This window comes from Parasedimentitalea denitrificans, assembly GCF_011813015.1.
GTDB classification, from domain to species: domain Bacteria; phylum Pseudomonadota; class Alphaproteobacteria; order Rhodobacterales; family Rhodobacteraceae; genus Parasedimentitalea; species Parasedimentitalea denitrificans.
In genome coordinates, this window is sequence record NZ_QHLQ01000022.1 from 1 (window position 1) to 53,758 (window position 53,758).

Consider the following 53,758-nt stretch of genomic DNA (forward strand, 5'->3'; position numbering starts at 1 on the left):
AGCTGATCGCACCAATCGCGATGGAGCAGGGCCTGCGCTTTGCGATCCGCGAAGGCGGCCGCACAGTTGGCGCTGGTGTTGTTTCCAAGATCGTCGAGTAATCACAGCTACGCTGTGATGATGGCGACAGGGTATCCACGCTACGGCGCGGATGTCCCGAGAGCCACTCGGTTGAAGTAATAGAGAAGGGCTGCCCAAGGGCGGCCCTTTTTTGTATCAAAACGAGGCAGGTCTGCCGCCCGATGTCAGCTGGGCTCCTGCATTCACTGAAGAATAATCCAACTGCTTAATGAGCTGTGTTCTAGTAGGAGCATTAGGATTGTTACGCTCACTTGGAGGATTACATGCGAAATGCTTTTACATCTCTGTTGTTGATCGTATCTGTACTTTGGGCGCCGATAGTGTGGGCCGGAGAACCCGTTAATCGAAAAGTACCCTGTCCTCTCGGCGGCAAGAGGATAAAAGTTGTGGAAACACAAGGCTGTTCTATGGGCAGCTCGGTTGCCATGAGCCTTCGACGCCTTTCCTCGTGTGATTTCGTGACGCGCATGCCGATCTGTGACCGCGAGGCTTTCCCAGTCTATCGCGAGTTCTCGAAGGATGAAGTCAAGCGATTGAAAGGCATCGTGAAAACTGACTGGTATCAAAATGCTAGATCGCAGTCCCGATACCTTCGTGCCTATTTAGTGGAGCGAGAGTTAGCCACGTATTCGGAAGAGGGCATGTTCTGGTTGCTGCAGAATGGGCATTTCTACGATTCGAAGAACACTTTTGGAAATGAAGTATACTTTTCAGAGTTCCGTGATGCGGCGAACGCATATTTGAAACAAGCTGAAGCTCAAGATAAGAAACTGATATTGTTAGCCGCAGCATTTGCTAGGGTTCATACTACAGATCCTCGGAAGGCTTTGACCATGCTGGATTCTGCTCGGAGGATTGATACGCCAGAGGTTCCATTTTTTGATCAATATCTCGAGCTCGTGAGGGCCTGTGTTGAAAATCCGAATGCAAAAAAGTGTGCGCCGAACACTATCATCGAGATTAAGTAGCTAGGAAGAGTTGGTAAGATGTCGCCAAACCCTCTTGCCACATCCCATCAACAGGCGTATAGCGCGCAAGTTCGCTTTATGTGAATAACCCGTCGGCAGGATTCGTTCCTGCCGTTTGGGTTTGAAGAGGGCCGGTGGAATGAGCCATCGGTCGTCCTATCAACTCCTTAGCCTCGAAAGGCTATAGACAATGCAAAGCCAAAATATCCGTATTCGGCTCAAGGCATTTGACTATCGTGTACTGGACGCCAGCACACAAGAGATCGTCAACACTGCCAAGCGGACCGGTGCCTCAGTACGTGGCCCGATCCCAATGCCGAACAAGATTGAGAAGTTCACCGTTCTGCGTGGACCTCACGTTGATAAAAAATCGCGCGACCAGTTTGAGATCCGTACTCACAAGCGTCTGCTCGACATCATTGATCCGACCCCCCAGACCGTTGACGCGCTGATGAAGCTCGACCTCGCCGCTGGTGTGGACGTCGAGATCAAGTTGCAGTCATAAGATCGGAGGGTATTGATTATGCGCTCTGGTATTATCGCTAAAAAAGTGGGCATGACCCGCTTGTTCATGGAAGACGGCAAGCAGATCCCTGTGACCGTTCTTCAGTTGGAAAACCTGCAGGTTGTTGCACAGCGTACAGACGAGAAGGACGGCTACACTGCTGTTCAGCTTGGTGCTGGTGCTGCTAAAGCAAAACGTACGTCTCAGGCTATGCGCGGTCACTTTGCCGCTGCAAAGGTTGAGCCTAAGCGTAAAGTTGCAGAATTCCGCGTTTCCGCTGATGCTCTGATCGAAGTCGGCGCCGAAATCTCGGCCGAGCACTATCTGGAAGGTCAAAAAGTTGACGTTTCCGGTACATCGATCGGTAAAGGTTTCGCCGGTGCGATGAAGCGCTGGAACTTTGGTGGTCTGCGCGCGACACACGGTGTTTCGATCTCGCACCGTTCGCACGGTTCGACAGGTCAGTGTCAGGATCCCGGTAAGGTTTTCAAAGGCAAGAAAATGGCCGGTCACATGGGTGCTGCCCGTGTAACCACTCAGAACCTGGAAGTCGTCAAAACTGACGCCGACCGTGGTCTGGTCTTCATCAAAGGCGCCGTTCCTGGCTCCAAAGGTGGTTGGGTCACTGTCAAAGACGCTGTTAAGAAGAAGGCCCCTGAGGGTCTACCTTTCCCAGCAGGTCTGAAAGCGGCTGCAGCCGAAGGTGGTGAAGCATGAAACTTGATGTAATCAAACTTGACGGCGGCAAAGCCGGCAACATCGAGCTGGATGCCGAACTGTTCGGTCTCGAAGCACGTGCGGACATCCTGCACCGTGTGGTTCGCTGGCAGCGTAACAACGCACAGGCCGGTACCCACAAGGTAAAGACCCGTTCGGAAGTGAACTACTCGACCAAGAAGATCTATCGTCAGAAAGGTACTGGCGGCGCTCGTCACGGTGCTCGTTCTGCTCCGATCTTCCGCGGTGGTGGTGTTTACAAAGGTCCAGTCGTCCGTTCGCACGGCCACGACCTGACCAAAAAGTTCCGTAAACTGGGTCTGCGTCACGCACTGTCTGCCAAGGCTGCTGCGGGTGAGCTGGTTGTGATCGAGAACGCTGAAACCGAGGGCAAGACTGCTGCTCTGGCCAAACAGGTTGCAAACCTGGGCTGGAAACGCGCTCTGGTCATCGACGGCGCGACCGCCAACGAAGGCTTCCTGAAAGCTGCCAAAAACATCGAAGGTCTGGATATCCTGCCGTCGATGGGCGCAAACGTCTATGATATCCTCAAGCGTGACACCCTGGTGATCACCAAAGCAGGTATCGAAGCATTGGAGGCTCGCCTGAAATGAGCGCTAAAGCAGAACACTACGACGTAATCCGCAAGCCGATCATCACTGAAAAAGCCACCATGGCGTCCGAAAATGGCGCGGTTGTTTTTGAAGTTGCGATCGACAGCAACAAGCCACAGATCAAAACCGCCGTTGAGGCGCTGTTTGGTGTGAAGGTTAAGGCTGTGAACACAAGCATCACTAAAGGTAAAGTGAAGCGGTTCCGCGGTGGCTTGGGCCGTCGCAAGGACGTCAAAAAGGCCTATGTTACCCTCGAAGAAGGTAACACAATCGACGTGTCCACCGGACTCTAAGATTGCTAGGATGAATTGAGAAAGGCCCTCGCTGCAAAGCGGGGGCCTTTTTCGTTTGAGTGTCTCGGCAGAGCGGGAATGGCATGGCTCCTTGCGTACTTGCGAGTTTCGTCAGTTTCTGAAGACACTCGTCAAATCGCTTGTGACTGCCCGCTGAATCACGGAGCCTGAAGGTATTGAAAATAAAAGCGGATAAGAGGTCCTAAGATGGGTGGACGTGAAATTTTGGTATGCCGACCAGTGCTCTTTATAAACCTGATAGTTGCGTCATTGTCTTTTGTTTCATTTGCTGGGGAGGCTGAAGCTGAAAATTATTGCGAAAATCAATGGCTGGAGATGGTTTCAAATATCGAGCGCGAGATTCCCCCGGATACTGTGAAGAAGAAAGGGCTTTTGTTTTCTGGGGACGATGGGCGTATCTTTAACTGTCTAGATATAGCGCTGCCAGATAGCGCTCTACAAGAACTGCAGTTTTGGGAAATAGCTCGATCTCGCTCGATCTCTTCTGATCCCTTATATGAAAACAGCCTTCCTCCAAATTTTTGCAATTCAAGCTTTGGAGTCGTTCAAGGGGTTCAAATTATGATCATATACCTCCCATATGATGGAGGGGAGCTGGGATCTCAGGCGTGCACTGTTAGGTTGAGCGGCATACCTAATAGAGCAAAACAGTTTTTTATGAAGGAATAGAAAATTGGTGACTATCCCACCGAACAACCTAAGCTAACGTATGGCAGCAGCCACCCAATTAGCCTGTCTAAGGGTAGTGTTGGGTTTTCTTTCGGAGGTTGGGGGCTGTTAACCGTCCGAGATAGTGAAACTGGCCCGGTACTGGCTGGGTGTCATATCCATGACTTCGCGAAAAGCGGCGTTGAAGCCTGAAAGAGAGCTATACCCAACCGACAGCGCAATCTCTGTTATTGACGTGTTGCTGGCGGCTAGCGCCTCGATCGCTTGAATGATCCTGATCCGGCGCAGGGCCTCGCTCCAGGTCATGCCCATTTCCTCAGCAAACCGTCGGGAGAGTGCACGCGGAGATTGGCCGCAGTCTTGTGCGACCTCTTTGAATGTCAGGCTGTGATGTGATTGGGCCTCGGTCAAGGTCAATGCCTTGCACAACTCGCGTGATGTGGGCGAGGGCAGGACGCAGCGGCTGGGAGATTCCGACAGCTGCCGTGTGACCTCTGCCAATGTTGCAAATATTTGTCGCGCGTATGGGGTCAGCGGGTCGCTATCTGCCCCCCAGATACGACATTCAGCGATCAGTTCGCGGGCCAGCGGTGTCATGTCGAAAACAGTCAGGGCCCGTTCGGGAGTTGGGATGAAATCAGGTGAGAATAGAACCGACGCTGATGTGAGTTTTGACAGGACGGTGATGATTATCGGACAGCCGGATTTGATCAGCGCCGCGCGAGCTGGGGGGAGCGTCCAGCGTTTTCCCTGTGCCTCTAGACGCAGGGTGCCCTTTAGCGCGTAGAGCAGATAATGCCGGTCCGTCTGAAATTCAGACGGACCGCTCGGTTCAAATGTGCTGTGTATGCAATAAGCGTCTGGCGTCATCCGGCGGTTATACGCTTTCGACAAGACTGGCGTCAAAGCGGCGGCTGAGCGGAGGTTTCACCATCATGGGTCGCAGTGTTGCGCCGACGCGGGCAAACTCCTCGGATGCAGTGTAGCCGTCAAAATCATCGGATGTCTCCCATTCGTGCAATACGCCGATCAGAGCCGGATTGATGGCGTCCTGAAACGGGTTGAACGCAATGCAGCCGGCCATGGCGCGCACCTGTGCGGCCTCGGTGGTTAGCGCCTCCAGTGCCTTGACGCTGTTGGTTTGGTCTACTTCAAATGTCACATGTGCGATGAGCATGGCTCTTCCTTCTTGGGTTTGGTGAAAATGTAACCCCGACTGGTGCGGCTGGGTGGGCCTGCGGTAAAGTCGTGGGTGTCTGTGCGCGTCAGCCCGGCGTTGTGGGCCAGTGCGGCTATTTGGCTGGCGTCAAACCAGTTGTGGCGATAGCGAAGCCAGATGAGCCAGTTGCACCAGTGCGGTTTCGACGCGACAAGGATCAGCCGACCGCCCGGCGACAGCCAACTGGCCATCCTGACAAAGGCATCCGCCGGATTGACGCAGTGTTCGATCACATGCGCCGCCAGAACGGTGCCAAAGCGGGTGTCTGGTTCAAAACGCTCAAGCGTGGATTGGACAATCCGGGGCAGGGTGCCTGCACCTTTAATCCGGTCCTGCGCCTTGGATAGCATTCGGTCGGATGGGTCCAGCAGAGTTAGATCCCGGCTGCCACCTTCGGACAACCAGGCACAGGCAAACCCACCGGTGCCAGTCCCGGCATCCAGCACGGGGTGTGTGGCGTTGGTATGGGCCTGAATCAGTTGCCGATAGGCGTGGGTATAACCCAGCTGGCTCAGCTTCTCGTCCCACCGCGCCGCAGCGCGATCATATTTTGCAGCGATATCCATGCTCTCTGGATAAATGAGCAAGGAAAATGGCGCCTCCGTCAAAAGGTCAGGTTTGCGCGTGAAACTGCCAAAAGGCACGGCTAGTGGGCCTGCATGCCAACATCAAATTGCACGGATGGTATTGTCGGTCGCAAGTAAGCGAGAGTGTGATCCTTCGCCTTGTAGCGAAAACACCTATCCCCCATTGCCAACCCCCTAATACCCTGCTACCTCGCACCGATCACCTAGCCTCGGATTCGTTCCGGGGCTGCTGATTTTTGGATGGGGACCTTCGGGGCCTTATATCGATGGCCACCTTAGGGGGGCTGAACATAGTCCAGGATGCCGGGAAAACTCGGTGCTTGGACACTGCTAAACGGAAGACAGAAAGCATGGCACTCAAGTCGTATAAACCGACGACGCCGGGCCAGCGTGGGCTGGTTCTGATCGACCGTTCGGAGCTTTGGAAAGGACGTCCCGTCAAGTCTCTCACTGAGGGTTTGACGAAATCGGGCGGCCGGAACAACACCGGACGGATTACCTCGCGCCGCCGTGGTGGCGGGGCAAAGCGCCTCTACCGGATCGTTGACTTTAAGCGTAACAAATTTGATGTTGCGGCGACCGTCGAGCGGATCGAATATGACCCGAACCGGACCGCATTCATCGCGCTGATCAAATACGAAGATGGCGAACAGAACTATATCTTGGCTCCACAGCGTCTTGCTGTTGGTGATCAGGTTATCGCCTCTGCAAAAGCCGACATCAAGCCGGGCAACACAATGCCTTTCTCAGGCATGCCTATCGGTACCATCATTCACAACATCGAAATGAAGCCAGGCAAAGGCGGCCAGATCGCCCGTGCAGCTGGTACATATGCTCAGTTCGTTGGTCGTGACGGTGGCTACGCTCAGATCCGTTTGTCTTCGGGCGAACTGCGTCTGGTGCGTCAGGAATGTCTGGCAACAGTTGGTGCGGTGTCCAACCCCGACAACTCGAACCAGAACTTTGGTAAAGCTGGCCGTATGCGTCACAAGGGCGTCCGCCCATCTGTGCGTGGTGTGGTCATGAACCCGGTTGATCACCCACACGGTGGTGGTGAAGGCCGGACATCGGGTGGTCGTCACCCAGTGACCCCTTGGGGTAAGCCTACCAAAGGTGCTCGGACCCGTAACAAGAACAAAGCGTCAAGCAAGCTGATCATCCGCTCGCGTCACGCCAAGAAGAAGGGACGTTAATCTATGTCTCGCTCTGTATGGAAAGGCCCTTTTGTTGACGCTTACGTTCTCAAAAAGGCTGAAGCTGCTCGTGAATCGGGCCGCAAAGAAGTGATCAAGATCTGGTCGCGTCGCTCCACTATTCTGCCCCAGTTCGTGGGTCTGACTTTTGGCGTGTACAACGGCAAGAAACACATCCCTGTCAACGTCACAGAAGAAATGATCGGTCAGAAGTTCGGTGAATATTCGCCAACTCGTACCTATTATGGTCATGCTGCTGACAAAAAAGCGAAGCGGAAATAAGTCATGGGTAAGGAAAAAAATCCACGCCGCGTGGCAGACAACGAAGCAATGGCAAAACTGCGCATGCTTCGCACCAGCCCTCAGAAACTGAACCTGGTTGCTGGTCTGATCCGTGGCAAGAAAGTTGATCGTGCTTTGACCGATCTGACTTTCTCGAACAAGCGTGTTGCTCAGGACGTGAAAAAGTGTCTTCAGTCGGCGATTGCCAATGCTGAAAACAACCACAACCTGGACGTAGACGAGCTGATCGTTGCTGAAGCCTATGTGGGCAAAAACATGACCCTGAAGCGCGGACGTCCGCGGGCTCGTGGTCGTTTCGGCAAGATCCTAAAGCCGTTTGCTGAGATCACCATCAAGGTGCGTCAAGTTGAGGAGCAGTCGTAATGGGTAACAAAGTCAATCCAATTGGCATGCGCCTTCAGGTCAACCGTACCTGGGACAGCCGCTGGTACGCTGACACCAAAGATTTCGGTGATCTTCTTCTGGAAGACATCAAAATCCGCGAATTCGTCAACACTGAGTGCAAGCAAGCTGGCATCTCGCGTATCATCATCGAGCGTCCGCACAAGAAGTGCCGCGTTACGATCCACACCGCACGTCCTGGTGTGATCATTGGTAAAAAAGGTGCAGACATCGAAACTCTGCGCAAGAAAATTGCCACGATGACCGATAGCGAACTGCACCTGAACATCGTTGAGGTTCGCAAGCCGGAGCTGGATGCTGCTCTGGTTGGTGAGTCCATCGCGCAGCAGCTGGAGCGCCGGGTTTCTTTCCGTCGCGCCATGAAGCGCTCGGTTCAGAACGCGATGCGCATGGGCGCCCTGGGTATCCGGGTCAACCTAGCGGGTCGTTTGGGTGGTGCTGAAATCGCGCGTACCGAATGGTACCGTGAGGGCCGCGTGCCTCTGCACACTCTGCGTGCCGACATCGATTACGCACACGTCGAAGCTAAGACTGCTTATGGTATCATCGGGATCAAGACTTGGATCTTCAAAGGTGAGATCATGGAGCACGATCCGCAGGCACGTGACCGTAAAGCACAGGAACTCCAGGACGGCCCAGCACCTCGCGGTGCAGGCGGTCGTCGCTAAGGGGGAATGACAAATGCTTCAACCAAAGCGTACTAAATTCCGCAAGATGCACAAAGGCCGGATCAAGGGAGAAGCCAAAGGCGGCTCCGATCTGAACTTTGGCACTTTCGGTCTGAAAGCACTGCAGCCTGAGCGTGTGACTGCTCGTCAAATCGAAGCGGCTCGCCGCGCGATGACACGTCACATGAAGCGTCAAGGCCGTGTTTGGATCCGGATCTTCCCGGACACTCCAGTAACTTCCAAGCCTACCGAAGTCCGTATGGGTAAAGGTAAAGGTTCGGTGGATTTCTGGGCTGCCAAGGTCAAGCCTGGCCGCGTATTGTTTGAGATTGATGGCGTCGATGACGACATCGCCCGCGAGGCCCTGCGCCTGGCTGCGATGAAGCTGCCAATCAAGACACGTGTCGTGGTTCGCGAAGACTGGTAAGATCTAGCTGATCTACACAGATTGAAGCCCCCGCTGAGAGATCAGCGGGGGCTTTTTTACATCGATTCTCCAGACGCCTGGTGGGTAGAGCAAGTTTCCTTGGAAGGGAGCGCCGTAGACGCATCATAATCGTCTTGGGCTTAAAGGTGATTTTGCAATGCAACTTATGGAGTGGAACCAGATGTTAATTTTGATGTGATCTACGTCGCTCGAGGAATTTACGAAGAGGATTCGTGACGTGACGACTAACAGCAAGTTGCCGAGTAAACGGTTTGCAGTTTCTAGCCTTAAAATGAAATCCAAGATTATATCTGTAGCTTTGATGCCATTGGCACTCATCGTTGGTGTGGGGGTCATAACGATGATCAACCTCAGCCGGATGGAAGACTCTTCTCGCTGGGTGACACACACACAGAATGTACTGGGCGAGTCGCGTTCAATTATTGCGTCTGCTGTTGATATGGAAACGGGTCTGCGCGGGTATCTGCTGGCAGGCAAAGAAGAATTCCTCGACCCTTACAATAGTGGTCAGGCCGCTGCCTACCAAACGCTCGCGGACCTGCGTGAAACAGTCAGCGATAATCCGGTGCAGGTTGCACGCTTGCAAGAAGCAGAGCAGGCTCTGCGTGGCTGGCAAACTGATGTTGCCGAGCAGGCGATTGCGTTGCGCCGAGATATTGGTGACGCCCTAACCATGAATGACATGGCGGCCGAAGTGAGGCAGGCCAAGGGTAAGGTATTCTTTGACAAGTTTAGAGCAGAGATCGCCAGCTTCATTGAAGTCGAGCAGGCGAATTTGGTGACCAGACAAGAGAAAATCGCTACTATTATGAACAGCCCATTCCTAAATGCGGTCGCAGTTACTGAGGGGATGGAACGTATTGAACACACATATAATGTTATCAATACAGCCAAAGATGTTCTGGCTGCGGCGGTGGACATGGAGACCGGTATGCGGGGGTTTCTGCTGTCCGGTGATATAGTGTTTTTGAAGCCATACCACGACGGCATAACCATGATGCAACTCCTCATGGCCGAGCTTTCTGGTGCTGTCAGTGATAATCCGGAGCAGCTAGAGCGCCTGACAAATGCTGGTTCCATCATTGCAGAATGGCGCGAAAAAGTCGTGGAACCAATTCTTGACATGAGACGCGCAATTGGCACAGCCGAAACCATGGATGACATGGCAGATCTGGTAGCCGAAGGCCGTGGCAAGACATATTTTGACGGTTTTCGCGGCATTATGGCTGACTTCCAGGCAGAAGAGCAGGGCTTGATGGAAGCCCGTCGAACTGCGAGTGAGCAGATCTCTTCTGAGACAAAAATCATGATCCCAAGTGCAATTGCCGTTTCCATCGTGATTGGTGCTGTGCTGGCGTGGCTCATGGGCTCTAGTATTGCCAAGGCCGTTGGGATGATCACTGGAGCCATGGGTAGCTTGGCAAAGGGTGACAATACCGTTGTTATCCGGGGGCAACGCCGCGGTGACGAGGTCGGCGAAATGGCCCGTGCACTTGAGATTTTCCGCGATGAACTTTCCAAAATGCAAGAGCAGGAAAAGCAAAAGGCCGAAGGTCGCGATGCTGCACTTGCTGAAATGGTCAACGAACTGAGCAAACGTCTGGCGCGGTTGTCACAGGGCGACCTAGCGGTTCAGATCCACGAGGACTTCCCCGAGGGGTATGAGCAGCTACGGCAGGACTTTAACGGCACAGTCTCTACGCTGAGCGGAATTGTTGAGCAGGTTGTCCAAACCTCGAGCAGCATCCGCAGCGGCGCGGATGAAATCAGCCAAGCCTCAGAGGATCTGTCACATCGAACAGAGAGCCAGGCCGCTACGCTGGAGCAGACAGCGGCAGCATTGGATGAGCTTACGGCTTCGGTTAAGTCCGCCGCCGAAGGGGCCCGTAGTGTCGAAGCCACCGTAGGTGAGGCCGGCGAAGAAGCAAAACGCAGTGGCCACGTTGTGCAGAGTGCTGTTGCAGCCATGAGCGAGATTGAAGAATCCTCTCGCCTGATTTCGCAGATCATTTCGGTGATTGATGACATCTCGTTCCAGACCAACCTTCTGGCGCTGAACGCGGGGGTCGAGGCTGCCCGTGCAGGCGATGCGGGACGTGGTTTTGCCGTTGTGGCAAGCGAAGTGCGGGCGCTGGCGCAACGCTCTTCTGATGCGGCGATGGAAATCAAAACCTTGATCAGCGACAGCTCAAAGCAGGTTGATGGTGGTGTCGAATTGGTTGGTGAAGCAGGCGTTGCCTTGGAAAGCATCGTTGGTCAGGTCGGCCATATCACCACGCTGGTATCGGACATCGCCGAGGGGGCTGCCGAGCAGTCAACCGGTCTGCACGAGATCAACACCGGCATGACCCAGTTGGATCAGGTGACACAGCAGAACGCAGCCATGGTTGAAGAGGCCACAGCGGCCGGCCATCTGCTAAAGTCTGACGCTGCTAAACTGTCCGAGCTGATGTCGCATTTCAAAGTGGGGCAGGGTGGCAACGCCACGCCTAGCCTTGCTGCGCCGACGACACCGACGGCGCATGGCATGGATAACATGATCGACGACTGGTCGCTTGATGACGAACCAGCCGCGCCAGTGGCCGCAACGGGCACAGACGGCGACGCTCACTGGGAGGACTTCTAGTCCTTTCCATACCGTGACCCTCTTGGGTGAGGGTGAGGGCAATCTGGGAGGCCACGTCAGATGACGTGGCCTCTCGCGCTGTGCCGCAGGTTGCGCTATGACGGGCCCATGTCACAGATTGAATCGCTTTTTGCCACCCGCCTGTACCGCGCTGCCCTGTCTGAACATGGGACCAAGATTGACGCGGATGAATTGGAAAACTCCTGCCTTGTCATCGCCGAAGATGACGAGGCCGGTCAGGACTGGTGCGAGGAAAATGCCTATCCCGGCTATACCTCCTATGCCTCGCTGACTGATTTGCCTTGGCGGTTCCCGATCTTTGCCGATCTGGTCAAAGTGCTGGATCAGCATGTTGCTGAATTCGCCAAGGACCTGCAGTTTGATCTGGATGGCCGCGCACTGGTGCTTGAGGATCTGTGGATCAACATCCTGCCCGAAGGCGGCATGCACGCCAGCCACATCCACCCACATTCCGTAATTAGCGGCACCACTTATGTGGCGATGCCTGAAGATACCAGTGTGCTGAAACTGGAAGATCCACGGTCGGCGATGATGATGGCCTCGCCCATCCGCACCAAGGACGCCCGCCGTGAGCTGCAGCCGTTTATCTACATGAAGCCGGACGTCGGGGATGTGCTGCTATGGGAAAGCTGGCTACGTCACGAGGTGCCGATGAATATGTCCGAAGATGATCGAATCTCGGTCAGTTTTAATTACCGCTGGGAGTGAGCCCCGGTCCGCGAAGTGGCAATCGTTCCGGGGGAACGATTGAGGGGCGAACGGTCGGAGACCAAGCCTGAATTGGAAATGATCCGGGGGATCATTTCAGGCGCGAACGGTCCGAGATCAAAGTCATACGCTCGGTGGTGTTAACCTTTGTTAATGTTTTGATTGCCTGAACCTCAAATTGGCCTTAGGCGCACTTTTATTCAAATTCTAAGGGGTTTGAATTGGGGGTAACGACAAGTGTACTGAGGCCAAATGACTTACAAAACAGCGTTGACGACCGTGTTTCTCGTGTTGGGAGGCGCTACCGCTGCTGCATCCGATCCTTCCATTTTTGGTGAGCTGGGAGTGAATTACGAGACATACGACCATAGCGGCAACGGCGTGAATTCAGGTGGGTTCCCGTTTTTCGAACCGTCAGAATGGCAGGCCGGTCGGCTGCATGGTGAAATCGGGGCCGAGTTCGACAATGGGGTGGTTCTTTCTTTTGCGGCGCATCAGATAGAAACAAATGTCAGTGAGACCAATGACATTGGGGCCCCGACCAATGAAGGTATCGAAAGTGCAGGCCAGCAAGTGGTTTCGCTTGGCCATTTGGGTAATGATTTCTACTGGGGCGGGTTTGCAGGCTTGGGTCAGGTCCGGTTTGTGGGGGATGACGATGTTCAAAATTCGCAGTACAGAATTCTGGGCTTTGGTGTCGGCGCCGAGCGCAATCGGTGGGCCTATGGTGCGTCTGTGTCATTGATGGATATCATTAAGTCAGAAGACATTGAGGTGCTGGATCAAGCCGCAATCATTAGAGTGCACGGCGAGTATGCGTTTTCAGGCAAGAATTCCTTGGTCGGCTTGCATGCTTTCTACGCAGAAGGTGACATGGACACCGAGGGTGGGCGAACAGGGGATCCCGTGCGTGGCTCGGGCGTCGGGCTGTATTTGAAGCATGAAATAGGTCAGCTCGCAAACCAGAGCTCTGTCATGCTCAACGCTGGTGTTGACTATGTGGCGATGAAAGAGGCGCCGCCATCTGCGGATCACAATGTCTACTCAGCAAAGGCATACGTGGGTGTGAGTGTGCTGTTTGGCGCCGCACGCGCTCCTAGATCCATGCGAGTCGCCTCTGCGCCTGACATGACCTATGTCCAGATGGTAAACGCTCTACTGGATTGATGGTGGTTCGCCTGCAAGCAGGCTGTGTCTAAGGCCAAGCCGTGAAGCATTAGGGCAGTGCCAGACCTTGGGGAGGTGCAAAAGCGCCTTCCCGGGGGGAAGGTCAGGCGCGGCCCGGGCCTTTAGCCCGTGCCATTGGAGGCGAATTAGGCCGGTTTTCTTTGTTTCCAATGGCGGATTCGCACCACCATAGTGCTTTGCGTTTCACCTCGCCGTAGAGGTTGAACGTGAGCTGGGTGGTCAATTTCAAAATAATGCCTTTGGTGATTGTGCAAATAATTAAAAACGAAAGCGCGGCTTAGGCCATTGGCCGGTATCCAGATGGTATGTCATGATTTGCGGGCCGGTTTTACTAGTTCTCACGATGAGACCCGGACTCCCCAACCTTTCCCTTGCCCCCACCCCCACACTCCCCTATAGGGACCCATCGCCAACCCCGATTTCGCAAGGAATCAGGGCGAGGTGATTCTTTTCTGCATTTCGATGCAGGTGACATAACCCACCAGGTGCGAGGTTACCCAACAGGGGCCTTCTGGTGCTTTGGAAAGGACTTAGGCTATGAACGCCAAGGATCTTCGCGAAAAATCCGCGGATGAACTCCGCGATGAACTCGCAAACCTGAAGAAAGAGAGCTTTAACCTGCGCTTTCAACAGGCCACCGGTCAGCTGGAAAACACATCAGGCATCAAAGCGGCTCGCCGTAACGCTGCCCGTGTGAAGACCATTTTGAACCAAAAAGCTGCAGCAGCAGCTGAATAAGGAGCGACACGATGCCCAAACGTATTCTCACTGGCACCGTGACCAGCGACGCCAACGCCCAGACCGTAACTGTCTCGGTTGAACGCCGCTTCACGCACCCTGTTCTGAAGAAAACCATCCGTAAGTCCAAAAAATATCGGGCCCACGATGAGAAGAACGTTTTCAAAGTAGGTGACTCTGTACGCATCATCGAATGCGCACCTAAGTCGAAAACGAAACGCTGGGAAGTTCTGGAAGCTTAAGAGCCTTTAGAACCCTTAACCGACAGACATCCCAGTTTGTCGAAACCCTGGAGACATCATGGCACGCATCGCCAGTTTCCATAGGTCGGGAGAAACCAAATGATCCAGATGCAAACTAACCTGGATGTTGCTGATAACTCAGGCGCTCGCCGAGTCCAGTGCATCAAGGTTCTGGGTGGCTCTAAGCGTAGATACGCATCCGTAGGCGACATCATTGTCGTCTCGGTTAAAGAAGCCATTCCACGTGGTCGTGTTAAGAAGGGTGACGTCCGCAAGGCCGTTGTCGTTCGCACAGCCAAAGAAGTTCGCCGCGCAGACGGTACTGCTATCCGCTTTGATAGCAACGCTGCTGTAATCCTGAACAACACCAACGAGCCTGTAGGTACACGTATCTTTGGCCCAGTTGTTCGTGAGCTGCGTGCCAAGAACTTCATGAAAATCATCTCGCTTGCTCCGGAGGTGCTGTAACTATGGCTGCTAAACTCCGCAAAGGTGACAAAGTCATCGTGCTTGCTGGCAAGGACAAGGGCAAAGAAGGCGTTATCTCGTCTGTTGACCCGTCTGCTGGCAAGGCTGTTGTTGAAGGCGTGAACATCGCCATCCGCGCAACACGTCAGACACAGACCGAGCAGGGCGGCCGTCTGCCCAAAGCTCTGCCAATCCAGCTGTCGAACCTGGCACTGCTGGACGCAAACGGCAAAGCAACTCGCGTTGGCTTCCGCATGGAAGGCGACAAGAAAGTTCGCTTCGCTAAAACTACAGGGGACGTAATCGATGCTTGATACTGCTGCTTACACCCCGCGTCTGAAGACCTTTTACAAAGAGAGCGTTCGCGCCACTCTGAAAGAGGAATTCGGCTTTAAGAACGAAATGCAGATCCCTAAGCTGGATAAGATCGTTCTGAACATTGGTTGTGGCCGTGCCGCAGTCCGTGACAGCAAGAAGGCAAAGTCGGCTCAGGCTGATCTGACCCTGATTTCTGGCCAGAAAGCTCTGACCACTGTCGCCAAGAACTCCATTGCTGGCTTCCGCGTTCGCGAAGGCATGCCAATGGGTGCCAAGGTGACACTGCGCGGCGACCGGATGTATGACTTCCTGGATCGTCTGATCACCATCGCAATGCCTCGTATCCGCGACTTCCGCGGCATTTCGGGCAAATCTTTTGACGGTCGTGGCAACTACGCCATGGGCCTGAAAGAGCACCTCGTGTTCCCAGAAATCGATTTCGATAAAATCGACGAAAACTGGGGCATGGATATTGTGATCGCTACGACCGCGAAAACTGACGCGGAAGCCAAGGCGCTGTTGAAAGCTCTCAACATGCCCTTCAATTCGTAAGCGCGGGAAGGAATAGACATGGCTAAAAAAGCAATGATCGAACGCGAAAAGAAGCGGGAACGTTTGGTGGCAAAGTATGCTGCGAAACGCGCCGAGCTGAAAGAAATCGCGAATGACCAGTCCAAGCCTATGGAAGAGCGCTTTGCTGCGCGTCTGAAATTGGCAAAATTGCCGCGCAACAGCTCGGCTACACGTTTGCACAACCGTTGCCAGCTGACCGGCCGTCCTCACGCTTACTACCGTAAGCTGAAGGTAAGCCGGATCGCGCTGCGGGACCTTGGCTCTTCGGGCCAGATCCCCGGCATGGTGAAGTCGAGCTGGTAAGGGAGAGACAGATATGAACGATCCTATCGCAGATATGCTCACCCGGATCCGTAACTCGTCGTTGCGCGGTAAATCCACAGTCTCGACCCCAGCTTCCAAGCTGCGGGCCTGGGTTCTGGACGTACTGGCGGACGAAGGTTACATCCGTGGCTACGAAGCAACCACTGGTTCCGATGGCCACCCGGCGATCGAAATCAGCCTGAAGTACTACGATGGCGAGCCAGTCATTCGCGAACTGAAGCGGGTTTCAAAGCCTGGTCGTCGCGTTTACATGGGCGTCAATGACATCCCATCCGTCCGTCAGGGCCTGGGTGTGTCGATTGTCTCCACTCCTCGGGGTGTGATGTCGGACGCAAAAGCACGTGCAGCCAACGTTGGCGGCGAAGTGCTCTGCACCGTCTTCTAAGGAGGTCAATCAATGTCTCGTATTGGTAAAAAACCGGTCACACTGCCTGCAGGCGTTTCTGCATCAGTTTCCGGTCAGACCATCGAAGTTAAGGGCCCGAAAGGGACTCGTAGCTTCTCAGCCACCGACGACGTGACCCTAGCGGTCGAAGATAACGTTGTTTCCATCACACCACGCGGTATGTCCAAGCGGGCACGTCAGCAGTGGGGCATGTCCCGCACCATGGTTGCCAACTTGGTAACCGGCGTGACCTCCGGCTTCAAAAAAGAGCTGGAGATTCAGGGTGTTGGTTACCGGGCAAGCATGCAGGGTAACACCCTGAAGCTGAACCTGGGCCTGTCGCACGATGTGGAATTCGTAGCACCTGAGGGTGTTACTGTTACTGCTCCTAAGCCGACCATCATCATTGTCGAAGGCATTGATGATCAGGCTGTGGGTCAAGTTGCAGCTAACATTCGCGCATGGCGTAAGCCCGAGCCCTACAAGGGCAAAGGTATTCGCTACAAAGGTGAATTCGTCTTCCGCAAAGAAGGCAAGAAGAAGTAAGGACCAGCATAATGGCAAACAGCAAAAGAACCCTGTTTCTGAAGCGCCGCTTGCGCGTCCGGAACAAACTGCGCCGCGTGAACTCAGGACGTCTTCGTCTGTCCGTTCACCGCTCGAACAAGAACATCAGCGTTCAGCTGATCGACGACGTTCGTGGCGTAACATTGGCTTCGGCTTCGACCCTGGAAAAAGATCTGGGTTTCGTTGGCAAGAACAACATCGAAGCAGCTACCAAAGTGGGCGCGGCAATTGCCGAGCGTGCTAAGAAAGCTGGTGTTGAAGAAGCTTACTTTGATCGCGGTGGTTTCCTGTTCCACGGTAAAGTGAAGGCCCTGGCCGACGCTGCCCGTGAAGGTGGCCTCAAGATCTAATCAATGCGGGCGGCGCTTTGTGTGCCGCCCCGATGATCCGGGAGTTCCCTGCAAGGGGAGCTCACCAGGATTGAGAATTTAGGCGCATAGCGCCGGATGAAAGGAATGCCTCATGGCAAGAGAAGATAACCGCCGCGGCGGCCGTCGTGATCGAGACGAAGCTCCGGAATTTGCAGATCGCTTGGTAGCGATCAACCGCGTTTCCAAAACCGTAAAAGGTGGTAAGCGCTTTGGTTTTGCAGCTCTCGTAGTTGTAGGCGACCAAAAAGGCCGCGTTGGCTTTGGTAAAGGTAAAGCGAAAGAGGTCCCTGAGGCCATTCGTAAAGCCACCGAGCAAGCCAAGCGTCAGATGATCCGCGTTCAGCTGCGTGAAGGTCGTACACTGCACCACGACATGGAAGGCCGTCACGGCGCCGGTAAAGTGGTCATGCGTACAGCACCTGAAGGTACTGGTATCATCGCCGGTGGTCCAATGCGTGCCGTTTTCGAAATGCTTGGCGTCAAAGACGTTGTTTCGAAGTCGATTGGTTCGCAGAACCCTTACAACATGATCCGTGCAACCATGGATGGCCTCCGCAAAGAGTCCAGCCCACGTTCGGTTGCTCAGCGTCGTGGTAAGAAAGTTGCCGACATCCTGCCCAAGCGGGACGAAGCACCAGCAGCGGCACCTGCCGAAGCTGAAGCTTAAGGAGATCGGAAGATGGCTAAAACTATCGTAGTTAAGCAGATCGGTTCGCCGATCCGTCGTCCCGCCAAACAGCGTCAGACGCTGATCGGCCTGGGTCTGAACAAGATGCACAAGACACGTGAGCTGGAAGACACTCCTTCGGTTCGCGGCATGGTGAACAAGATTTCACACATGGTCGAGATCATCGAAGAAAAAGGCTAAGTCCTTTTCCTTGAAGACATCGAAAACGCCTCTGGTTCCGCCGGGGGCGTTTTTGTTTGCGAAGGAGTAAGGCACGAGCGACGTGTTCTGTGGTGCTGACAGGTGAGCTTTAGGGCGTTACCAATATGCAAATCTCACCAAGGATGCAGCACATGCCCACCATCGAATACTACTATTCAGCCCATTCCGCCTATGCCTACCTAGGGGCCAAGAAGCTGGCCCAGATCTGCACAGATCATGGCTGCACACTGCTGCACCGGCCGATTTACCTAAGCCCAGTCATCGAGGCCGCAGGGTCACAGCCTTTTGCGGCCCGTACCAAGGCCTACGCTGACTATTTCTTTGGCCGCGAGATAAAACGCTGGGCTGAATTCCGTGGCGCCGACATGATCAATTTTCGCCCCACACATCACGACAATCCACTGACACTACCCAACGGGTTGATTATTGCGGCGGCGGAAGCTGGTGCGCCGGTGGACAAGCTCTCCTATGAGATACTTAGAGCACACTGGGTGGACGATGCAGATCATGCGGATGCGGCTACTCTGGCTGATCTTGTTTCGGGGCTCGGGTTGGATGCCGATAGCCTTCTGACCGCGGCAATGTCTGACCCCATTCAGGCCTTGCATGACACATACACCCAAGAGGCCATTGACCGCAGCGTCTTTGGCTCGCCAACCTACGTTCTGGATGGCGACATGTTCTACGGTCAGGACCGGCTGGAGCTGCTCGAATATGCGCTGGTCAAAAGATCGGGTTGACGTAGCTGGGGCGGGGTGTTTTCTATTTAACCAAGTGATTAATTAGAGTGGAGCCCCCAATGCCCGAACTTGTTACAGCCTATTCAGTTGCCCTCATTTCTCTGCTGGTTTTTGTTCTTGTTGTTCTGCTGCAATCCGCATTGGTCGGTGCGGCTAAGGCCAAGGCGAATATGACGCCGGGCAGCGAACCCGAAGCGGACTATGATAACCCGGTGTACCGGTTGAATAGGTGCCACCAAAACGGTGTCGAGATCATGCCAGCCGCCGCAATCGGCCTGTTCGCCTGCATCCTGACCGGGGCTTCTGCATGGTGGGTGAATCTGCTGATGGTGCTGTTTCTTGTGCTGCGGCTGATCTACATCCTGATCTACGCGCAGAATGTCGGCAAACCGACACAGGGCATACGTACCTTTGTGTATGTTGCCGGCTGGGCCATGGTTGTCGGGCTTTGCGGCATGGCAATTTGGGCGCTGATCTGAACATAACCAGCCGCCATCGCACCTTCGCACAACAGGCCCAGTAATGGCGGCTAGAGCGCCGGGTTCCGTCTCACCCAGCTCTCCAATCATGAACGAATTATGACTTTTCCCATGCGTTCAACGCATAGCGGATTGACCGAACTGTCAGTTGTTTGGGCGATCTAATCCTATATCTAAAGCTTACCAAACAAGAGCAAATCACAGAGCTGGGGAATGCGTTCCAGCTATAGAATATAGGACTACATCATGGCACACGTCATCAACACAGCATCTACCGGTTTCAACCTGTTCGCCCGCATCCGTGGCTTCGTTGAAAACACCAAGCAGGCCTGGGATCTGAACGCTGAATACAAGCGCACATTCGCCGAGCTGGACAGCCTGGAAAATCGCGAGCTGGCCGACATCGGTGTTCGCCGCTGCGACATCGCAGAAATCTCTCGTATCCACGTATACGGCCACTAATTCAGGAATTCATTCAATCCTATCCTCCTCCCTTGGGTTTGAATGACCAGAAACGCCTCCGCATTGCGGGGGCGTTTTCTGTTGCGGGGGGGGCGTACGCTCTGGCAGGCGGATCTTAAGCTACAAACGTCATCCTGTCCGTGATCGCGATCTTCGCCGGGCTTGGCACCCCGGCACACCTGGAGCCTGGCCCTCGTAAAGAAGGGGGCGCAACTGAACCGTTCATTGCACGGGGCAATCCCCCGTCTGCATCCATTCTGGCGGCGCCGCCATTTCTATCCGGCCCTTCCGTTTGACAAAGAATTGCACGGCAGAATCCGACAGGGCAGGGGCCTTGGCGGCTGAACGGCTGAGCCTTGGGTGTAATGCATTTTACGATTTGAGAGCGCATTAGCCTTTGACCTGCTTGGGCGGCGCAGTGCTATGGTTTGATTTTGAGTTAGGGATTTTAAAATGACACAGACATCGGGATTTCAAGTCGCAAACCAAGCCCCTCGATTCTACGACAGCCATGTGGAAAGGTTCATGGCTCCGTTTGTCCAAAAGCTGGTTAGCCGTGCAGTCACGCCCCGCAGCGTTGTTCTTGACGTAGCCTGTGGCACCGGATTCGCAACACGAGCGGCAGCAATTGCAGCAGGACCGAGCGGCCGGGTCACAGGTAGTGACATCAATCCCGCCATGCTTGAGATGGCGCAAAGCGTAACGGGTGATAGCTTTGGCATTCAATGGGTGCCCGCTTCAGCAATGGACCTTCCGTTTGAGAACCACTCTTTCGATGCGGTGATATCGCAGCAGGGGCTCCAGTTCTTTCCGAACCCGGTAGCCGGTCTGCGCGAAATGGCACGCGTAACCAAGGCAGGTGGGACGCTTGCCGCTACCGTTTGGGCGCCCAAGGTTGAGGTGCCTTATCTTGATAGCGTGTTCTCGATGTGCACCAGTCAATGCAATGGCAGCGAGAGCGCAGTGACCCAGACATTCGCCGAAGGAGGAGAAGCGCAAATTCGCAACTGGTTCGAGCAAGCCGGTTTAGCCGCCGCCGATATTGAGTTGATCGAAGCAAATGTCAGTTTGCCGCCTGTTGGTGAATACGTCGAAGATCACATTCGTGCGCTTCCCCCAATGATTGTCGGCGAGTTTTTAGAATGCTCAGCCGAAGTTCAAAGCAGCTTGCTCGAACAGGTGAAGCGCGACCTTTCCCCTTATGCAGATGGGGAAGGGTATGAGGTTCCGTTCCGTTCGTATCTGGCAATGGCCACGGTGTAGAGCCAAAGGATCTGTTTGACAGCTGGTGCGTTGAACTTCTGCCTCTTGATCCACACCCCCAACGGGTCTATAGGCACCCGGTGGCCGCTCTGGTCACAAGAATCAGAATCAATATATGCCGTGGTTGGCCCGAATACGCTTCGTGGGTCACATCCGGCTAAGGAGAAGCGATATGAGACTTAACGAACTGAGCGACAACCCAGGCGCAACGAAAAAACGCAAGCGCGTTGGTCGTGGTCCAGGTTCCGGCACCGGTAAGATGGGTGGCCGTGGTATCAAAGGTCAGAAATCCCGTTCGGGTGTTGCCATCAATGGCTACGAAGGTGGTCAGATGCCTTTGTACCAACGTCTGCCAAAGCGTGGCTTTAACAAGCCAAACCGCAAGGCATTCGCTGTCATCAACCTGGGCCTGATCCAGAAATTCATCGATCTGGGCAAGCTCGACGCCAAGTCGATCACCGAAGACGCACTGGTCGAATCAGGTGTTGTTCGGCGCAAGCTGGACGGTATCCGCGTTCTGGCTAAAGGCGAAATCACTGCCAAAGCAATTATCTCTGTTACCGGTGCCTCAAAAGCAGCCGTTGAAGCAGTAGAAAAGGCGGGCGGTGCCCTGACTGTAGTGGCAAAAGAAGCCGCAGCTGAGTAAGCGCTTGTGAGCGGCAACAATGCCGCTTACATAGTCTTCAGTTTTCCAATTGACGCCGCCCAAGCCGGAAAACGGCTTCGGGCGGCGTTTTCGCAATAAAGAGACCTTTTTCATGGTATCAGCAGCAGAACAAATGGCGGCGAACACGAGCTGGTCCGCGCTTGGCAAAGCGACAGACCTGCGTAATCGCATCCTGTTCACCCTGGCCCTATTGATTGTCTATCGTTTGGGGACATTCATTCCGGTTCCAGGCATCGACACAATCGCCCTGCGAGAGTTTATGGACCAGGCCGGTCAGGGTATTGGCGGCATGGTATCCATGTTCACCGGTGGCGCGCTTGGCCGTATGGGTATTTTTGCCCTTGGCATCATGCCTTATATCTCGGCTTCGATTATTATCCAGCTGCTGACCTCGATGGTTCCGTCGCTGGAGCAGTTGAAGAAAGAGGGCGAGCAGGGCCGCAAGAAAATCAACCAGTACACCCGCTATGGCACCGTGGCGCTGGCCACTGCACAGGCCTATGGTCTGGCTGTGTCGCTTGAGGCAGGTGAGTTGGCCACAGATCCCGGCATGTACTTCCGTATGGCCTGCATGATCACTCTGGTTGGCGGCACCATGTTCCTGATGTGGCTGGGTGAGCAGATCACTCAGCGTGGTCTGGGTAACGGTATCTCGCTGATCATCTTTGTTGGTATTATCGCCGAAGTTCCAGCTGCACTGGCTCAGTTCTTTGCTTCCGGTCGTTCTGGCGCAATCAGCCCTGCGGTTATCGTGATGGTGCTGATCATGGTCATCGCGATCATCATGTTCGTGGTCTTTATGGAACGCGCCCTGCGCAAGATCCATATTCAGTACCCGCGCCGTCAGGTTGGCATGAAAGTCTATGACGGTGGTTCTTCGCATCTGCCAGTCAAAGTGAACCCAGCAGGCGTTATCCCAGCGATCTTTGCCAGCTCGCTGTTGCTGCTGCCGACTACCATCTCGACCTTCTCGTCGGGCTCTACCAGTGGTCCGGTGATGTCTTGGCTGCTTGCCAACTTTGGTCCCGGTCAGCCGCTGTACCTGTTGTTCTTTACGTCGATGATCGTGTTCTTCGCTTACTTCTACACTTTCAATGTGTCGTTTAAGCCAGAAGACGTGGCCGACAACCTGAAGAACCAGAACGGCTTTGTTCCGGGGATCCGTCCGGGCAAAAAGACAGCTGAATATCTTGAGTATGTGGTCAACCGCGTGTTGGTTCTTGGCTCGGGTTATCTGGTGCTGGTCATGCTGCTGCCGGAAATTCTGCGCGGTCAGTTTGCAATCCCGTTCTACTTTGGTGGTACGTCGGTTCTGATTGTTGTCTCGGTAACAATGGATACCATTCAGCAAGCGCAAAGCCATCTGTTGGCGCATCAGTACGAAGGTCTGATCGAGAAGAGCCAGCTGCGTGGTAAGAGCAAAAAACGTGGTAAGCGGGGTCCATCGCGCAAATGAATATTATTCTGTTAGGCCCCCCTGGTGCAGGCAAAGGCACTCAAGCACGCCATCTGGTCGAAACTCGTGGCATGATCCAGCTAAGCACTGGCGACATGCTGCGCGAAGCGAAATCCAGCGGTACCGAGATGGGGCTGAAAGTCGCCGCCATCATGGACGCCGGCAAGCTGGTCACGGACGAAATCGTGATTGGCCTGATCGAAGAGAAGCTGGCCGCTGAACCTGGCGCTGGTTTCATCTTTGATGGTTTCCCACGCACATTGGCGCAGGCTGATGCGTTGGCTGCACTGCTGGCTAAGCTTGGCCAGTCACTGCACACCGTCATCGAAATGCGGGTCGACGACGAGGCGCTGGTAAAGCGCATCACTGGTCGCTTTACCTGTGGTGATTGTGGTGAAGTATACCACGACGAGACCAAGCCGACGGCTGAGGCTGACAAGTGTGATCATTGTGGCAGTACCAACATGGTGCGGCGTGCGGATGACAACGAAGACAGCCTGCGCACCCGTCTGATGGAATACTACAAAAAGACCTCGCCACTGATTGGCTACTACTACGCCAAGGGCGACCTGCGCCCGGTCAACGGTCTGGCTGACATCTCTGAGGTGCAGAACTCGATCAAGGCCATTTTGGGCTGATCACGTTTGTGAATTTGATAACGAATTAGGGCTAGGGTTTTCCTGGCCCTTTTTTGTTTTAGGAATTCACTCAATGAACTTTCGCAACTTTCTTGCCCTTGCATCTGTCTGCCTAGCTGTTCCAGCCTCTGCCGAGCGGATTTTCCTGAATGACCCAAATTCATGTCATCTGTTGGAACAGGAATACGGGGATCTGGATTTTGCGGGCAATGGCGGACTGATCCTGAATGAATCTGGTTTCAGCTCGCTCGAATATTTTTGCGAATTCCAACCTGATCTACAGTTTCATTGGGACGGGTGGCTGGCCACAACCCATATGGGGCATTGCCAAGAGCCGGGCCCGTTCTACACCCCCACTTTGTTTACTTTCGTAATGACAGAGGAAGAGCCGGGTGTGATAACGATGTTTGATGGATCACAGGAACCGACGCGGTTCTATTCTTGCACGGACTGACCTTCTCGGATTGGTTGCGCTAGCACCGAACTTTGATGTCAATCAAAACGTGGGTTGACGATCTGTAAAATACCTCATACCCAACCCCATCCCTTTAGGGAATCAATTCCTGTGGGTGGGCTTTGCCTATTTCCACAGATACCTCGAAAATACTGGGCCAATCGGTTTCAATGCCAGGGTCAAGTGTTGTGAAAAAAGATTCCGGAGCTACGGAATCGCAACAAAAGGAACGTATAACGTGGCACGTATTGCCGGCGTAAACATCCCGACTGCAAAGCGGGTTCCAATCGCCCTTACCTATATCACCGGAATCGGTACAACCACGGCTGAAGCCATTTGCGAAGCCGTAGGCATCGAAATGACTCGTCGTGTAAACGAACTGTCCGACGCCGAAGTTCTGAAAATCCGCGAGCACATCGACGCCAACGTCGAAGTCGAAGGCGACCTTCGCCGCGAAACAACCATGAACATCAAACGTTTGATGGATCTGGGTTGTTACCGTGGTCTGCGTCACCGTCGCAACCTCCCCGTACGCGGTCAGCGTACTCACACTAACGCTCGTACACGCAAGGGCCCTGCACGGGCTATTGCTGGTAAGAAGAAGTAAGGGAGGGTTTGATCAATGGCACGCGATAAGACTCGTACGAAGAAAAAAGAGCGCAAGAACATCGCCTCCGGCGTTGCTCACGTTAACAGCTCATTCAACAACACCAAGATCCTTATCTCGGATGTACAGGGCAACGCCATTTCATGGTCGTCTGCTGGTACAATGGGCTTCAAAGGTTCGCGGAAATCCACACCGTACGCTGCTCAGCTGGCTGCAGAAGATGCAGGCAAAAAAGCTCAGGACCACGGTGTTAAAACTCTGGAAGTCGAAGTTCAGGGCCCAGGTGGTGGACGTGAATCCGCACTGCGCGCTTTGGCTGCCATCGGCCTTAACATCACATCGATCCGTGATGTAACTCCGATGGCACACAACGGCTGCCGTCCGCCTAAGCGCCGCCGCGTCTAAGCGACACTAAATTACCGCTGGGGTCCTGTGTTTTACATGGGCCCCAGTTTGTCATTAGAAACCTCGGGCGCCTGAACCTATCGGACATGGGGTACAGGCAGGAATGGAGGGAACGCATGATCCATAAGAATTGGGCAGAACTGATCAAGCCGACACAGCTTGAAGTTAAGCCGGGCAACGACCCAGCACGCCAGGCGACAGTTGTCGCTGAGCCGCTGGAACGTGGCTTTGGTCTGACCCTGGGCAACGCGCTGCGTCGCATTTTGATGAGCTCGCTGCAAGGCGCCGCCATCACATCCGTCCAGATCGATAACGTCCTGCACGAGTTCTCGAGCGTTGCTGGTGTACGTGAAGACGTTACCGACATCATCCTGAACCTCAAAGGTGTTTGCCTGCGCATGGAAGTCGAAGGCCCTAAGCGTCTTTCGATCAATGCAAAAGGCCCAGCCGTTGTTACTGCTGGCGACATTTCTGAGTCCGCAGGCATCGAAATCCTGAACCGTGATCACGTGATCTGTCACTTGGATGACGGCGCTGACCTGTTCATGGAACTGACTGTGAACACTGGTAATGGTTATGTTTCGGCTGAAAAGAACAAGCCGGAAGATGCTCCTATCGGCCTGATCCCGATCGACGCGATCTACTCGCCGGTCAAAAAGGTTTCGTATGACGTTCAGCCGACCCGCGAAGGTCAGGTTCTGGACTATGACAAACTGACCATGAAAATCGACACCGACGGTTCGATCACGCCGGACGACGCTGTGGCTTTTGCTGCGCGTATCCTGCAGGACCAACTGTCGATCTTCGTGAACTTTGATGAGCCTGAGTCTGCTTCTCGCGCAGACGAAGACGATGGTCTCGAGTTCAACCCGCTTCTGTTGAAGAAAGTGGACGAGCTGGAACTGTCTGTTCGTTCGGCAAATTGCCTCAAGAACGACAACATCGTTTACATCGGCGATCTGATCCAGAAAACCGAAGCCGAAATGCTGCGCACGCCAAACTTTGGCCGCAAGTCGCTTAACGAGATCAAGGAAGTGCTTTCGGGCATGGGTCTGCATCTCGGCATGGACGTTGAGGACTGGCCACCGGACAACATCGAAGATCTGGCGAAAAAGTTCGAAGACTCGTTCTAATAGGACTGGTCAAAAGATTGGAGAGGGCGTAAAGCCCTCTCCGAAATGCCCACAGTGGTGGGGAAATCTGGGCACCAACGCCCCAAGGAGAGTGGCTGACCCGCATCGGCTGCCAGACAAAGCAAAACGTAACGAAGGAATACGAAAATGCGTCACGCACGTGGTTACCGCCGCCTGAACCGTACACATGAGCACCGTAAAGCTCTGTTTGCTAACATGGCTGGCTCGCTCATCGAGCACGAGCAGATCAAAACAACTCTGCCAAAAGCAAAAGAACTGCGCCCAATCATCGAAAAGATGATCACACTGGCAAAACGCGGCGACATTCACGCCCGTCGTCAGGCTTCGGCCAAGCTGAAAGAAGAGCAGTACGTTGCAAAACTGTTCGACATCCTGGGCCCACGCTACAAAGACCGTCAGGGTGGCTATGTCCGCGTCCTGAAAGCTGGCTTCCGTTATGGCGACATGGCTCCAATGGCGATCATCGAATTCGTTGACCGCGACCGCGATGCCAAAGGCGCAGCTGACAAAGCACGCGTTGCAGCAGAAGAAGTTGCCGCTGAAGAATAAGACCTTCGGATCATAGATCCCAAGCGTCAAAGGCCCTCGTTCCAACCGGAACGGGGGCTTTTTTGTTAGATGGCAGTCAAGTTCTTGTCGAACCCCAATTTAGCCATCTGGCATCCTCGGGTGTCAGCAACTCAGCGCAGCGCTCTGAATACCGTCTGAGATCATCGTCATTAAGACGGCCCTCCCACTTGTTGGATGTACCTGATGCAAAGAACTTGGCCTGATCCACAAAGGGTGAATCTTCATCAAATCGCCTTTCGCTGGTTTCGATAACTTTGCGCATGCTGGCAAAGGTGTTTGCCTCGGTTAGCGCATCGAGGGTTTTCGCTGACAGATCAATTTTCAAAATTTTGGCAAGTCGCGATATCTGGCCATGTAGGTCGCTGCTCAGGTCTGCATAGTGAACGAAATGTACGTTCCCTTGGTCTTGGCGCGATTTGGCTTGGTGGTAGTGATGGGCGATGGAAGCCAAGCTTAGATCATCTGTACCCGCATCAGTCGATGGAGCATCGAGAAACCGGTTGAAGCCTTCTCGGATATCCTCGGGAAACTGTTCTGCCAAGCGACCGGGGTCTTTCATATTTGCAACATGACTTCGAAACGAGAAGTGGGCATCCACTGGGTGACGATACACAACGATGTAGGTAGGCTCCGCACCGTATGCGATGCCGTCCATTGGAGTATGGCTTTTGATGCAGCGCCGCCGCGTCAGGCTTGCTTGTTTCTTTGCGATCGCCTGTCTGTCGCGAAACCCACAATCGAGCCAAGGTGCGTCATCTCGGTTACCTGCATCTGGAACGACGACGCCGTAGATCAGCATCATTACGATGTTCAATGTCCATGTCGTACCGCATTTCGGCGGCGTGCATACAATCACGTCGTTGGGTCGCAGCTGAAAACTGTCCCAAATATCTGTGTTTGTAACCGGGCCGCAATAGTCACGTTGACGTTCTGTGTGCACTGTTTGCATCGTAGTCCCCTAGTTGCGGAGGTCGTCGGTCTAGAAATGGTAGGTCATGCCGAGTATCGGGCCAGTCTGTTTGAATTCGTAATTGTTTGTACTGCCATCGTTACTGACGCTGATGTGTCGAAGCCCAAACCGCCCAACCCATTTGTCACTAAAGGCGTAGTCTGCGGTCAAAAGCACCTGCCAGGTTTCGCGGTCCTCCCAGCCGCCAACATCGGCAACAACTGTCCCAGACCATTTATCATTCAGGCTGAACCTCGAGCGCAGACCTATCACAGGATCGATCCAATCGTCCGCAGTGGTGCGACTGTTGGTGGGCAGGGTGCCTGCCTGTAACGTCATGGTGGTATTGGTATCGTACCAGCGTGCGCCCGCCAGCAGGTCAGTAGTGACTGTTTGCGTCTCGTGGAGCCGGTATGAGAGATACCCTGTCAGGATCCGCGTTTTGATAGATGTGCTTAGCCCGCTATAGGCCGGGCCGGGTGTCGCGGTGTCAAAACCGATGTCGGTCATCATGTAATCGAGAGCAAAGCCCCATTGACCGTTCTCGGCGGTGAAGGTCCCCATGAATGTGCTATCCAGATTTTCCAAAGCGTCTGTAAAGCTGAGTGTTGCACTCCGATCGCCGATGCTTGTTTCGGTCTCAGCTGCATATAGGTACAGCGCAGCTGAATAGCTCCAGTCCTGAGCATGTGCTGGTGAGCTAGCAATAAATGCCGCGACGACCAATGGATTGACTATCTGTTTCACTGTGAACCCCCTACCAACTAGGCTTATGGTTGCGCGGAGTAGCGCTGGGTTCAAGATATATCTGTAGAAGATAGGTTTTGGGCGATTTGCCGGCAGCTGCGACAAGCCCTCGTTTGATCCTGATCGGAGGCCTTTTTGTTGATGGCTTGTAATGCGCCCGATGGGCGCTGCCTCCGGCGGGGATATTTAGGGCCAGATGAAGCCGCTGGAGGATCTACTTTCCGGGTTTCTTTTTGCAAAAAACTACTCCGGGGTGAATTGGCCTTTGGCCAAGAGGGGCAGCGCCCTTGTCTTCCTTTTGATCGGGCTGCGCTTGCATTTGGCCGATGCCCCCCGCATATCCTAGGGACACGTTAAGTTGGAGCCAAAATGATCCGCGCAGCCCTTATTGCCCTTACTGTTGTCGCAGCAAACCCGCTGGCGGCTGAAACCCGCGTGCCGACGTCTCAGGCTGAAATCAGCCTTGGTTTTGCGCCGCTGGTCAAAGAGGCCGCGCCAGCGGTGGTAAATATCTATGCCAAGATTATTACTCAGGCACCGCAGCGCACATCCTTTTCTAAGGACCCGTTCTTTGATGAATTCTTTCGCGGGTTTGCCGACCCACAACCGCGGGTGCAGAACTCACTTGGGTCGGGGGTGATCCTGTCGGACGATGGTATCGTTGTGTCGAACTACCACGTGGTTGGCATGGCCACGGATATCCGTGTGGTGACCACCGACCGGCGTGAATATAATGCCCGTGTTGTTTTGGCAGATAAGGCCAGTGATCTGGCTATCCTTCAGCTGGACGACGCTGCCGATCTGCCGTTTTTGGAACTGCGTAACAGCGATGAGGTCGAGGTTGGTGAGCTGGCCCTAGCCATTGGTAACCCTTTTGGTGTTGGGCAAACCGTAAGCAGCGGTATCATATCCGGTCTAGCCCGGACAGGCGCCGGAACGGGGCAGGGGTTTGGCTATTACTTGCAGACTGATGCGGCGATTAATCCCGGTAACTCGGGCGGGGCGCTGATTGATGTGAATGGCGATCTGATTGGTATCAATACTCGCATTCTAAGCAGATCTGGCGGATCGAACGGGATTGGTTTTTCCATCCCGGCTAATCTGGTGCGCGAATTTGTGCATCAGGCAGAGAATGGAATCGAAGCGTTCCAGCGACCCTGGGCAGGCATGACGGGGCAACCGGTTGATGCGGATATGGCGGCCTCGATGGGGATGGACCGTCCCGTGGGTATGGTGATCTCAGACCTTCACCCAGCCAGTCCCTTTGCCAAGGTTGGGTTTAAGGTTGGTGATGTGATATCTGCCGTCGACGGTCAGGTTGTCAATTCACCATCCGAGATGGTGTTTCGTATGACGGTTGCTGGTATGGGTGGTAGTGCTCAGATCACTCGTTTACGCGGGACTGAGGCAGCTGATCTGGCAGTGAAGATGATGGCGGCCCCTAACACGCCATCGGCGGATCCTGTTCAGTTGAATGAGAAATCGGTTTTGGAGGGCCTGATAGTGGTCCGCATCAATCCGGAGATGATCCGCCGGTTGGACCTGCCGCTTAGCGCGGAAGGGGTGGTGATCACCAATCCTGGCCGTTATGGCGCGCGCCTTGGTCTGCGCCAGGGGGATGTGGTGCAAGAGATAAATGGCAAAGAAGTGGTCAATACTGTCGACGTTCCCAAGTTTTTGTCCAGTTCAAGACGTCAGGTGAAAATGAAGCTACTGCGCGGTGGGCAGCAGCTGAACGTGAGGTTCCGGTTGTAACCATGGCTGACTTGTTCGACAGCGGCGCTGAGCCATCAGAGCAACCGCAACGTAACCGGCCTTTGGCAGATCGGTTGCGGCCGCAGACACTGGCACAGGTTATTGGTCAGTCTCAGGTCTTGGGGCCTGAGGCGCCATTGGGTGTCATGCTGGCGTCTGGGTCGTTGTCTTCACTGATCTTCTGGGGGCCGCCCGGCGTTGGTAAAACCACCATCGCTCGTTTGCTTGCAGATGAGACTGATCTCCACTTTGTGCAGATCAGTGCGATTTTTTCTGGTGTGGCTGACCTGAAGAAGGTGTTCGAGGCCGCTAAGATCCGGCGCCAGAACGGGCAGGGGACTCTGCTGTTCGTGGACGAGGTGCACCGCTTTAACAAAGCGCAGCAGGATGGGTTTTTGCCGCATATGGAAGACGGCACCATCCTGTTGGTTGGGGCCACTACCGAAAACCCCAGCTTTGAGCTGAACGCCGCTGTGCTTAGCCGGTCGCAGGTTCTGGTGCTGGAGCGCTTGTCGCTGGTAGAGTTGGAGTTGATGACCCAGCGGGCCGAGAAAGAGTTGGATCGCGCCCTGCCGTTGGATGCCGAAGCGCGGGATGCGTTGCATGAGATGGCCGATGGCGATGGTCGGGCGCTATTGAACCTGATCGAACAGGTGTCCGCCTGGAAGGTGGACAAGCCGTTGAACCGCGACGCACTGGCGACCCGTTTGATGCGGCGGGCGGCAAAATTCGATAAATCCGGTGATGAGCATTACAACCTGATTTCAGCCCTGCACAAATCTATCCGCGGGTCAGACCCCGATGCAGCGTTGTATTGGTTGGGGCGGATGCTGGAAGGCGGAGAGGACCCGCGGTTTCTGGCCCGTCGTCTAACCATGATGTCGACCGAGGATATTGGTCTGGCGGATCCGCAGGCGAACACTGTGTGTCTGAATGCCTGGCAAACCTACGAACGCTTGGGCAGCCCAGAGGGTGAATTGGCACTGGCTAATGCAGCGGTCTATCTGGCCTTGGCACCAAAATCGAATGCTGTCTATGTGGGCATTAAGGCTGCGCGCAGGTTGGCCAAGCAGACTGGCAGCGCGCCACCGCCGAAACATATCATGAATGCTCCGACCAAACTGATGGCCGAGCAGGGCTACGGTGAAGGCTATGCCTATGATCATGACGCCGAGGATGGGTTTTCTGGGCAGAACTATTTCCCAGACGGGGTGAAACACCCAGTGCTGTATCAGCCGGTTGAACGCGGGTTCGAGCGTGAGTTGAAGCGGCGGGTGGATTATTTCGCCAAGCTACGGGCGCAGCGCAACAGTTAAGGCTGGTGTAGGCCCCGGGTGATGAGCCCTGCGTTCAGCGCAAGGCGGGGAAAACTTGACATCCACGTCCCCACACGCGAGAGACCGCCAATGTTTTATACAGTCCTATATGTCGCCCTTGGGGGCGCAATCGGCGCGGCGGCCCGGTATCTGGCGGGTTTGGGTATGATCCGCCTGCTGGGGCATCATCCGTTTCCGGTTGCGGTGTTGACGGTGAATGTCGTCGGATCGTTCCTGATGGGGGCCTTTGTGATCCTGGCTGCTCAACGCGGTCTGACCCATCTTAGCCCGTTTGTGATGACCGGGATCTTGGGTGGGTTCACCACGTTTTCGGCGTTTTCATTGGAAACCGTCAACATGTTGGAACGCGGTGCGTTTGGATACGCGGCGCTGTATGTTTCGATGTCAGTGATTTTGTCAGTGACTGGACTATTTCTAGGCCTGATGGCCGCAAAAGGGGTGCTGGCATGAGCGGCGTACAGAAAATCATCGTTGCAGACGACGACACGGATCAGAGGTTGGATCGTTGGCTGCGGCGGTTGTTCCCGCATGTCAGCCAAGGGCGGATCGAAAAGATGTGCCGCAAGGGCGATCTGCGGGTCGACAGTGGCCGGGTGAAACCTTCGACCCGCGTCATGGCCGGGCAAACCGTGCGGGTGCCGCCGCTGCCTGCGATTGACCATCAGCCTAATGATACTCAGCGCCGGATCTCGGATGCGGATATCAAGATGATCCAGTCCTGTGTGATCTACCGCGACGATAATGTGATCGCGCTGAACAAACCGCATGGTTTGGCGGTGCAGGGTGGCAGCGGCCAAAGCCGCCACGTGGACGGGTTGGCCGAGGCGCTGAAATTTGGGTATGAGGAAAAACCCAAGCTGGTGCACCGGCTGGACAAGGATACCTCGGGTGTTTTGCTGCTGGCACGTGACCGGCTGTCGGCCAAGGCATTGACCGCCGCCTTTCGCCATCGCGAGACACAGAAAATCTATTGGTCGGTGGTTGCTGGGGTTCCGCATCCCAAGCTTGGCATGATCAAAACTGGGCTGGTCAAAGCGCACGGGCATGGCCCGGGTGGCGAAGGCGAGAAGATGTACAACATCCACCCGCGCGATATCGACGATACTCCGGGCGCCAAAAAGGCGATCACCGACTATGTTGTGCTAGAGGCTGCCGGCAAACGCGCGGCCTGGATGGCGCTAAGCCCGGTCACAGGGCGTACCCACCAGTTGCGTGCACACATGGGCGAGCTGGGACATCCGATTGTCGGTGATGGCAAATACGGCGGATCGAGCCAGGAAAACCTCGGCGATGGCTGGGGCTCACAACTGGGCAACGAGATCTCGAAAAAGCTGCACCTGCACGCGCGCAGCATCAGGATCGAGCATCCGGTGAACAAGTCGGTTCTGAACATCACCGCACCGCTGCCACAGCACATGCAGGATACTTGGGACTATTTTCAATGGGATCCAAGGGATGTGCCCGAGGATCCGTTTGAGGAACTGGAATGAGCGCAGACCTGCGGCTGGTTCTGTTTGATATGGATGGCACTCTGGTGGACAGCCAGGGGGCTATCACCGGAGCCATGTACGAAGCCTTTGCCGGGCAGGGGTTAGAGCCACCGTCGCGTGACGCGATCCTATCAATCGTTGGTCTGTCGCTAGATCTGGCAATGGCAGAGCTGTCTCCCGGCGCCGACCCTGCGACCCAGAGCGCTTTGGTTGAGGGCTACAAGAATTCTTACATGGTGTCGCGGCAGGGGGCAGGTAAGGCGCACTCGCCACTGTATCCCGGCACGCTTGAGATGCTATCGGCGCTGCATGCGGTGCCTGAATATCTGTTGGGTGTCGCCACTGGTAAATCACAGCGCGGGCTGGATGCGGTTATCGCATCCCATGATTTGACCTGTTTTGTGACCCGGCAGTCAGCAGACCACCACCCATCAAAACCACATCCTTCGATGATCCATACGGCTATGGTAGAAACCGGAGTTGCACCTGAACACACGGTAATGATCGGCGATACCAGCTATGATATCGACATGGGTCACGCCGCTGGTGTCACGACGATCGCAGTACCCTGGGGGTACCATCCGGTGGATCAGTTGAACGCGCATCACACCATCAATAGTTTTGCCGATTTGGCACCCTTGTTACAAAGAATTTGGAAGGCCTGACCGATGAGCACATGGAAGCAAAAGCGATTCTGGGAACAGGTTACCGTGACCGAATCAGCAGGGCGATTCGCTGTCGAATTGGACGGTCGAAAGGTCAAAACACCGGCAAAAGCAGGACTGATTCTACCGACTCGCGCCATGGCCGAGGCAATTGCCGCGGAATGGATGGCCCAAGAGGATGCGGTTAACCCGCATACGATGCCATTTACCCGTTCTGCGAATGCGGCACTGGATAAAGTTCAGCTTCAGCACAACGAAGTCGCCGACATGTTGGCCGAATACGGCGATTCCGATTTGCTGTGTTACCGGGCCGATAGCCCGGTGGAACTGGTTCAGCGACAGAGCGACGAATGGGATCCGGCGTTGGATTGGGCTGCGTCAGAGTTGAACGCAAGACTGCAAACCCGACAGGGCATCCAGCATCAACGACAGGATGCAGAGGTCCTGAAAGGCCTACAAGCTAGGGTGCGAGCGCTATCAGCGTTCCAATTGGCGGCCTTTCACGATCTCGTTAGCATGTCGGGCTCACTCATTCTGGGCTTTGCTGCAGCCGCCGGATGGCGCGGTGCTGATGAAATCTGGACGCTGTCACGTTTGGATGAGACATGGCAGGAAGAGCAGTGGGGGCCAGACGACGAGGCGCAAGCCGAAGCCGAAATCAAACGTCAGGCCTTTCTTCATGCCAAGAAATTCTACGATTTTTCTTGACGACGCAGTCGATTGAAAAGTCGCAGATTTGCGACATCGGGTATCATTGAAATTCTGAAAGTTCACTATTCGATCATCTAATTTCGTGAACCTGCACTTGACGTTTGTTGATGAATTAGCCCAAGCTAAGCAACGAATTGGAAAGATATCCAAATTCACTTAAAGTTTCGGCATTGCTGGTGTCGGATAAAAACCGTCCACAAGGGCGGAACCATCAGGAAGAGGTAAAAATGAAAAAAACCGTATTTTTAGGCGCACTGACTGTAGCCGGTCTGGCTGCTGGCGTAGCCGCTGCTGGTACACTTGACGACGTCAAAGCCCGCGGTAAACTGAACTGCGGCGTAACCACCGGTCTGGTTGGTTTTGCTGCTCCCGACGCAAACGGCGAATGGGCTGGCTTTGACGTTTCGATCTGCCGTGCTGTTGCTGCTGCCGTTCTGGGTGACCCGAGCGCTGTTGAGTTCGTTCCAACAACTGGTAAGACACGCTTCACAGCGCTGGCTTCTGGCGAGATCGACATGCTGGCTCGTAACACCACATGGACATTCTCTCGTGACGTCGACCTGAAGTTCACCTTTGTTGGTGTGAACTACTACGATGGTCAGGGCTTCATGGTTCCAAAGGACCTGGGTGTTTCCTCGGCTAAAGAACTGGACGGCGCTACTGTTTGTATCCAAACTGGTACAACAACCGAGCTGAACCTGGCGGACTTCTTCCGTTCGAACAACATCAGCTACGAGCCGGTTCCAATCGAAACCAATGCTGAAGCTCAGCAGCAGTACCTGGCTGGCGCTTGCGACGTGTACACCACAGACGCATCTGGCCTGGCTGCTACTCGTGCGACTTTCGAAGCACCAGCTGACCACGTTCTGCTGCCAGAAATCATCTCCAAGGAGCCTCTGGGCCCATTGGTACGCCACGGCGACAACGAGTGGGGCGATGTTGTTCGCTGGACTCTGAACGCAATGGTTACAGCTGAAGAGCTGGGTGTGACTTCGGCAAACATCGCTGAGATGTCCGCTGGCACAGACAACCCAGAAATCAACCGTCTGCTGGGTACCGAAGGTACTCTGGGCGAGATGCTGGGTCTGTCGGCTGACTGGGGCAAGAACGCCATCATGGCTGGCGGCAACTACGGTGAAGTCTTTGCCAAGAACATCGGCGAAGAAACACCAATCGGTCTGGCCCGTGGTCTGAACGCACAGTGGACAAACGGCGGCCTGCTGTACTCGCCACCGTTCCGCTAAGAACCGCAAGGTCAAGGGCGCAGGTAACCCCTGCGCCCTTTTCCTATCTGCAATACAAACTCGATCACAGGAAGTGGGGACAAACCCTGCTCAGATAAGATCGAGGGAGTCACGGGGATCATTATATTATGACCACTATAACCGACCCGCCGCAGGGGTCGTTCCGGCTGTCGATGCTGTTGAGCGACACGCGCTACCGATCTTTGACGCTTCAGGCCATTGCGGCCATTTGTTTGGCGTTGGCGATCTGGTACCTAGGCAACAATGTTGCCAAGAACCTAGCTAAACTTGGACTGAACATTGATTTTGGGTTCTTGGGCGTTCCAGCTGGGTACGACATCAATCAGAGATTGATTGAGTACACCAGCCAATCCACCAACCTTCGGGCGGCGTTTGTAGGTATTCTGAACACGCTTTTAGTCGCGTTCCTTGCCTGTACACTGGCGACGATCTTTGGGGTTCTTGCTGGGGTTCTACGCCTGTCCAACAACTGGATCGTCTCCAAACTGATGGCGGTTTATGTTGAACTATTCCGCAATATTCCGGTGCTGATCTGGATTGTGATCATCTTTACGATCATGACCGCGGTTCTTCCCGGGCCGCGCGCATTCCGGGGCGATGAAGCCACGGCCAGCATGCTGTTTGATGCCTTTGCATTTACAAACCGCGGTATTTACCTGCCCGCTCCCGTTTGGGGCGCTGGGTCGATGGTTGTGGTTGTCACCTTCTTGCTGTCCATCGTGGGCGTCATTGGGTACCGCCGTTACGCGACCAAGCTGCTGTATGACACCGGCCGGATGCTTCCAACATTTCTGCCAAGCCTGGCGATCTTCTTTTTGCCAACAATCCTGATGTTCTTCATCATGGGGATGCCAATTGGCTTGGAATATCCAGAGCTTAAAGGCTTCAATTTCAAAGGCGGCATCAAAATTGGTGGGCCACTGATTGCGATCTGGTTTGCCCTGTCCATTTATACCGGTGCTTTCATTGCTGAAAACGTGCGTGCAGGTATTCAGGCTGTGTCCAAAGGCCAAACTGAAGCTGCTGCAGCTTTGGGCCTGCGTTCCGGTCGGATCATGAGCCTCGTTGTACTGCCTCAGGCACTGCGGGTTATCATTCCGCCACTGATCTCGAACTACCTGAACATTACCAAAAACTCGTCTTTGGCGATTTTGGTGGGCTATGCCGACGTAACGGCCACACTGGGCGGGATCACCCTGAACCAGACCGGTCGTGCCATCGAATGTGTTCTATTGCTGATGTTGTTCTATCTCGTCATCTCGCTGAGCATCTCCGCTGTGATCAACGTCTACAACAATGCAATTAAGTTGAAGGAGCGGTGAGCATGTCTGATCAGACAAATAACTCAGTTGCCTTCGTGCGCACCGAAGAAGTGCCATCTATGCCACCGCCCTATACGGCGTCTGGTCCGGTAAAGTGGGCGCGCGACAACCTGTTTTCAACTCCTGCAAACAGTGTTCTGACCATTGTTGCGCTCTATGTGATCTACATGATCCTGAGCGGCACAATGCCTTGGGTTCTGAATGGGATTTGGGATTCGCCTAGCCTATCGGCGTGTCGCGAAATTCTTGACGGTAAGTCAGGCGCTTGTTTTGCCGTCTTGACCGAACGGTGGAACCAATTGCTGTTTGGGTTCAAATATCCGGTAGATCTCTACTGGCGGCCAACAATTGCCTTTGTGCTGTTTTTCTTTGCAGCCGCTCCGGTATTGTTCTTCGACCTGCCGCGCAAGCTGCTGATCTTTACTGGCCTTTACCCATTTATCGCTTTCTGGCTGATCTGGGGCGGAGAGATTGGTACGCCAATTACTGCGCTCATTGGTGTTGCCGTGGGTTATCTGGTCTACAGCCGCTTGGTTGCTAGCAACTTTGCCCTTGGTTTCTTTAGCGGAATCGCTGCGGCTTTTGTCGTCTGGTTGGTGGTCGGGGCTGTATTGCCGACCGGCATGATTGAAGAAGGCTCTATGCGTTCGGTGCCATCTCGCGATTTGGGCGGCTTCATGCTGAACATGATGCTGGGTGTAACCTGTGTGTCCTTGTCGGTGCCCATTGGCATTGCATTGGCGCTTGGACGTCAGTCGGACATGCCGCTGATCAAATACATCTGCGTTGTCTTCATCGAGTTCATCCGTGGCGTTCCACTGATCACTTTGCTGTTTGTAGCCAGTGTCATGTTGGCATATTTCTTCCCGCCCGAAGCAACAGTTGATCTGTTTCTGCGTGTGGTGATCATGATCACATTGTTCTCGGCGGCCTATATTGCCGAGGTGGTCCGTGGTGGTTTGGCAGCATTGCCGAAAGGCCAGTACGAGGCGGCTGACTCTCTTGGGTTGGACTATGCGCAAAGTATGCGGCTTATCATTCTGCCTCAGGCGCTGAAGATCTCCATTCCTGGCATCGTGAACGTTGCTGTTGGCCTGTTCAAAGATACCACGCTGGTGTCGGTCATTTCGATGTTCGATCTGGTGGGCATGATCCGTGGTCCTATTCTGGCGTCTACCGACTGGAATGGCGTCTATTGGGAACTCTTTGGTTTCGCCGCACTTCTCTTCTTTGTCGTGTGTTACGGCATCTCACAATATTCGCAGTGGCTGGAACGCCGTCTTGCGACAGATCACCGATAAGGGGGCCGGACTATGGCTGAACAATCAAAACTGCAGGTGCTCGACGAAGTCGCGATCACTATTCAGAACATGAACAAGTGGTATGGTTCGTTCCATGTGCTGCGGGATATCAACCTGACCGTTAACCGTGGCGAGCGGATTGTTATCTGTGGACCATCGGGCTCGGGTAAATCGACTCTGATCCGCTGCATCAACGCCCTTGAGGAGCATCAGCAGGGCAGCATCGAAGTCGATGGCACCCTGTTGTCATCTGACCTCAAGAACGTTGACAAAATCCGTCGCGAAGTTGGCATGTGCTTCCAGCACTTCAACCTGTTCCCGCATCTGTCCATTTTGGATAACCTGACTTTGGCTCCGATCTGGGTGCGTAAAACACCCAAGAAAGAAGCGGAAGAAGTGGCAATGCACTTCCTGGAAAAGGTTAAAATTCCGGATCAGGCTCTGAAATTCCCCGGTCAGCTATCTGGTGGTCAGCAGCAGCGTGTGGCGATTGCCCGTTCGCTGTGCATGAAGCCGCGTATCATGCTGTTTGATGAACCAACATCGGCGCTGGATCCGGAGATGATCAAAGAGGTGCTCGACACCATGATCGAGCTGGCCGAAGAGGGCATGACCATGCTCTGCGTGACCCACGAGATGGGCTTTGCCCGTCAGGTGGCGAACCGCGTGATCTTTATGGATGCGGGTCAGATTGTGGAACAGAACGAACCAGAAGAGTTCTTCAACAACCCGCAAAGCGAACGTACGCAGCTGTTCCTGAGCCAGATCCTGGGTCACTAAATAGCCGTTACTAAAAGACAGATAGGCCCCCGGGAAACCGGGGGCCTTTTTTGTTCGTGTTAGCTAGGCGTAAAGCTCAGTTCCAAGACCTTGTGGCCAAAGAACGGATCTACCTTTTCGGCCCCCTCTATAAAGCCGTAGCTTTTGTAGAAGTTCCGACCGATTTGGTTGTCTGTGAAGACTTCCAGGCAAAGATTGCCCTTAATCTCAACAGCTTTGTCCATCAGTGCTTTGCCGATGCGCTTGCCTTGATGACTGGGCCTAAGGAATAGGCCGCCAACTTGGTTTTCGATCAGTGAGATAAAGCCAATGGGTTGGCCGTTTTGCTCAGCGATGTGGGTTTCAGCCATGTCCAGAAAATGATCACGGATCATTGCCGCAGCTTGATCCAATTGATCGGAAGTCAGAAACGGATGGGCCTGACTGCTGGATTCTCGCCAGATTGAAAGCACAGCGGATTTGTCGTTGGAATGGTAGGGTCTGATCATTGTCAGAGTGTCCTTTAGAGATTGCCATAAGGGCAAAATGTCGTGAAATTTTGATGTGGCACACTTAGCAAGTCACCTGCCGGAACATGGCGGGTGATGTTTTGATAAGTAGCAAAGGGGCCAATGTTGGCCCCAACTTCAACGGGACATAAAATCTCCAGGACTGTCATCGACAGCTTAGCAGAAGGAAGCAAAGTTATTCAAGACTCAGAGAAACGGGGTTAGGCTGCCTCCAGCTCGCCTGGTACAACAAAATCCACCAATTTTCCTGTCCCTCGTTCCAGCTTGCTCCACTTGGGAATGTCGAATTCCAGTATCAGCGTACTGCCAGTGGGGTAGTTGTAGAACCGTGGGTGGTCAGGGGCATTTCGGGTCATTTCCATAGCAAAGGAGCCGACGCTTGGGTTGTGGCCCAAGATCATGGTGCAGGGCCGCTCCGCCTCTTTGAGAACCTGGAAAATGATATTGGCATGGGCCTGATAAAGCCGTTCCACAAAAACGGCCGGAGCAGAGAGCTGCATCCGCTCATAGGTTTCACGGGTGCGCTGTGAGGGTGAAGATATCACCTGATCAGGGACATGACCTTGTCGTCGTAACCAATCACCCAGCGCAGTGGCTGCGTGGCGGCCCCGGCTTGTCAGAGGGCGTGCATGGTCGCTGGGCGCAGTACTGTCCCAAGCGGATTTGGCGTGGCGGGTCAGAATCAATGTGCAGGTCATATGGAGTGAAAATAGCTCATATGATGCGAATTTTGCGAAAAATCTCGACTTGCTCCCAAACTGAGCGGACAAGCGCGCCTTGCCCTGCAGCCCTGCGCCATACAGTCAGCGCCTTCTGGGCTGTCCAGATGACTGTGGCAGGCCTGCAGGTCGTAGGGGCCGCCATCAGTAAAAGCAGCGACAGGGCAAGCGGTTAGACATGATTTTTGGATGCATGTTTTGCAAGGAGATTGGGGCAGAATAGGGGGCGGAATGTCGAATTCGTCGTCGAAATGCAGGGCACCACGAAAAGAGATCATAAGCCCCACTTTATCGTGCACGAGCATCTGCGAAGGCGAGGTAAAGGCCCGGCCAGAGGCTAGTGCCCAGTTGATAAAGGGGGCAAAAGGTGGCCCGCCGAAGGGAAAATAGGGTGTCGCGGCGAATCGCTTTGCCAGTTTTTCGACTACCCGAAGGGACCAGCGGTCTACGGGATCCGGCTCAGCATCGAGATACTCAGCCGAGGCTGTGAACGTCGACCAGAACGACCCGGCAGTGCCAAGCAGGATCAGTGTACCGTCCGTCAGGTTGGCAGCGGGACTACGGCGCGGGTGAAGGCTGCCGTGGATTTCCAACCCCTCAGCTTGAACGGCTGTATCCAGTTGCTCAAAAGTCATTGGCGTTTGAACGGCAGCAGTAGGCTCCAGCCCAACCGGGCAGGGCGGTCATCCTGCCATATCAGGCCGACGGTCATCTGCTGGTGTCCCTTGGAGGGCTGCGCGATATAGGTTCCAAACAGACGGTCCCAGATCGACAGGGCAAAGCCATAGTTGCTGTCATGCTCAGAACGAAGGGTCGAGTGGTGCACGCGGTGCATGTCTGGCGTGACCAGAACCCACCGCAGGGTGCGATCAATGGATAGTGGCAGGCGCAAATTGGAATGGTTGAACAATGCGGTTCCGTTCAGCAAGATCTCAAACAACACCACAGCCATGGCAGAGGGCCCGAGCGCGTAGACAAGGCCGATCTTGAGCAGCATGGACAGGGCAATTTCCACCGGGTGAAACCGCACCGCAGTGGTGACGTCCATATCGCGGTCGGCGTGGTGCACCCGGTGCAATCGCCAAAGTATTGGAAGCTTGTGAGTGATCAGGTGTTGCAGCCAGATCGCCAGATCGAGGATGAGGATCGCCAACACGAATTCAAGCGCCACTGGCAGGCTGGTCGCGTTAAACAATCCGATCCCATTGGCCTGAGCGTTCAGTGCCGCGCCAACGGCCAGCAGTGGTAGGCCAATGGCCATGGTGTGCAGGGTCAGCGTGTTGAGGCAGGTGATCAACAGGTTGGTCAGCCATCGCCCCTTGCGTGGTTGTTGTCGGGGGCGACGGGGGGCCAGGTGCTCGGCGCAGGCAAATAGGGCAAACAGGCCGAGGAAAATGCTAAGGCGAAGGGTGGTTTCGTTTTCCATGCATTCAGAAATGCGCATGTGAATGCGAAACGCAAGCGTGTTAGGAACACGTTGTTGTCAAAAACCGACGGATGGCGGGATTTTCACCCGCCGAACCGGTTTAGTCAGGGCGGATCATCGACCCGGCGCCATGCAGTGTGAACAGCTCGAGCAGGACCGAGTTCTGCACCCGGCCGTCAACAATAGTACAGGCGCGCACGCCATTGCGTACCGCTTGCAGTGCGGTTTCGGTCTTGGGGATCATGCCGCCTGCAATCACACCGCTGCGGGTCATGTCCTCGACGTCGGTCGCCTTTAGCTCTGTCACGACTTCGCCGTCGCCGTTTTTGACTCCGGCAACATCCGTCAACAGCAGCAACCGGTCAGCTGCAAGCGCCGAAGCAATGGCCCCGGCGGCGGTATCGCCGTTGATGTTGAACGTCTCGCCATCGCGACCCGAACCAATTGGCGCGATCACCGGGATCATGTCTTTTTCAAAAAGGTGATGCAGCACTGACGGGTCCATGTCGGCAGGTGTACCTACAAAGCCGAGGTCAGGATTGGTTTGGTCGCAGGTGATCAGGTTGGCATCTTTACCGGACAGGCCAACACCCATTCCACCCTGGCGGTTGATCGCCTGCACGATGCGCTTGTTGACCACGCCGGACAGAACCATTTCCACCACGTTCATAGTGGCCTTGTCGGTGACACGCTTGCCGTTCACAAACTCGGATTTGATTTCCAGCTTGTCCAGCATGGCGTTGATCATCGGGCCGCCACCGTGGACGATGACCGGGTTTACCCCAACCTGACGCAGCAGCACGACATCACGAGCAAAGGTATCCATCGCCTCGTCGCTGCCCATGGCGTGACCGCCCAGTTTGATCACGACAATGGCGCCGTCATACCGCTGAAGGTACGGCAGTGCGCTGGAGAGTGTGGCGGCGGTGGCAATCCAATCGCGGTTCATATCTTGTTTCTTCATATATGGCGTCCCTTTGAGCGCATCGTTACGCGGTTCTGGCTTCTGTGCCAAGTGTTGCGTTGCGGCTGGGGACTGCGGTGTTAGGGTTGGCACGACTTTCAAAGCTGAGGACCGGCAAATGCGCCAAAAGACATTGCTGCTGACAGGGGCCAGCCGCGGGATCGGTCATGCCACCGTGCGCCGCTTTAACAGCGAAGGCTGGCGGGTCATCACCTGCTCGCGTAATCCATTTCCTGTGGAATGCCCCTGGGGTGGCGGGCAGGAAAACCACATTGAAGTCGATCTGGGGGACCCTGCAGGCACCATCAATGCGGTAGGCGCGATTCAGGAGCTGCTGGACGGGCCTCTGGATGCGCTGGTGAACAATGCCGGCATTTCCCCCAAGGGCCCCAATGGCGAGCGTCTGAGCACGCTGGACACCGACCTGATGGACTGGGGGAAGGTGTTCCACGTCAACTTCTTTGCCTCGGTGGTGTTGGCACGCGGGCTGAAGGATGAGCTGGCGGCCGCCAAAGGATCAGTCGTCAATGTGACGTCCATTGCGGGCAGCCGGGTGCATCCCTTTGCTGGCGCCGCCTATGCCACGTCCAAGGCCGCTCTGGCGGCGCTGACGCGTGAGATGGCGCACGACTTTGGCCCCTTGGGTGTGCGGGTCAATGCGATCGCACCGGGAGAGGTGGAAACGGCGATTCTATCACCGGGTACGGACAAGATTGTCAGGAAGCTGCCGATGCAGCGTCTGGGTCAGCCTGAGGAAGTCGCGGCTGCGATCTTCTTCCTGTGTTCGAAGGACAGTTCCTACATCTCGGGGGCCGAGATTGAGGTGAACGGCGCCCAGCACGTTTGATTTTGGGACAGCCTGAAAGCCAGTCCGCGCCTGACCTTCCCCCCGGGAAGGCGCTTTGCACCTCCCCAAGGTCAGGCGCGGACTTTAATTTGACTGGGCCCCGGAGCTTATTCCGAGGCCCGTTCGGGGATTTAAGACAGCACGCGTTTCACCATTGGGATCGTGCCAAGTATCAACACGTCAAAGGCAAGCACGGCCAGCAGGGTCAACCCCAGCAAAGGCACCGCCAATGATGTCAGCAAGCAGATCAACGCTGCACCTTTCCATAGCGGCATGTCCGCAGGGGCAGGCGGGGCGGCAAGACGACCGGCACCAGCAGGACGACGTTTCACCCACATCACCACACCTGACACACAGACAAAGATGACCATCAGGCAGAACAGCAGGTTCAGCACAAAGCTCCAGGTGCCCATCAGGCCCATGTGCAGCGGAATGCTGACCGCCATGGCTTTGCCCATCCACGAGTAGTCCTCATAGTTCACATCGGCCAGAATTTTACCGGTGTGCTGATCGATGTGAATGGTGCGGTCCACAAACGGATCATCGCTGTCGCCGCTCATGCTGTCACGGTTGATGGTCCAGACACCGTCTTCACCACTGGGATAGGCCACGCGGAACCGGCCCTCCATTCCCAGCATACGGCCCAGGATGACGACGCTGTCGATGTTGACGGCGGTATCACCCGGAATGCCAGTCAGGCCAGCGTCAGAGCCTGAGGCGGGCATTGGTGTTAACTCCAGCGCCCAGGGCACATCGTTGGTTGCGCCGTGGTTCATGCTGGCGTGGATACTGTCTGACAGCGGAACATTGTCCCACTTTTCAGCCGGGAAGCTGGACCAGGGTTGCACAAACTTGCCGCCCCAAATGCCAGCCCAAGACAGGCCGGAGATCAGGAAGGTGACCAGCAACAGAGAAATCCAAAAGCCAACAACGGCGTGCAGGTTCTTCCACAGGGCGCGACCACGGGCCTTTAGGTTAGGGACCAGCACGCTGGTGTCGCCACCGCGTGGCCACCACATGTACAGCCCGGTCAGAACCAGAACGAGGCCAAGGCCAGCAGCGATTTCGATCAACCGGTCGCCTGTGTCGCCGATCAATAAGGTCGAGTGGATGTTGTCAGCAAAGTCGTACCACCCGGCGCGACGATCCCAGGTGCTGATGACATCACCAGTGTATTGGTTCACAGCGACAAGGCGCTGACCGGCCTCGGTCTTGATGCGGATGACGGTGGCCAGATCGGGGGCTTTGGGGCCGATCCATTCGCTGACGGTGCCAGGAACCTCGACCAGCGCAGCTTCGGACAGTTGGGTGATGCTGAGTGCTGTTTCACCCTGATCAATTGCGATCGTCTCACCGTCACGGCCGTCAAACTGGGTGATCAGCATCATCATGATACCGGTTACGGCCAGCATGATTAGGAACGGGATAACATATAGCCCAGCATAGAAATGCCAGCGCCAGACGGCGAAGTAGAGTTTCTCGGATAGCGAGCGGGCAGGGCCCGTGGTTTGGCTGTCGATTGCCATTGGGTAGTCTCTCCATATCGGAACAGATGCCGGACGCCATGGACGCCGGACAAAAAGGTATTGGAATGTTCAGAAAGTCAGGAGAGAGCGGGCGGGCCGCGGGCATCATAGCGCCAGTGGAAACCGGCGGTGTAATGGGTGAAGGGTTCGTCTGCCCAGCGGTCGCTGAGCAGAGAGGTAACGGGCAGGGCTGGAATATTGTCCGGGATCAGAGCTGCGGTTGTCAGCGCCGTAAACGGACAACTACGGTCATCCATCTGTTCTGCAGGCGCGGTATCACCACCTAGATCAACCCACTGTTCCTGCGTGCCGTCAGTGGTACAGATCACCAGAAGAACTTTGCCGTCAGACCCGCTCGCAGGCATCCAGCCCGCCGGGATCAACCCGGCCAGCATGATCGCCAGCAGCACTAGATAGGACAGCATTCGCTTCACTGGTTAGACAAGCCCAACGATAATGGAACGCAGGGTGGCAATGCCGTCGCCCTTTTCAGATGAGGTCATCACCATTTCAGGATAGGCGGCCGGGTGGTTGGCCAGCTTGCTGCGCACTTGGTTCAGCATGGCGTCACGGTCCTTGTCTTTGACCTTGTCCATTTTGGTCAGCACGCACTGAAAGGTCACCGCCGAGCTGTCGAGCAGCGACATGATTTCTTCGTCCACCGGTTTTACCCCATGGCGACCATCGATCAATACAAAGGCCCGGCGTAGGGTCTGGCGACCGGACAGGTACTGTTTCAGCAAGCGCTGCCATTTTTCCACGACAGGCAGCGGCGCATTGGCATAGCCATAGCCGGGAAGGTCGACCAGATAGTGGTCAGGGCCCTGGGTGAAATAGTTGATTTCCTGCGTACGGCCCGGTGTGTTGGACGCGCGTGCCAGACCCTTGGTGCCGGTCAGCGCGTTGATCAGGCTGGACTTGCCCACGTTGGACCGCCCGGCAAAGCAGACCTCCATCCGGTCAGCAGGCGGCAGGCCAGACATCGCCACCACACCTTTGACAAACTCGGACTCGCTCGCAAACATCTTGCGGCCTTTTTCGGCTGTGAAGTCATCGGGCGTTTCGGCCAGGGTAAATTGAATTTGCATCAGAGCACCTCAAACGTGTCGCCAACGGCAACATCGCCATCATTTTGGACCACGGCAAGAATGCCGAAATCGGTGTGGCCCCAATGTTCACGCAGGGCCTTGAGCGTGTTTGCGTCGCGTTCACCAGTATCCGGGTTGGCCTCGGTGGCGCGGCAGCGCGTGATCCGGTCGATCACTTTCAGGCGCACATCGCCAATTTTCAGCTCGCGGTCAATCCAGTCGAACTCTTCGAATGGCGTATTGCCATCAATCCAGAGGTTGCCGCGGAAACGGCGCGGGTCAAGTGTTTGACCGAGTTTTTCACCCAGCGCATTGAGCGAGCTGAGAGACATGATGGAGATGGCCGAGGTTTCAACATCTGCCATGCCGCCATCGGGCGACTTGATCAGTGTATGCGGAGCTGAGCGCTCGGCCGGATAGATTGCGTTGATCCAGTCCACCAGCTTGGCGCTGTCGGTTTCTGGATTGATCGTGATCGCATCCTGTTTAGGGTGCTTCAGCGTGATCAACTTACCGTTGGTCGTGGCTGTGACACCCATCAGTTCAGGACCATAACAGCCACGCGCAAAATTACGGCAATGCTGCCACCCGCCGGTGTCTGTCGACGTACCTGTGAGCAAGGCCCAGGCACGGTCCAACGGCAAAGGCCCGCCTGCATTCAGGCGGACCTCTGTTAGTGGTTCGGCCCCGATCGCTTTGATCGGGTGCCGCCATATTTGTGCAACTTCGTGCGTCATTTTTTGTCCGTCTTTGGCGTGCGTTTGAAGCCCGACTTAATGTTGCCGAAGATGTCAGGGGTGTAGCCCTGACTGCGCATGATCAGGTACTGCTGCGTGAATGTGATCGTGTTGTTGGCGATCCAGTACACAACCAGACCCGACGCAAAACCACCCAGCATGAACATGAATACCCATGGCATCCAGGCAAAGATCATCTGCTGTGTTGGATCTGTCGGTGCCGGGTTCAGCTTTTGCTGCAGGAACATCGAAATACCAAGCAGCAGCGGCAGAATACCGATGAAGACCAGTGCTACCATGGTTCCCGCTTCGGGGCCGCCCCAAGGCAGGAGACCAAACAGGTTCATGATCGAGGTTGGGTCTGGCGCACTCAGATCCTGGAAGGGACCAAAGAATGCGGCATGACGCAGTTCGATTGTGACAAAGATCACCTTGTACAGCGAGAAGAAGATCGGGATCTGTAACAGGATCGGCAGACAGCCCGCAGCGGGGTTTACCTTTTCCTTTTTGTACAGCTCCATCATACCCTTCTGAATAGCCTGACGGTCGTCGCCAGCCTTTTTCTTCAGCTCTTCCATCTGCGGCTGCAGTTCCTTCATCTTGGCCATCGAAACGTAGGATTTATAGGCCAGAGGGAACAGGATTGCCTTGATGATCAAGGTTAGTGCGATGATCGACCAGCCCATGTTGCCAATCAGTTGGTTCAGGTTGTGCAGCAACCAGAAGATCGGCTTGGTCAGGAAGAAGAACCAGCCCCAGTCGATGCTGTCGATAAACCCGGATACGCCGGCTTTCTCGTAGTCACCAATTGTTGCCCATTCCTTGGCACCGGCGAACAGACGGGTTGTCACCTCGGCGGACTGACCTGCGGCGACCGTCATTGTCGGCAGAACTGCGTTGGTCTGGTAGATGCCGCGGTTTTCGTCGAACTTGGCAACCGAGCGGAAGGCCTGGCCAGCGTCTGGTATCAGTGTCGACATCCAGAAGTGATCGGTAAAGCCGATCCAACCGTCTTGTGTGACTTCAGTGACGTTTGTGTAAGAACCATCACGGGGATCGACTTCATAGTCTTCCATGTTGCCGTATTTGGTCTCGTCCAGCTCGCCGTCGGCCATGCCAACGACACCTTCGTGCAGAATGAAGAAGTTCTTCAGGTCTGACGGCAGGCCATGACGGGCAAGGGTGCCGTAAGGGGCCAAAGATACTGCGTTACCGCTGCTGTTTTGTACTGACTGGGTGATGTCGAACATATAGTCCTCATCAACCGAAATGGTGCGGCTAAAGATCAGGCCGTTGCCGTTGTCCCATGTCAGGGTGACCGGAGTGTCCGGTGTCAGCGTGGCATCAGCCGGGGCAGACCAGATTGTGTTGGCACCGGGAACATCCGCGATGGTCAGACCGGCGCTTGGGGCCCATCCGTACAAAGCGTAGTAGGCGTTTTCTTCACCGACGGGTGACAGCATTTTGACGATTTCTGCATCGTCATCCAGCGAGACACGGTAGTCCTTGAGCGCGAGATCGTCGATCCGACCGCCCTGCAGCGAAATGCTGCCGGAAACGCGGGGTGTGTCGATGGAGACACGCGGCGCTTGGGGGGCTTCGACTTCTTCTGGCTGGGCTGCCGATGTGGCATCGCCGCTGGCGATTGGCGCCAAGGCGGTGTCACCTGTGGCCGCAGTTTCGGTCACCGTAGGCTCAACCTGGGGTGAGGGCTCTGGCGGTGGGAAAAACGTATACCAGCCGAGGATCACCAGGAAGCTGAGCACGGTTGCGAGTATTAGATTCTTGTTCTGATCGTCCATTTGGGACTGCAACCTTGTATATGGAATTACAGGGTGTGGTTCAACAGAGGTGAACCCCAAAGGTCAAGCAGATTCGAGGGTATTGGGGCGTCATACCGCCCCAAATGGTAAATTCAAACGGGATTAGCTACGTTGTTTGCCGATGACCGGGGCGTCTTGCAGCTTGGCCTGATGCGCTGTGATCCAGTCCAGTGTCTGATCAAACGGCATAGGGCGACCAATGCCAAAGCCCTGAACATGGTCACAGCCCAGCTGTGCCAGCAGCGCGTGTTCGCCCACGGTTTCCACACCTTCGGCCAGGGTTTCCAGATCCAGCCGTTCAGCCATGGTCAGGATCGCGCCGATCAGTTTTTGCTGTTCTGGGTCGCGGTCGGCCTTCATCACAAATGAGCGATCGATCTTGATGCGCGAGATATTGAAGCGACGGACCGAGGCAATGGATGCATGACCAGTTCCAAAATCATCCAGATCGATCTGACAGCCAAGTTCGCCCAGACCAGAGATGTTCCGGGTGATGATGTCGTCAGGTGAATCGCTGACCACGGTTTCCAGAATTTCGACAGACAGCCGGTTGGCAGGCAGTTCAAACCGCTCCATTTCCCATTTAATGCGTTCCACCAGACCGGGGTTCTTCAACTCGTCCGTTGCGAAGTTGACGCCTACTGTTGGCACCTCAACACCGGCAGCATCCCATGCCTTAAGCGCCGTCAGGGCGTGATACAGCATGACCTGACTCAGTTGCTCCATCAGGCCGGCCTCTTGCAATGCGGGCAGGAAGGTTGCGGGCGGGATCATGCCGTGTACTGGGTGTGACCAACGCGCCAGTGCCTCAAAACCGCTGACCTTGCCAGTATCGGTTGAGATCTGAGGTTGGAACCAAGGTTGAATTTGCCCACCTTCCAGTGCAGCGGCAGCATCGTCGCGCAGGTCAGTGCGGGCCTTGGTGCGGCGGTGAATGTCATTTGAATATGCGCGGATGCCTGACGGGCCGTTATGCTGAGCCTCGGCCAATGCAGCTGTTGCAGCGTCGAACCATTCGGTTGCGCTGTGGCCAGGGGCACGGCTGCGCATGCAGAAGCCGATTGAACAGGACTGGTAAACCGATGCCCCATCAAGCGAGATCGGATCTTCGATTGAGCTTTGGAGGCGTCCTGCCAGTTGGACAGTCAGTTCCAGATCAAGCTGTTGCACTGGAGTCAGGCAAATAGCGAACTTGCTGTCGCCAATTCGGGCAACGGTATCTTTGTCGCGCAGGGTTTCGATGATTCTTTCACCGCAGCGGTGCACAATGGAATCACCGGCGGATTGGCCGTGCCGGGCGACAAGTTCTTTGAAGTCATCAATTTCTAAAACTAACACTGCGCTACGCAAGCTGGTGTCGTCGGTTTCACTGTGGACTTGGTCTAGCACCATTTCAAAACCGTCACGCAAAAGCATGCCAGTAACGCTGTCGCGTGGGATATAGGATGCTTTGGCATTGCCAAACACACCTAAGGCCGCAAACAAAACAGGCATTCCAAGGGCAACGGTGAGCAATGCTACCTCGCCGCCCAGCCAGAATGTCGCAAGGGTCACAGCGGGAAGAAAGGCGAGTACAGGAGGACCCAGCAAAACCGGAGCGATTTTGCGTCGAATTCGCATCAGGTGACCTGAATTCGGATGGAGCATAAATTGACCTTTCGCCTAAACGCAAACGACGCGTTGAGGCGAGAATAGGCCCATTGTTCTGACTCGACGGTTAACGCAGAGCGGGAATCTCGTCGAAATTATCTTTTGAATCGGTGTTTTTTAGCCCCAGACCCAGAAAATCAAACAACTTTGGGTCTAACAGGTGTGACGGCCGGGCATTCATCAGCGCGCGGAACATCACTTGGCGGCGACCGGGGCTGTTTGATTCCCACCCGTCGAGAATCTGTTTTACCTGCTGACGTTGCAGCCCATCCTGACTGCCACATAAGTCACAGGGGATGATGGGATAGTTCATCGCTCGGGCAAACTTGTCGCAGTCGGCCTCGGCCACGTGGGCTAGTGGGCGGAAAACAAACAGATCTCCCTCTTCATTCACCAGTTTGGGTGGCATAGTCGCCAAGCGTCCGCCGTGAAACAGGTTCATGAAAAAGGTTTCTAGGATGTCGTCACGATGGTGGCCCAGTATAACGGCGTTGCAGCCCTCTTCGCGGGCAACGCGGTACAGGTTGCCACGGCGCAGGCGGGAACAAAGGGCGCAGAATGTGCGGCCGGCGGGGACCTTGTCCATTACGACACTATAAGTGTCTTGATATTCGATTCGATGGGGGACGCCCATTTTCTCAAGGAACTCGGGCAGAACCGTGGCGGGAAAGCCGGGTTGGCCCTGATCCAGATTGCAGGCAAGCAGATCAACAGGCAGCAAGCCGCGCCACTTTAGTTCGTACAGAACCGCGAGCAGGGTATAGCTGTCTTTGCCGCCGGACAGGCAGACCAGCCATTTCTGCGGCTTGGCGCCGGGATCACGGGCGCCTTGCTCGATCATGCCGTATTGCTCGATCGCCTCGCGGGTGTAACGCACGATGCGTTTGCGCAGCTTTTTAAACTCGGTTGTCGAGGGCGCGCCGGCAAACAGCGGGTGAATATCGTCAAGGTCTGTATCAAGCATGTCGGCCCCCTAGCGGTTGGCGGTCAATTTGCCAAGGAAAATCCTGACTGCCAGGGGCCGGATCAAGGGTGCTTGTCATCTTGGGGATCGGGCACCGGGTCATAGCCATCGCGACCAAGGGGGTGACAACGCCCAATGCGTTTGGCAGCCAGCCAGCTGCCTTTTACTGCGCCATGTTTTTCAAGCGCCTCTAGGGCGTAGGCCGAACAGGTCGGCTGATAGCGACAATTAAAGCCAACCCAAGGGCTGAAGATCAGCCGGTAGGCGCGTACGGGCAGGGCGATGATATGGGCCAGAGGGTTCATAGGGGGTAGATAGGGGTAAGGACACGCGTAGAAAAGGCGGCAGGTGTCATTTGCTGTGGATCTTTTTCAGGGCGTAGACCAGATCGCTTTGCAATTGTTCAAACGGCCGCGCGGCGGTTTCAGTGGCACGGCCGATCAATACGTAGTCCCAGCCGGGTTTGCCGTGACTGGCCAGCACGATTCGTGCGACTTCACGCAGGCGACGTTTGGCCCGGTTGCGGGCGACGGCATTGCCGACCTTTTTGGAGCAGGTGAACCCAACGCGGACGCCATCGTCGTCGTGGCGATTGCGGCCCTGTACCATCATGCCCTTGCTGCCTTGCCGACGGGCGCGGGCAGCGGCAAGAAATTCACTGCGTTTTGAGAAAACCTGCATTTTGACCTGTCGCTACACGTTAGGGTTATACAAACGGAAACCGCCGGAGGCGTGTTCCAAGGTTGGCAATGCCATCCGTGGGGCCTCCGGCGGTTTGAAATCCGTCAGAAAACTGAGTGCGCTCTTATGCGCTCAGTTCTTTGCGTCCGTGTGCACGACGTGCATTCAGGATCTTGCGGCCTGCCTTGGTGGCCATGCGCGCACGGAAACCGTGGCGACGTTTACGAACCAGGTTCGAAGGCTGAAAGGTGCGTTTCATCGCTCCGGTCTCCATCTAAAATTGTCGAAGGCATACAAAAGCCCCCGAGGTGTCTATCTCGAGCCCGGTCATTAGAAGGGATTGGCGGGCGAGTCAAACCCTGAGGGGCGGGTTTTCTGTCTGAATGCAAAGTTTTTGCCTGAAAATTGCACAGAGTATTGGGAAGAAGTGGTTTCTAGGGACGGAAATGTCCAGCAACGAATTGCCAAAGGACAGCGCCTGACCCTGGGTGGGGGCAAAGCGCCCTCCCGTGTGCGAAAGCCTGAAACCATTCTCACAATTCGGGCCGCTCTGGTAACTGGAGCGTGATCATGGTGCAGCTTCACTCGCCTCGCCCTTAATTTGTGGGTAGCAAGGTGGCGAAGTGGAGACTGAAGACTGATGAGTGAAGCACCCGACTTAGCGAAACATCCTATAATTCGGCACCTGCCATTGCTGTTCGTACTCAGCGTGGCGGTGATCGGGGCCTTAACCCTGCGGGAGTACCTGAGTTTCGACACCCTGCGCGACAATCGCGAATCGCTGTTGGCGTACCGGGATCAGAATTTCCTTGGGCTGGCTGTGGTTTTTATCGGGGTCTACATCGTCATCGTTGCGTTCTCGTTGCCCGGTGCTGCGGTGGCTTCGGTTACTGGCGGGTTTCTGTTTGGGCTGTTCGCGGGGACTGTATTCAACATCACAGCAGCCACCATTGGCGCAGCGGCTATCTTTCTTGCGGCACGTTGGGGGCTGGGCGAAATGCTGACGGCCAAGTTAGAGGCATCCGAAGGTCGAATGCAGGCATTCAAGAACGGATTGCGTGAAAATGAGGTCTCGGTGCTGTTGTTGATTCGGCTAGTGCCTGCGGTGCCGTTTTTTGTGGCCAATCTGTTGCCGGCCTTGGTGGGGGTTAAATTCCGTACGTTTCTGTGGACCACGGCTATTGGTATCATTCCGGGTGGCATCGTCTTTACCTGGATTGGTGTGGGGCTGGGCGAAGTGTTTGACCGGGGCGGCGACCCGGATCTGAGCCTGCTCTGGGAACCGCATATCATCGGCCCTATATTGGCGCTGAGTGCGCTGGCGGCGCTGCCCATCCTGATCAACACCCTGCGTGGCAAGAAAGAGATCTGAGTATGCAACAGCTGAAATGTGATTTGCTGGTCATCGGCGCCGGTTCGGGCGGGTTGTCGGTTGCGGCTGGGGCCAGTCAGATGGGCGCGGATGTTGTGCTGCTAGAAGGGCACAAAATGGGCGGTGACT

Annotated in this window: 71 protein-coding genes (1 of these 71 cut by a window edge); 51 read left to right on the top strand and 20 right to left on the bottom strand. The window is 55.1% G+C overall.

Features of this window, described 5'->3' with window-relative positions; genetic code table 11:
- The 7 genes from DL239_RS17530 to DL239_RS17560 form a co-directional block, all read left to right on the top strand.
- A partial coding sequence (locus tag DL239_RS17530; RefSeq protein ID WP_167683792.1) for an EF-Tu C-terminal domain-related protein occupies positions 1–101 on the top strand: 101 nt, incomplete at its 5' end.
- Between the two features lie 243 nt (positions 102–344).
- Complete coding sequence (locus DL239_RS17535) at positions 345–1,049, top strand: hypothetical protein (RefSeq protein WP_167685405.1); 705 nt, start codon at positions 345–347, stop codon at positions 1,047–1,049.
- Between the two features lie 190 nt (positions 1,050–1,239).
- Positions 1,240–1,554 carry a 30S ribosomal protein S10 gene (rpsJ, locus tag DL239_RS17540; RefSeq protein WP_167685406.1) on the top strand — a complete coding sequence of 105 codons (315 nt, stop codon included), beginning with the start codon at positions 1,240–1,242 and terminating at the stop codon, positions 1,552–1,554.
- 18 nt (positions 1,555–1,572) lie between these two features.
- Positions 1,573–2,271 (top strand): 50S ribosomal protein L3, encoded by a 699-nt coding sequence (gene rplC, locus DL239_RS17545; RefSeq protein WP_167685407.1) that lies wholly within the window; start codon positions 1,573–1,575, stop codon positions 2,269–2,271.
- Positions 2,268–2,885, top strand: a complete 618-nt coding sequence (rplD, locus tag DL239_RS17550) for a 50S ribosomal protein L4 (protein WP_167685408.1) — start codon at positions 2,268–2,270, stop codon at positions 2,883–2,885. Before rplC ends, rplD begins: the two co-directional genes overlap by 4 nt.
- A complete protein-coding gene (locus DL239_RS17555; protein ID WP_167685409.1) occupies positions 2,882–3,178 on the top strand; it encodes a 50S ribosomal protein L23 in 297 nt (98 codons plus the stop codon). The genes rplD and DL239_RS17555 overlap by 4 nt, the downstream gene beginning before the upstream one ends.
- Positions 3,179–3,385: 207 nt before the next feature.
- Positions 3,386–3,868 (top strand): hypothetical protein, encoded by a 483-nt coding sequence (locus tag DL239_RS17560; protein WP_167685410.1) that lies wholly within the window; start codon positions 3,386–3,388, stop codon positions 3,866–3,868.
- A 108-nt stretch (positions 3,869–3,976) separates the two neighbouring features.
- Here DL239_RS17560 and DL239_RS17565 read toward each other — a convergent pair whose 3' ends face one another.
- From DL239_RS17565 to DL239_RS17575, 3 genes are read right to left on the bottom strand one after another with little or no spacing between them, the layout of a single operon-like run.
- The gene (locus DL239_RS17565; RefSeq protein ID WP_167685411.1) at positions 3,977–4,738 is read right to left on the bottom strand and encodes an AraC family transcriptional regulator; all 762 of its coding nucleotides are present in this window, start codon (positions 4,736–4,738) and stop codon (positions 3,977–3,979) included.
- Between the two features lie 7 nt (positions 4,739–4,745).
- Positions 4,746–5,045, bottom strand: a complete 300-nt coding sequence (locus DL239_RS17570; protein ID WP_167685412.1) for a putative quinol monooxygenase — start codon at positions 5,043–5,045, stop codon at positions 4,746–4,748.
- The gene (locus DL239_RS17575) at positions 5,027–5,674 is read right to left on the bottom strand and encodes a class I SAM-dependent methyltransferase (RefSeq protein ID WP_206188513.1); all 648 of its coding nucleotides are present in this window, start codon (positions 5,672–5,674) and stop codon (positions 5,027–5,029) included. Before DL239_RS17575 ends, DL239_RS17570 begins: the two co-directional genes overlap by 19 nt.
- Positions 5,675–6,024: 350 nt before the next feature.
- Here DL239_RS17575 and rplB point away from each other — a divergent pair, with 350 nt between their 5' ends.
- The 31 genes from rplB (at position 6,025) to rplQ (ending at position 26,980) form a co-directional block, all read left to right on the top strand.
- Complete coding sequence (gene rplB, locus DL239_RS17580; protein WP_138163929.1) at positions 6,025–6,867, top strand: 50S ribosomal protein L2; 843 nt, start codon at positions 6,025–6,027, stop codon at positions 6,865–6,867.
- A gap of 3 nt (positions 6,868–6,870) precedes the next feature.
- Positions 6,871–7,149, top strand: coding sequence for a 30S ribosomal protein S19 (gene rpsS / locus DL239_RS17585; RefSeq protein WP_167685414.1), 279 nt, complete (start codon positions 6,871–6,873; stop codon positions 7,147–7,149).
- A 3-nt stretch (positions 7,150–7,152) separates the two neighbouring features.
- A complete protein-coding gene (gene rplV, locus DL239_RS17590; protein ID WP_167685415.1) occupies positions 7,153–7,533 on the top strand; it encodes a 50S ribosomal protein L22 in 381 nt (126 codons plus the stop codon).
- Entirely contained in the window at positions 7,533–8,240 is a 708-nt protein-coding gene (gene rpsC, locus DL239_RS17595; protein ID WP_167685416.1) for a 30S ribosomal protein S3, read from the top strand. The genes rplV and rpsC overlap by 1 nt, the downstream gene beginning before the upstream one ends.
- A gap of 13 nt (positions 8,241–8,253) precedes the next feature.
- A complete protein-coding gene (rplP, locus tag DL239_RS17600) occupies positions 8,254–8,667 on the top strand; it encodes a 50S ribosomal protein L16 (RefSeq protein WP_167685417.1) in 414 nt (137 codons plus the stop codon).
- 292 nt (positions 8,668–8,959) lie between these two features.
- Entirely contained in the window at positions 8,960–11,314 is a 2,355-nt protein-coding gene (locus tag DL239_RS17605) for a CHASE3 domain-containing protein (protein WP_240931951.1), read from the top strand.
- A gap of 108 nt (positions 11,315–11,422) precedes the next feature.
- Positions 11,423–12,043, top strand: a complete 621-nt coding sequence (locus DL239_RS17610; RefSeq protein WP_167685418.1) for a 2OG-Fe(II) oxygenase family protein — start codon at positions 11,423–11,425, stop codon at positions 12,041–12,043.
- Between the two features lie 252 nt (positions 12,044–12,295).
- Positions 12,296–13,210 carry a hypothetical protein gene (locus DL239_RS17615; protein ID WP_167685419.1) on the top strand — a complete coding sequence of 305 codons (915 nt, stop codon included), beginning with the start codon at positions 12,296–12,298 and terminating at the stop codon, positions 13,208–13,210.
- Positions 13,211–13,768: 558 nt separating this feature from the next.
- Entirely contained in the window at positions 13,769–13,969 is a 201-nt protein-coding gene (gene rpmC / locus DL239_RS17620; RefSeq protein WP_138163937.1) for a 50S ribosomal protein L29, read from the top strand.
- 11 nt (positions 13,970–13,980) lie between these two features.
- A complete protein-coding gene (rpsQ, locus tag DL239_RS17625; RefSeq protein WP_113821508.1) occupies positions 13,981–14,211 on the top strand; it encodes a 30S ribosomal protein S17 in 231 nt (76 codons plus the stop codon).
- Between the two features lie 99 nt (positions 14,212–14,310).
- Positions 14,311–14,679, top strand: a complete 369-nt coding sequence (gene rplN, locus DL239_RS17630) for a 50S ribosomal protein L14 (RefSeq protein ID WP_167685420.1) — start codon at positions 14,311–14,313, stop codon at positions 14,677–14,679.
- 2 nt (positions 14,680–14,681) lie between these two features.
- Positions 14,682–14,993 carry a 50S ribosomal protein L24 gene (rplX, locus tag DL239_RS17635; protein WP_167685421.1) on the top strand — a complete coding sequence of 104 codons (312 nt, stop codon included), beginning with the start codon at positions 14,682–14,684 and terminating at the stop codon, positions 14,991–14,993.
- A complete protein-coding gene (gene rplE / locus DL239_RS17640; RefSeq protein WP_167685422.1) occupies positions 14,986–15,549 on the top strand; it encodes a 50S ribosomal protein L5 in 564 nt (187 codons plus the stop codon). Before rplX ends, rplE begins: the two co-directional genes overlap by 8 nt.
- An 18-nt stretch (positions 15,550–15,567) precedes the next feature.
- Entirely contained in the window at positions 15,568–15,873 is a 306-nt protein-coding gene (rpsN, locus tag DL239_RS17645; protein ID WP_167685423.1) for a 30S ribosomal protein S14, read from the top strand.
- A gap of 13 nt (positions 15,874–15,886) precedes the next feature.
- Positions 15,887–16,279: a 30S ribosomal protein S8 gene (gene rpsH / locus DL239_RS17650; protein WP_167685424.1), complete on the top strand. Its 393-nt coding sequence runs from the start codon at positions 15,887–15,889 to the stop codon at positions 16,277–16,279.
- Between the two features lie 12 nt (positions 16,280–16,291).
- Positions 16,292–16,825 (top strand): 50S ribosomal protein L6, encoded by a 534-nt coding sequence (gene rplF, locus DL239_RS17655; protein WP_167685425.1) that lies wholly within the window; start codon positions 16,292–16,294, stop codon positions 16,823–16,825.
- 11 nt (positions 16,826–16,836) lie between these two features.
- Positions 16,837–17,196 carry a 50S ribosomal protein L18 gene (gene rplR / locus DL239_RS17660; protein WP_167685426.1) on the top strand — a complete coding sequence of 120 codons (360 nt, stop codon included), beginning with the start codon at positions 16,837–16,839 and terminating at the stop codon, positions 17,194–17,196.
- Positions 17,197–17,308: 112 nt separating this feature from the next.
- The gene (gene rpsE, locus DL239_RS17665; protein ID WP_167685427.1) at positions 17,309–17,884 is read left to right on the top strand and encodes a 30S ribosomal protein S5; all 576 of its coding nucleotides are present in this window, start codon (positions 17,309–17,311) and stop codon (positions 17,882–17,884) included.
- A 12-nt stretch (positions 17,885–17,896) separates the two neighbouring features.
- Positions 17,897–18,085, top strand: coding sequence for a 50S ribosomal protein L30 (rpmD, locus tag DL239_RS17670; RefSeq protein WP_167685428.1), 189 nt, complete (start codon positions 17,897–17,899; stop codon positions 18,083–18,085).
- 152 nt (positions 18,086–18,237) lie between these two features.
- Positions 18,238–18,846: a 2-hydroxychromene-2-carboxylate isomerase gene (locus DL239_RS17675; RefSeq protein ID WP_167685429.1), complete on the top strand. Its 609-nt coding sequence runs from the start codon at positions 18,238–18,240 to the stop codon at positions 18,844–18,846.
- A gap of 59 nt (positions 18,847–18,905) precedes the next feature.
- On the top strand, positions 18,906–19,325 hold the full coding sequence (locus tag DL239_RS17680; protein WP_167685430.1) for an MAPEG family protein: 420 nt from the start codon (positions 18,906–18,908) through the stop codon (positions 19,323–19,325).
- A 246-nt stretch (positions 19,326–19,571) separates the two neighbouring features.
- Positions 19,572–19,787, top strand: a complete 216-nt coding sequence (locus DL239_RS17685) for a DUF1127 domain-containing protein (protein ID WP_167685431.1) — start codon at positions 19,572–19,574, stop codon at positions 19,785–19,787.
- A gap of 453 nt (positions 19,788–20,240) precedes the next feature.
- The gene (locus tag DL239_RS17690) at positions 20,241–21,050 is read left to right on the top strand and encodes a class I SAM-dependent methyltransferase (RefSeq protein ID WP_167685432.1); all 810 of its coding nucleotides are present in this window, start codon (positions 20,241–20,243) and stop codon (positions 21,048–21,050) included.
- 172 nt (positions 21,051–21,222) lie between these two features.
- Positions 21,223–21,696: a 50S ribosomal protein L15 gene (gene rplO / locus DL239_RS17695; RefSeq protein WP_167685433.1), complete on the top strand. Its 474-nt coding sequence runs from the start codon at positions 21,223–21,225 to the stop codon at positions 21,694–21,696.
- 112 nt (positions 21,697–21,808) lie between these two features.
- Positions 21,809–23,173: a preprotein translocase subunit SecY gene (gene secY / locus DL239_RS17700; RefSeq protein ID WP_167685434.1), complete on the top strand. Its 1,365-nt coding sequence runs from the start codon at positions 21,809–21,811 to the stop codon at positions 23,171–23,173.
- Positions 23,170–23,811, top strand: coding sequence for an adenylate kinase (locus DL239_RS17705; RefSeq protein ID WP_167685435.1), 642 nt, complete (start codon positions 23,170–23,172; stop codon positions 23,809–23,811). Before secY ends, DL239_RS17705 begins: the two co-directional genes overlap by 4 nt.
- A gap of 73 nt (positions 23,812–23,884) precedes the next feature.
- Positions 23,885–24,265 carry a hypothetical protein gene (locus DL239_RS17710; protein WP_167685436.1) on the top strand — a complete coding sequence of 127 codons (381 nt, stop codon included), beginning with the start codon at positions 23,885–23,887 and terminating at the stop codon, positions 24,263–24,265.
- 238 nt (positions 24,266–24,503) lie between these two features.
- A complete protein-coding gene (rpsM, locus tag DL239_RS17715; protein ID WP_167685437.1) occupies positions 24,504–24,872 on the top strand; it encodes a 30S ribosomal protein S13 in 369 nt (122 codons plus the stop codon).
- 15 nt (positions 24,873–24,887) lie between these two features.
- A complete protein-coding gene (rpsK, locus tag DL239_RS17720) occupies positions 24,888–25,277 on the top strand; it encodes a 30S ribosomal protein S11 (protein ID WP_167685438.1) in 390 nt (129 codons plus the stop codon).
- A gap of 116 nt (positions 25,278–25,393) precedes the next feature.
- Entirely contained in the window at positions 25,394–26,410 is a 1,017-nt protein-coding gene (locus DL239_RS17725; protein ID WP_167685439.1) for a DNA-directed RNA polymerase subunit alpha, read from the top strand.
- 147 nt (positions 26,411–26,557) lie between these two features.
- Positions 26,558–26,980, top strand: coding sequence for a 50S ribosomal protein L17 (gene rplQ, locus DL239_RS17730; protein WP_167685440.1), 423 nt, complete (start codon positions 26,558–26,560; stop codon positions 26,978–26,980).
- A gap of 76 nt (positions 26,981–27,056) precedes the next feature.
- On the opposite strand, the gene DL239_RS17735 is transcribed toward rplQ, so the two are convergent.
- Positions 27,057–27,950: a sulfotransferase domain-containing protein gene (locus DL239_RS17735; RefSeq protein ID WP_167685441.1), complete on the bottom strand. Its 894-nt coding sequence runs from the start codon at positions 27,948–27,950 to the stop codon at positions 27,057–27,059.
- 30 nt (positions 27,951–27,980) lie between these two features.
- Entirely contained in the window at positions 27,981–28,697 is a 717-nt protein-coding gene (locus DL239_RS17740) for a porin family protein (protein ID WP_369410587.1), read from the bottom strand.
- 369 nt (positions 28,698–29,066) lie between these two features.
- Here DL239_RS17740 and DL239_RS17745 point away from each other — a divergent pair, with 369 nt between their 5' ends.
- From DL239_RS17745 to DL239_RS17790, 10 genes are all read left to right on the top strand, one after another.
- On the top strand, positions 29,067–30,452 hold the full coding sequence (locus tag DL239_RS17745) for a trypsin-like peptidase domain-containing protein (protein ID WP_167685442.1): 1,386 nt from the start codon (positions 29,067–29,069) through the stop codon (positions 30,450–30,452).
- A gap of 2 nt (positions 30,453–30,454) precedes the next feature.
- Positions 30,455–31,768, top strand: coding sequence for a replication-associated recombination protein A (locus DL239_RS17750; protein WP_167685443.1), 1,314 nt, complete (start codon positions 30,455–30,457; stop codon positions 31,766–31,768).
- Positions 31,769–31,858: 90 nt separating this feature from the next.
- Positions 31,859–32,239, top strand: a complete 381-nt coding sequence (crcB, locus tag DL239_RS17755) for a fluoride efflux transporter CrcB (RefSeq protein WP_167685444.1) — start codon at positions 31,859–31,861, stop codon at positions 32,237–32,239.
- Entirely contained in the window at positions 32,236–33,279 is a 1,044-nt protein-coding gene (locus DL239_RS17760; protein ID WP_167685445.1) for an RluA family pseudouridine synthase, read from the top strand. Before crcB ends, DL239_RS17760 begins: the two co-directional genes overlap by 4 nt.
- The gene (locus DL239_RS17765; protein WP_167685446.1) at positions 33,276–33,944 is read left to right on the top strand and encodes an HAD-IA family hydrolase; all 669 of its coding nucleotides are present in this window, start codon (positions 33,276–33,278) and stop codon (positions 33,942–33,944) included. The genes DL239_RS17760 and DL239_RS17765 overlap by 4 nt, the downstream gene beginning before the upstream one ends.
- Positions 33,945–33,947: 3 nt before the next feature.
- Positions 33,948–34,652: an ATP12 family chaperone protein gene (locus tag DL239_RS17770; protein ID WP_167685447.1), complete on the top strand. Its 705-nt coding sequence runs from the start codon at positions 33,948–33,950 to the stop codon at positions 34,650–34,652.
- Between the two features lie 230 nt (positions 34,653–34,882).
- Positions 34,883–35,899 (top strand): amino acid ABC transporter substrate-binding protein, encoded by a 1,017-nt coding sequence (locus DL239_RS17775; protein ID WP_167685448.1) that lies wholly within the window; start codon positions 34,883–34,885, stop codon positions 35,897–35,899.
- A 128-nt stretch (positions 35,900–36,027) separates the two neighbouring features.
- The gene (locus DL239_RS17780; RefSeq protein ID WP_167685449.1) at positions 36,028–37,242 is read left to right on the top strand and encodes an amino acid ABC transporter permease; all 1,215 of its coding nucleotides are present in this window, start codon (positions 36,028–36,030) and stop codon (positions 37,240–37,242) included.
- 2 nt (positions 37,243–37,244) lie between these two features.
- On the top strand, positions 37,245–38,543 hold the full coding sequence (locus DL239_RS17785; RefSeq protein WP_167685450.1) for an amino acid ABC transporter permease: 1,299 nt from the start codon (positions 37,245–37,247) through the stop codon (positions 38,541–38,543).
- Between the two features lie 12 nt (positions 38,544–38,555).
- Positions 38,556–39,323 carry an amino acid ABC transporter ATP-binding protein gene (locus DL239_RS17790; RefSeq protein ID WP_167685451.1) on the top strand — a complete coding sequence of 256 codons (768 nt, stop codon included), beginning with the start codon at positions 38,556–38,558 and terminating at the stop codon, positions 39,321–39,323.
- Between the two features lie 59 nt (positions 39,324–39,382).
- Here DL239_RS17790 and DL239_RS17795 read toward each other — a convergent pair whose 3' ends face one another.
- The 5 genes from DL239_RS17795 to argB all read right to left on the bottom strand — a co-directional run bounded on the left by DL239_RS17795 (position 39,383) and on the right by argB (position 42,941).
- Positions 39,383–39,811, bottom strand: coding sequence for a GNAT family N-acetyltransferase (locus DL239_RS17795; protein ID WP_167685452.1), 429 nt, complete (start codon positions 39,809–39,811; stop codon positions 39,383–39,385).
- 221 nt (positions 39,812–40,032) lie between these two features.
- The gene (locus DL239_RS17800; protein ID WP_167685453.1) at positions 40,033–40,530 is read right to left on the bottom strand and encodes a SixA phosphatase family protein; all 498 of its coding nucleotides are present in this window, start codon (positions 40,528–40,530) and stop codon (positions 40,033–40,035) included.
- Positions 40,527–41,186 (bottom strand): ferredoxin, encoded by a 660-nt coding sequence (locus tag DL239_RS17805; RefSeq protein ID WP_167685454.1) that lies wholly within the window; start codon positions 41,184–41,186, stop codon positions 40,527–40,529. Before DL239_RS17805 ends, DL239_RS17800 begins: the two co-directional genes overlap by 4 nt.
- On the bottom strand, positions 41,183–41,977 hold the full coding sequence (locus DL239_RS17810) for a sterol desaturase family protein (RefSeq protein WP_167685455.1): 795 nt from the start codon (positions 41,975–41,977) through the stop codon (positions 41,183–41,185). The genes DL239_RS17805 and DL239_RS17810 overlap by 4 nt, the downstream gene beginning before the upstream one ends.
- 100 nt (positions 41,978–42,077) lie before the next feature.
- Positions 42,078–42,941, bottom strand: a complete 864-nt coding sequence (gene argB / locus DL239_RS17815; protein WP_167685456.1) for an acetylglutamate kinase — start codon at positions 42,939–42,941, stop codon at positions 42,078–42,080.
- 118 nt (positions 42,942–43,059) lie between these two features.
- Between argB and DL239_RS17820 the strand changes: the two genes are divergently transcribed.
- Complete coding sequence (locus tag DL239_RS17820; protein ID WP_167685457.1) at positions 43,060–43,788, top strand: SDR family NAD(P)-dependent oxidoreductase; 729 nt, start codon at positions 43,060–43,062, stop codon at positions 43,786–43,788.
- A gap of 131 nt (positions 43,789–43,919) precedes the next feature.
- Here DL239_RS17820 and DL239_RS17825 read toward each other — a convergent pair whose 3' ends face one another.
- The 10 genes from DL239_RS17825 to rpmH form a co-directional block, all read right to left on the bottom strand.
- Positions 43,920–45,314 (bottom strand): PepSY-associated TM helix domain-containing protein, encoded by a 1,395-nt coding sequence (locus DL239_RS17825; protein WP_167685458.1) that lies wholly within the window; start codon positions 45,312–45,314, stop codon positions 43,920–43,922.
- Between the two features lie 77 nt (positions 45,315–45,391).
- Complete coding sequence (locus tag DL239_RS17830) at positions 45,392–45,739, bottom strand: DUF2946 family protein (RefSeq protein WP_206188514.1); 348 nt, start codon at positions 45,737–45,739, stop codon at positions 45,392–45,394.
- Positions 45,740–45,751: 12 nt separating this feature from the next.
- Positions 45,752–46,402, bottom strand: a complete 651-nt coding sequence (yihA, locus tag DL239_RS17835; RefSeq protein WP_167685459.1) for a ribosome biogenesis GTP-binding protein YihA/YsxC — start codon at positions 46,400–46,402, stop codon at positions 45,752–45,754.
- A complete protein-coding gene (locus DL239_RS17840; protein WP_167685460.1) occupies positions 46,402–47,139 on the bottom strand; it encodes an MOSC domain-containing protein in 738 nt (245 codons plus the stop codon). Before DL239_RS17840 ends, yihA begins: the two co-directional genes overlap by 1 nt.
- The gene (gene yidC, locus DL239_RS17845; RefSeq protein WP_167685461.1) at positions 47,136–48,941 is read right to left on the bottom strand and encodes a membrane protein insertase YidC; all 1,806 of its coding nucleotides are present in this window, start codon (positions 48,939–48,941) and stop codon (positions 47,136–47,138) included. The genes DL239_RS17840 and yidC overlap by 4 nt, the downstream gene beginning before the upstream one ends.
- Before the next feature lie 123 nt (positions 48,942–49,064).
- Positions 49,065–50,609 (bottom strand): putative bifunctional diguanylate cyclase/phosphodiesterase, encoded by a 1,545-nt coding sequence (locus tag DL239_RS17850; protein ID WP_167685462.1) that lies wholly within the window; start codon positions 50,607–50,609, stop codon positions 49,065–49,067.
- 70 nt (positions 50,610–50,679) lie between these two features.
- Positions 50,680–51,576 (bottom strand): tRNA 2-thiocytidine(32) synthetase TtcA, encoded by an 897-nt coding sequence (gene ttcA, locus DL239_RS17855; RefSeq protein WP_167685463.1) that lies wholly within the window; start codon positions 51,574–51,576, stop codon positions 50,680–50,682.
- Between the two features lie 62 nt (positions 51,577–51,638).
- Positions 51,639–51,881, bottom strand: coding sequence for a membrane protein insertion efficiency factor YidD (yidD, locus tag DL239_RS17860; protein WP_167685464.1), 243 nt, complete (start codon positions 51,879–51,881; stop codon positions 51,639–51,641).
- A gap of 46 nt (positions 51,882–51,927) precedes the next feature.
- A complete protein-coding gene (gene rnpA, locus DL239_RS17865; RefSeq protein WP_167685465.1) occupies positions 51,928–52,257 on the bottom strand; it encodes a ribonuclease P protein component in 330 nt (109 codons plus the stop codon).
- A gap of 124 nt (positions 52,258–52,381) precedes the next feature.
- On the bottom strand, positions 52,382–52,516 hold the full coding sequence (rpmH, locus tag DL239_RS17870; RefSeq protein WP_127747158.1) for a 50S ribosomal protein L34: 135 nt from the start codon (positions 52,514–52,516) through the stop codon (positions 52,382–52,384).
- Between the two features lie 381 nt (positions 52,517–52,897).
- Between rpmH and DL239_RS17875 the strand changes: the two genes are divergently transcribed.
- Complete coding sequence (locus DL239_RS17875; protein ID WP_167685466.1) at positions 52,898–53,629, top strand: TVP38/TMEM64 family protein; 732 nt, start codon at positions 52,898–52,900, stop codon at positions 53,627–53,629.
- Positions 53,630–53,631: 2 nt separating this feature from the next.
- Positions 53,632–53,758: the 5' end (the start) of a dihydrolipoyl dehydrogenase family protein gene (locus tag DL239_RS17880; protein WP_167685467.1), read on the top strand. It continues 1,292 nt past the right edge of the window; 127 of the gene's 1,419 nt are visible here — the first part of the coding sequence; its start codon is at positions 53,632–53,634; the stop codon falls past the right edge of the window.

Bases quoted from the DNA above. Each gene is read 5' to 3' on its own strand.
- DL239_RS17615 (WP_167685419.1), top strand. From the start codon at position 12,296: ATGACTTACAAAACAGCGTTGACGACCGTGTTTCTCGTGTTGGGAGGC.
- DL239_RS17610 (WP_167685418.1), top strand. From the start codon at position 11,423: ATGTCACAGATTGAATCGCTTTTTGCCACCCGCCTGTACCGCGCTGCC.
- DL239_RS17745 (WP_167685442.1), top strand. From the start codon at position 29,067: ATGATCCGCGCAGCCCTTATTGCCCTTACTGTTGTCGCAGCAAACCCG.
- rnpA (WP_167685465.1), bottom strand. From the start codon at position 52,257: ATGCAGGTTTTCTCAAAACGCAGTGAATTTCTTGCCGCTGCCCGCGCC.
- rpmH (WP_127747158.1), bottom strand. From the start codon at position 52,516: ATGAAACGCACCTTTCAGCCTTCGAACCTGGTTCGTAAACGTCGCCAC.
- DL239_RS17805 (WP_167685454.1), bottom strand. From the start codon at position 41,186: ATGACTTTTGAGCAACTGGATACAGCCGTTCAAGCTGAGGGGTTGGAA.
- DL239_RS17840 (WP_167685460.1), bottom strand. From the start codon at position 47,139: ATGACGCACGAAGTTGCACAAATATGGCGGCACCCGATCAAAGCGATC.
- rpsS (WP_167685414.1), top strand. From the start codon at position 6,871: ATGTCTCGCTCTGTATGGAAAGGCCCTTTTGTTGACGCTTACGTTCTC.
- DL239_RS17560 (WP_167685410.1), top strand. From the start codon at position 3,386: ATGGGTGGACGTGAAATTTTGGTATGCCGACCAGTGCTCTTTATAAAC.
- secY (WP_167685434.1), top strand. From the start codon at position 21,809: ATGGTATCAGCAGCAGAACAAATGGCGGCGAACACGAGCTGGTCCGCG.
- DL239_RS17810 (WP_167685455.1), bottom strand. From the start codon at position 41,977: ATGGAAAACGAAACCACCCTTCGCCTTAGCATTTTCCTCGGCCTGTTT.
- DL239_RS17800 (WP_167685453.1), bottom strand. From the start codon at position 40,530: ATGACCTGCACATTGATTCTGACCCGCCACGCCAAATCCGCTTGGGAC.
- rpmC (WP_138163937.1), top strand. From the start codon at position 13,769: ATGAACGCCAAGGATCTTCGCGAAAAATCCGCGGATGAACTCCGCGAT.
- DL239_RS17710 (WP_167685436.1), top strand. From the start codon at position 23,885: ATGAACTTTCGCAACTTTCTTGCCCTTGCATCTGTCTGCCTAGCTGTT.
- rplQ (WP_167685440.1), top strand. From the start codon at position 26,558: ATGCGTCACGCACGTGGTTACCGCCGCCTGAACCGTACACATGAGCAC.
- rpsH (WP_167685424.1), top strand. From the start codon at position 15,887: ATGAACGATCCTATCGCAGATATGCTCACCCGGATCCGTAACTCGTCG.
- DL239_RS17875 (WP_167685466.1), top strand. From the start codon at position 52,898: ATGAGTGAAGCACCCGACTTAGCGAAACATCCTATAATTCGGCACCTG.
- DL239_RS17770 (WP_167685447.1), top strand. From the start codon at position 33,948: ATGAGCACATGGAAGCAAAAGCGATTCTGGGAACAGGTTACCGTGACC.
- argB (WP_167685456.1), bottom strand. From the start codon at position 42,941: ATGAAGAAACAAGATATGAACCGCGATTGGATTGCCACCGCCGCCACA.
- rplX (WP_167685421.1), top strand. From the start codon at position 14,682: ATGGCTGCTAAACTCCGCAAAGGTGACAAAGTCATCGTGCTTGCTGGC.
- yidD (WP_167685464.1), bottom strand. From the start codon at position 51,881: ATGAACCCTCTGGCCCATATCATCGCCCTGCCCGTACGCGCCTACCGG.
- rpsK (WP_167685438.1), top strand. From the start codon at position 24,888: ATGGCACGCGATAAGACTCGTACGAAGAAAAAAGAGCGCAAGAACATC.
- DL239_RS17735 (WP_167685441.1), bottom strand. From the start codon at position 27,950: ATGCAAACAGTGCACACAGAACGTCAACGTGACTATTGCGGCCCGGTT.
- crcB (WP_167685444.1), top strand. From the start codon at position 31,859: ATGTTTTATACAGTCCTATATGTCGCCCTTGGGGGCGCAATCGGCGCG.
- DL239_RS17685 (WP_167685431.1), top strand. From the start codon at position 19,572: ATGGCACACGTCATCAACACAGCATCTACCGGTTTCAACCTGTTCGCC.
- rplR (WP_167685426.1), top strand. From the start codon at position 16,837: ATGGCAAACAGCAAAAGAACCCTGTTTCTGAAGCGCCGCTTGCGCGTC.
- rplF (WP_167685425.1), top strand. From the start codon at position 16,292: ATGTCTCGTATTGGTAAAAAACCGGTCACACTGCCTGCAGGCGTTTCT.
- DL239_RS17760 (WP_167685445.1), top strand. From the start codon at position 32,236: ATGAGCGGCGTACAGAAAATCATCGTTGCAGACGACGACACGGATCAG.
- DL239_RS17705 (WP_167685435.1), top strand. From the start codon at position 23,170: ATGAATATTATTCTGTTAGGCCCCCCTGGTGCAGGCAAAGGCACTCAA.
- rplB (WP_138163929.1), top strand. From the start codon at position 6,025: ATGGCACTCAAGTCGTATAAACCGACGACGCCGGGCCAGCGTGGGCTG.
- DL239_RS17750 (WP_167685443.1), top strand. From the start codon at position 30,455: ATGGCTGACTTGTTCGACAGCGGCGCTGAGCCATCAGAGCAACCGCAA.
- DL239_RS17570 (WP_167685412.1), bottom strand. From the start codon at position 5,045: ATGCTCATCGCACATGTGACATTTGAAGTAGACCAAACCAACAGCGTC.
- rpsN (WP_167685423.1), top strand. From the start codon at position 15,568: ATGGCTAAAAAAGCAATGATCGAACGCGAAAAGAAGCGGGAACGTTTG.
- DL239_RS17830 (WP_206188514.1), bottom strand. From the start codon at position 45,739: ATGCTGTCCTATCTAGTGCTGCTGGCGATCATGCTGGCCGGGTTGATC.
- DL239_RS17565 (WP_167685411.1), bottom strand. From the start codon at position 4,738: ATGACGCCAGACGCTTATTGCATACACAGCACATTTGAACCGAGCGGT.
- DL239_RS17675 (WP_167685429.1), top strand. From the start codon at position 18,238: ATGCCCACCATCGAATACTACTATTCAGCCCATTCCGCCTATGCCTAC.
- yidC (WP_167685461.1), bottom strand. From the start codon at position 48,941: ATGGACGATCAGAACAAGAATCTAATACTCGCAACCGTGCTCAGCTTC.
- DL239_RS17605 (WP_240931951.1), top strand. From the start codon at position 8,960: ATGAAATCCAAGATTATATCTGTAGCTTTGATGCCATTGGCACTCATC.
- rpsJ (WP_167685406.1), top strand. From the start codon at position 1,240: ATGCAAAGCCAAAATATCCGTATTCGGCTCAAGGCATTTGACTATCGT.
- rplV (WP_167685415.1), top strand. From the start codon at position 7,153: ATGGGTAAGGAAAAAAATCCACGCCGCGTGGCAGACAACGAAGCAATG.
- DL239_RS17535 (WP_167685405.1), top strand. From the start codon at position 345: ATGCGAAATGCTTTTACATCTCTGTTGTTGATCGTATCTGTACTTTGG.
- DL239_RS17825 (WP_167685458.1), bottom strand. From the start codon at position 45,314: ATGGCAATCGACAGCCAAACCACGGGCCCTGCCCGCTCGCTATCCGAG.
- rpsQ (WP_113821508.1), top strand. From the start codon at position 13,981: ATGCCCAAACGTATTCTCACTGGCACCGTGACCAGCGACGCCAACGCC.
- DL239_RS17725 (WP_167685439.1), top strand. From the start codon at position 25,394: ATGATCCATAAGAATTGGGCAGAACTGATCAAGCCGACACAGCTTGAA.
- rpmD (WP_167685428.1), top strand. From the start codon at position 17,897: ATGGCTAAAACTATCGTAGTTAAGCAGATCGGTTCGCCGATCCGTCGT.
- DL239_RS17795 (WP_167685452.1), bottom strand. From the start codon at position 39,811: ATGATCAGACCCTACCATTCCAACGACAAATCCGCTGTGCTTTCAATC.
- DL239_RS17850 (WP_167685462.1), bottom strand. From the start codon at position 50,609: ATGCTCCATCCGAATTCAGGTCACCTGATGCGAATTCGACGCAAAATC.
- DL239_RS17555 (WP_167685409.1), top strand. From the start codon at position 2,882: ATGAGCGCTAAAGCAGAACACTACGACGTAATCCGCAAGCCGATCATC.
- DL239_RS17820 (WP_167685457.1), top strand. From the start codon at position 43,060: ATGCGCCAAAAGACATTGCTGCTGACAGGGGCCAGCCGCGGGATCGGT.
- rplN (WP_167685420.1), top strand. From the start codon at position 14,311: ATGATCCAGATGCAAACTAACCTGGATGTTGCTGATAACTCAGGCGCT.
- rplC (WP_167685407.1), top strand. From the start codon at position 1,573: ATGCGCTCTGGTATTATCGCTAAAAAAGTGGGCATGACCCGCTTGTTC.
- DL239_RS17690 (WP_167685432.1), top strand. From the start codon at position 20,241: ATGACACAGACATCGGGATTTCAAGTCGCAAACCAAGCCCCTCGATTC.
- DL239_RS17785 (WP_167685450.1), top strand. From the start codon at position 37,245: ATGTCTGATCAGACAAATAACTCAGTTGCCTTCGTGCGCACCGAAGAA.
- rpsC (WP_167685416.1), top strand. From the start codon at position 7,533: ATGGGTAACAAAGTCAATCCAATTGGCATGCGCCTTCAGGTCAACCGT.
- ttcA (WP_167685463.1), bottom strand. From the start codon at position 51,576: ATGCTTGATACAGACCTTGACGATATTCACCCGCTGTTTGCCGGCGCG.
- DL239_RS17680 (WP_167685430.1), top strand. From the start codon at position 18,906: ATGCCCGAACTTGTTACAGCCTATTCAGTTGCCCTCATTTCTCTGCTG.
- rplE (WP_167685422.1), top strand. From the start codon at position 14,986: ATGCTTGATACTGCTGCTTACACCCCGCGTCTGAAGACCTTTTACAAA.
- DL239_RS17775 (WP_167685448.1), top strand. From the start codon at position 34,883: ATGAAAAAAACCGTATTTTTAGGCGCACTGACTGTAGCCGGTCTGGCT.
- DL239_RS17780 (WP_167685449.1), top strand. From the start codon at position 36,028: ATGACCACTATAACCGACCCGCCGCAGGGGTCGTTCCGGCTGTCGATG.
- rplO (WP_167685433.1), top strand. From the start codon at position 21,223: ATGAGACTTAACGAACTGAGCGACAACCCAGGCGCAACGAAAAAACGC.
- rpsE (WP_167685427.1), top strand. From the start codon at position 17,309: ATGGCAAGAGAAGATAACCGCCGCGGCGGCCGTCGTGATCGAGACGAA.
- yihA (WP_167685459.1), bottom strand. From the start codon at position 46,402: ATGCAAATTCAATTTACCCTGGCCGAAACGCCCGATGACTTCACAGCC.
- DL239_RS17765 (WP_167685446.1), top strand. From the start codon at position 33,276: ATGAGCGCAGACCTGCGGCTGGTTCTGTTTGATATGGATGGCACTCTG.
- rplP (WP_167685417.1), top strand. From the start codon at position 8,254: ATGCTTCAACCAAAGCGTACTAAATTCCGCAAGATGCACAAAGGCCGG.
- DL239_RS17790 (WP_167685451.1), top strand. From the start codon at position 38,556: ATGGCTGAACAATCAAAACTGCAGGTGCTCGACGAAGTCGCGATCACT.
- rplD (WP_167685408.1), top strand. From the start codon at position 2,268: ATGAAACTTGATGTAATCAAACTTGACGGCGGCAAAGCCGGCAACATC.